The organism is Lacinutrix himadriensis, from assembly GCF_001418105.1.
GTDB lineage: Bacteria > Bacteroidota > Bacteroidia > Flavobacteriales > Flavobacteriaceae > Oceanihabitans > Oceanihabitans himadriense.
This window is the reverse complement of the sequence record NZ_LIQI01000019.1, coordinates 57,672-115,342: the sequence shown is the minus strand read 5'-3', so window position 1 is coordinate 115,342 and position 57,671 is coordinate 57,672. Positions and strand designations below refer to the sequence as shown.

The following is a 57,671-nucleotide window of genomic DNA, read 5'->3' as shown; positions in this document are numbered from 1 at the left end:
GCCGCAGGTGTAGAAAATGTTTATGTCAACCAAATTATACAACGTTTTAATCAAAACATAAAAATGGATGTATTACAGGTTTCCGATAAACAAGTACAACCAATTGCCGTAGAAACCATTCCTTTATTCTGGTATAACAAAACCTTAAATTATAAAACTTTTATGGTTCCTGGTATACTGGTTTTACTGGTAACTATGATTACCCTTTTCCTTTCAGGAATGAATATTGTCCGAGAAAAAGAAATAGGAACTTTAGAGCAAATTAACGTAACACCTATTAAAAAAAGCCAGTTTATAATAGGTAAACTTTTTCCATTTTGGGTCATAGGAATGGGGTTGTTAACTATTGGATTAATTTTAGCAAAAGTCATTTTTGATGTGCCAATGCTGGGGAGTTTAACACTCCTATATTTTTATACCTCTATTTATATTTTAGTGATTTTAGGCATCGGATTGTTTATATCTAATTTTACAGATACCCAACAGCAAGCCATGTTTATTGCATGGTTTTTTACGGTTATTTTTATATTAATGAGTGGTTTATTCACGCCAATAGAAAGCATGCCAAAATGGGCGCAAACCCTTACCGAATTTAACCCCATACGATATTTTGTAGAAGTGATGCGTATGGTTATGCTTAAAGGTTCTGGTTTTAATGATATTCTTCCACAGTTATTAAAAACAGCACTTTATGCTTTTGTAATGAATGGGTTGGCAGTTTGGAGTTATAAAAAGACAACATAAAAAATCATGTTATGAAGACTAATAATAAAATAAAGCTATCTAGAGATGAATCTTTGTTTGTTCGCGGACCTTTATCTCGTTTTAATGAATTATCCTTTGCCTTTAAAGTGTTTTTTAACTTTATAAAAGCCTTTCGGAAAATGCATTTTATTGGACCATGTGTTACTGTTTTTGGATCTGCAAGATTTACAAAAGATTCGGAGCATTATAAAAATGCGGAAAAAATTGGTGCAGCTTTAGCAAAAATAGGTTTTACAGTAATGACAGGTGGTGGACCAGGAATTATGGAAGCTGCTAATAAGGGCGCTTTTGAAGCAGGAGGATACTCTGTAGGTTGTAATATTATTCTTCCATTCGAGCAAAAGCCTAATCCGTATTTACATAAATGGATTAATATACCATACTTCTTTTTACGCAAAGTTATTCTTGTAAAATACTCTTACGGTTTTGTTGTGATGCCTGGGGGGTTTGGCACTTTAGATGAATTATTTGAGGCTTTAATCCTGATTCAAACCAAAGTAATTCAAAATTTTCCTGTGGTTATTTTCGATTCGGAATACCATAAGGAATTATGTCATCACATTCAATTAATGGCAGAAAATGAAAGCATCAGTCCAGAAGATATGAAACTATTATTTGTTACTGATTCTGTTGAAGATGTGATTAAACATATTGAACTACATACCATTAAAAAATTTGGATTGGTGAAAAAGCAAGTAAAACCAAAATGGTGGCTTGGTGAATCGTCTAATAATTCTTTATCAAATGAAAAATAAAAAGATTATCAACACTGTAAGTGCTACTATTTTAGCACTGTTTGCATTGCTCACTTTATTTTTAAGTAGCTCTGTAATTTTCGATTGGTTTGGCATTAGAGCCAAAGAAGGAAACTATGTCTTGTTTATAGTTTGGACAAACTTTATGAGCAGTATTTTATATTTAATTGCTGTTTTCGGATTTTTAAAAAACAAAAAGGGGACGTTTTGGGCGTTAATTGTTGCTTTAGGCATCTTAATTATTGCTTTTATAGCTTTGCTAGTTTATGTTAATAATGGCGGAATTCACGAAGCTAAAACAATAAAGGCAATGGTTTTTAGAATGTTAGTGACGTTAAGTTTCTCGCTAATAGCATTTTTCAGTATAAAACAAAATAGTACAATAAATTAAAAATAACCATCATGGAAAAAACAAAATATTCTAAAATATATCGAATAATTCATTGGGCAATTGCAGTTTCATTTATACTGTTGTTAATCACTATTTTTTTGCGATTAACATGGATGAATAAATATAATATGGCAGCTATCATAGAGGATTACCTGATTAGTGCCGAACAGAGTTTATCTCAAGATCAACTCCTTGTTTTGGCGAAAAAGATAAGACAACCAATGTGGAATTGGCATATTTACATAGGTTATGTATTGGTTGGACTATTTAGTATTCGTTTTATACTTCCTGCATTCGGACAAATGAAGATTCAAAATCCTTTTAGTAAAAACCTATCTACAAAAAAGAAAATTCAGAAATGGACATACCTCATTTTTTATATCTGTGTTATTGTTTCGCTGGTAACTGGACTTATCATAGAATTAGGACCAAAAGAATTGAAAAAACCAATGGAAGAAATCCACGTACTTGGTATTTACTATCTAATTGCATTCATGGTTATCCATTTAGCAGGTGTGTTAATTGCAGAATTTACAGAACAAAAAGGAATTATTTCAAGAATTGTTAGTGGCTCAAAAGACAAAGATTAAAAAGAATGAAAACTATATAAATGAAAATAAGAGCGTACATATTCGTTTTCCTATTATGGTCTGTTCATTTTGCTTTTTCGCAAAATGATATAGATACACTTCCACAATTGGATTTATCAAAAATAGCCTTAATCAATCAAAGTGATAGTTATATCACATTCCCAACAGATATAGGAAATATAGCATCCTTAATGTTTGAAGCCAATGTAAATCCGTCATTTGTTATTAGAAAACAAAAAAATCCAAAATTAATGGCTGTGTTAACAGCACAAATTATTATTAGGATGTACAATGAAGAGTCCTATCCTGTTCGTACACCTAGTTATATTCCACAAATTGCAGTATACTATTTAGTACATAAAACAGATGTACAAAATCAGATGGTGTTATTCGGTAAAATAGCACACCATTCTAATGGGCAAGTTGGCGATTTTTATAATGAAGACAACACGATCAACTTGCAATCTGGAAATTTTGCAACTAATTTTGTTGAATTCGGTTTTCTTAAAACAGGATATAGTAATAAGTTAAAAGCCATTAAAACTTTAAAAAGTGCCATTGAAATTCATCCTAAAAGTTGGTTATTACCAGAGTTAAAAGGAAGATATAGTGGGTTGCGTTGGCATAATAGTTTTACATCTTTTAAGTTTCCTTTAACCGATTCTAATAGCGATAGAGCAAATTTTTCTTTAAAAGCGGAAGCAACAATAATGTTAGATAATTATAATGATTTAGACGTTTTTGATTTGGAAAGATTTAATGCCAGTGTTACCTTTTATTATCATCCAAAGTTTTTAGAAGATATTGGGTTGTTTGTTCAGTTTTATCATGGAATGGATTATTATAATATTTATTTTGAACAGCAATTGTCTGTTATCCGATTTGGAATTATGACCGAAATTTTAAGATTTTAAAACAATACGAAAGTATGGAAAAGCAAATTTATATTAAAAAGGGTAATGATCAAATGGAACTTTTTTCTTTCGAAAAATTAAAAAATTCCCTTCAATCTGCAGGAGCACCAAAAGGTGTGATTGAAACTATTATACATGGAATTCAACCCGTTATTTATGATGGTATGTCATCTAATGAAATCTATAAGAAGGCATTTGCTTTATTAAAAAAACAGAATAAGGTTTGTGCTTCACGATATAGTTTAAAACGTGCTATATTTGATTTAGGTCCAACTGGTTTTCCGTTTGAGCGATTGGTTGGAGCGCTATTAAAAGAAAAAGGATATAAAACGGAAGTAAGCATTATATTAGATGGTGCCTGTGTTACGCATGAAATTGATGTACTAGCAGAAAAAGATGGAAATGTTTATGCTATTGAATGTAAGTTTCATTCTGATGCTAAAGGAGCAAGCAATGTAAAAGTACCATTATATATTAATTCTATATTTTTAGATATTCAGGAACAATGGAATACCAATTCAAAAAATCAAACCCATTTAAAACAAGGTTGGTTGGTTACCAATACTAGGTTTACCGAAGATGCTATTAACTATGCAAAATGTGTTGGACTAACATTGTTGAGTTGGGATTACCCAAAAAACAACGGACTAAAAGCAACTATTGATTCTATGGCATTATTTCCTGTTACTACTTTAACAACATTAACTAAAAGAGAAAAACACCAACTTATAGAGAAAGATGTTGTTTTGGTTAAGGAGTTAATTAACGCATCCAATAAAATGAAAAATATTGGAATGTCAGAAAAAAGAATGCATCGTGTTTTAGAGGAAGTTAAAAAACTGTGTGCTATTTCACAACCTTAACAAAAAACAGACAATTTTTTGGTTTTAGGTATATGCTTCCATAGTTATAAAAAACAGCGCTTTATTTTATTTATAATGAATGAATTAGCGGTTTGTAGTTGTAAGAAGGTAATTTAAATTACTTGTGTAACAAAAGTGACTGTATGATGTTTTAGTTGAAGTTATCTTTATATAAAAATAACAATCATGTCTAAAATCGTCATTTTAGGAGCCGGTATTGCTGGCCACGTTGCAGCAACGCATTTGCGTAGAAAACTGCCCAAAAAACACGAAGTTGTTGTGGTGTCGCCTAACAGTAATTACCAATGGGTGCCGTCTAACATTTGGGTTGGAATTGGAAGAATGAAATCGGAGAAAATCTATTTTCCATTAGAACCTCTATATAAAAAGAAAGGTATTGGATATAAGCAAGCCAAAGCGATTTCGTTTTACCCGGAAGGAGATAAAACCGAAGAGAAACCGTATGTTTTATCTGAATATGTAGTAGGAGAGAACAAAGGACAACAAGAAAAAATAACGTACGATTATTTGATTAATGCTACTGGACCGAAATTAAATTTTGAAGCGACGGAAGGTTTAATTCCTGGCAAAAATAAAGCATATTCTGTTTGTACCTATACGCATGCAGATCACGCTTGGGAAGGTCTAAATGCCTTAATTCAAGAAATGAAAAAAGGTAAAAAAGCTAAAATATTAATAGGAACAGGACATGCAAAATCTACTTGTCAAGGAGCTGCTTTTGAGTATATTTTAAATGTTGAGCAAGAATTACGCAAACATAATGTACGTGATATGGCAGAAGTAACATGGATTTCTAACGAATACCAATTAGGGGATTTCGGAATGGATGGTATGTTGTTAAGCTACGGAAGTATGACTATGAAATCACATGAAATGGTAGAAATGGTTTTTGAAGATAGAGACATTAAATGGATACTTGGCGCAGGAGTTAATAAAGTGGAAGATGGCCTAGCGCATTATGAAAATTTAGAAGGAGAATATAAAACGGAAGCATATGATTTCGCGATGCTAATTCCTTCGTTTTCTGGTCATGGTTTTAAAGCCTATGATAAAATGAAAACGATATTACAGAGAAACTGTTTAAAGGATTTATGATTGTCGACGCAGATTATACAGCAAAACCTTATGCAGAATGGTCGGTTAAAGATTGGCCAGAAACCTATCAAAATCCGAGTTATAAAAACATTTTTGCTCCCGGAATTGCATTTGCACCACCACATGCTATTTCTAAACCAAGAACAAGTAAAAACGGCACAGTGATTTCACCAGCGCCACCAAGAACAGGAATGCCATCTGGTATTACCGCAAAAATAGTCGCAGATAATATTATAGATTCTATTAAAAGTGGAAAAGAATCTTTAAATCACAAAGGATCTATGGGTAATATGGGAGCCGCTTGTATTGCTTCTGCTGGTTACGGAATGACATCAGGAAGCGGTGTAAGTATTACAACGTATCCAATTGTTCCTGACTATGAAAAATATCCAAAAACACAAGGTAGACAATTAGGGAAGACCTTTGGCGAAATTGGTTTAGCAGGACATTGGCTAAAATTAGCGTTGCATTATGCCTTTATCTATAAAGCTAAAATGCGACCATTTTGGTGGTTGATTCCAGAGTAGGAATCCTACCAAAACAGGTTTTCTTAAAAATACGGTTAGGATAACTTGATGATTTAGAGTTTTCACATCTGAGTAATGTCCCCTCGAGGGGACTTTAGGGGTGTTTTTTTAATCGGATAATAAACGCTTTAAATAGGACAACTTTCATTTAATCATATAAAAAATAAAATATCATGACACAGAGAATATCAAAATACCAAAGATTTAAAATGATGAATCCTGTTATTCAGTTTTTCAAGTTTATTTATTTAAGTATAAAAATAATGCTTGTGGTTGCTGGCGGACATGGTGGTACGAGAAAGGTTAACTGATGCAGTAGTTTCGTTGTTTTATAAAGATGCAGATGTTATAATATGTACTCCCATAGCAATCATCTTGGTCTTAATATTTTCAAATGCTTCTATATCTAATGCTTTCGAAGCATCTTCAATAAAAAAGCATTCAAACCCTTCTTTGATGGCATCACAAATAGAAAAGTAAACACAAATATCGGAAGCTAGACCACAAAAATAGAGTTGCGATGCTCCTTTTTCTTTTAAATAGCCATTTAAACCAGTTGGTTTTAAGTGGTTATTGTCATAAAAGGCACTATAACTGTCGATGTTTTTATCGGTTCCTTTTCTAAAAATAGCTTCGTATTTTGTAGTGTTTAATTCCGGATGTAATGCTGCTCCTTCGCTGCCTTGTACGCAATGTTCTGGCCATAAAACTTGTGTTTTTCCACGCCATTCTATAGTCTCAAAATTCGATTTCCCATCCTGGTTTATAGCAAAGCTAGAATGGTCTTTTGGATGCCAATCTTGTGTGGCTACTACCAAATCAAATCTATCTTGTATGCTGTTTATTACAGGTACAATTTTATTACCGTTAGGTACCGCAAGGGATCCACTAGGCATAAAATCATTTTGTGCATCGATGACTAGAAGTGTTTTCATATTTAGCTTTTATGTTGGTTAATTAGATCATTTCGTTCGCTTTTAAGCTGACTGCTAAGTCCAATTTTATAGGTATGCGGATTCTGAAAACGTTTATATTCATTAGGAAGTTGTGCTAAACGGGATTGTGAATATTTCGAAATCTCAGTAACCGTTCTAATAGGTGCCACACGTTTACCATGTTCCATTACTAATTCTAATAGAGGTTCTTTTTTTAGCGGACTAATATCTATTTGTTTTGTAATATCAAAAGGGTGTTCCATTTTGTCTATCTCACCTTCAGAATAAATAGCCACCGCATCTGCACCATAAAACATACCATCGGCATCTATCATTCGATACACTTGCTTTTTAAAAGGTAGTGATACTTTTATAATATTTTCCGAGAGTTTAATTCTTGGAGCCCCATTGTATTCCGATAATTTATAAACACCATCCAGAGCTGCATCCGGTCTTCCGGTAACTAAATTGGTTCCCACACCAAAAACATCAATAGGTGCGTTTTGTTCTTTTAAACTTTTGATAACAAATTCATCTAACTGATTAGAAACTACAATTTTTACATATCCCAAATCGGCAGCATCTAAAATGGCTCTCGCTTTTTTGGATAAATACGCTAAATCACCACTGTCCAAACGTATTCCAAACAATTTATCTCCTCTTTCTTCCATTTCTTTTGCGACTATAATCGCATTTGGAAGCCCTAGTTTTAAAGTATTGTACGTGTCTATTAACAGCACACAGTTTTTAGGTCGTACTTGTGCAAAATCGCGAAAAGCCTCTAATTCATTATCATAACTCTGTATAAAAGAATGTGCCATTGTTCCTGTAGATGGAATATTGTAATCTTCTGCTGCTTTCACATTACTGGTACTATCAAAACCGCCAATTGCAGCAGCTCTAGACGCATAATAACCTCCAGTTGCATGTGCACGACGTAATCCCATATCTAATAATATAGCATCTTTGGCACTGTATCGTATTCTGCTGGCTTTGGTTGCGATTAAGGTTTGAAAATTAAGAATATTAAGTAAAAGTGTTTCTATAATTTGTGCCTCTATAATATTAGCCTCAACTTGTAAAATAGGACGGTTTGGAAAAACAATATCTCCTTCTTTACTAGAGCGAATACTTCCTTTAAAGCTGAAATTTTTCAAGTACTCTAAAAACTCATTTTCAAATCCTTTTTGCTTTAAATAGGAAATGTCAGAATCGGAGAATTTAAGCGACTCCAGAATATCTAAAACATCCTCTAAACCTGCAAATATGGCATAGCCATTATCAAAAGGATTACGACGATAATAATAATCAAAGACAGCGTTACCATTTGGTTTGGTAACAAAGTAGACTTGCGCCATGGTAATTTGATATAGATCGGTATAAGCAGCAGTAATGTCCATAAATGTATAAGTTTAGTTTACAAGATATTCAAAATTTGAAAGACTTCTCATTCCAAATTTGAAAGCGGTTATTAGTTAATAGTTTCGTTGCAATTAATTTCCTTTTAATCGTTGCCATAATTCGGATAGCAGTTTTTTGCCTTCCCGATTATTTTTAGGTTCTTCTGTAAATACAACCTTTCCTGTAGCATCTACATCTAGTCTGTATTTAAAAACAAAGTTGTCGGATTTTGGCGCTAAACTTAACAAACCAAATCGTAAATCATTAAAATAAAGTGTATCGTCTTTTTTATTGATGGTATACCAACCTTCGGTAATAGTAATCATACGTTTTACGCTTTCATCTTCAACTAGATTTCCTAATAATTCATGATGTTTAGGGTAGCTTTCAAAAGTAATTGGTTGGGAATCAAAAAACGAATAATTTCCAAGTAAATATGCATCTTCGGTTTGCACATTGGCACTCCAAAGTATGGTGTTTAAAGGGGAAGGTCTCGTGTCTATATCTAAATAGGTTATGTTTTGGGTAGCTAAAGCAGATTCAAATTCCGTATAGGAAATCCATTTTAAAACTAAGGTTAAAGCCAAATAAGAGGTGCTAATTATTAATCCCATGTTGTTATAAAAACGTCGTTTTGTGGTAGTGCGTTTTTGTCGCATTGCCAAAATTAAAAACACCAAAAAGGGTAAGGTGTACAGGGGGTCGATTACAAATATGTTTTTAAATGCTAATCGCAAATCAAAAGGCCAAAACAATTGTGTTCCCCAAGTAGTATGTGCATCTAAAATGGGATGCGTCACAAAGGACCAAAAGAATAACCAAGACCAATTTTTAAAGTTTTTATATGTCTCATATCGAGAAACAATCCATCCAAAAATGGGAGCAAAAAGTGCCGAAAACACAATAGAGTGTGTAAATCCGCGATGTATAGCAAGAGCAGAAACGGTGTCTGTAAAATAAGAAGCAAACACATCGAAATCTGGAATAGTTCCTGCAATAGCACCATAAAGCATCGCTTTGTTTCCAACTTTTTTACCTAAAACAGCTTCTCCTACAGCTGCTCCTAATACTATTTGTGTTAATGAATCCATATTAAAAACAAAAGTAAGGGATACCAATATATTTATACCAATACTTTGTTTTTAAGTTGCTTTTTAGCTTGTTTAATAAAAGGTGTTTATCATCCTGTTTTTCTTTGGTTTTTTCGAAACTATATAATAGTCAGTATTTTATATGATAATTATCAGTGTGTATACTTTTTGTTTATTTTAATTTAGAACAACTAAAAATGTCTTAATTCAAATTGCTTTTCTTAAGTAACCTATGTTACTGACAAAAGTATATTCCTGAACTATTTTTGTACTGTAAATTAATAATTAATGAAAAACTATATTTATATATCAATATTGCTTTTAGGATTAACACTTTCAGTGCAAGCACAAGAAGTCGTACCTATTGCAAAAACGGAAGTTTTGACTAAAGTATCGGAGAATAACACGAGTATTAAAATTTCGGAAGAAGATTTTAATATTGCCAAAGCCGATTACCGACAAACAAACGCCGTGTTTTTACCAAACATTTCAGCTAGTCATACAGGGATTGCAACTACAAATCCGTTAATGGCTTTTGGTTCTAAATTGAATCAAGAAATACTAACTCAAAATGATTTTAGTCCAGCATTATTAAACAATCCTTCTCAGATTGAAAACTACGCAACAAAATTCGAAATTCAGCAGCCATTAATTAATGTCGATGGCATCTATCAGCGTAAAGCGGCCAAATCCAAAATGGAAGCGATGTCCTTAAAGACAGAGCGTACGCAGGATTATTTAGTGTTTGAGGTAGACAAGGCATACATGCAATTACAATTAGCATATAAGTCCGTTGCCGTTTTAGAAAAAGCGTTAGTTGCTGCAAATGCCAATAAAAAATTAGCAGACGATAGCTTTAAACAAGGCTATTTGCAACGTGCAGATGTATTGAATGTAGAAGTACGCGTTACCGAAGTTCAAAACCAATTACAAACCGCTAAGAGTAATGTGCAAAATGCTTCCAATTATTTGTCTTTTTTAATGAGTGATGAAAACTATGTGGTGTATATACCAACGGATGAATTGGTGATTACAACCTTTGCTTTGGAAGATAAAAAGATTTCCCAAAACCGTTCGGATATTAAAGCGATGCAATTAGCTTCTAATGCTTATGAGGCGATGAATAAAGCAGATAAAATGGCGTTTTTACCAAGATTGAATGCTTTTGGAAGTTACGAGTTGTATGATGATCAAATTTTTCAAGGCGATGCAAATGGGTATTTATTTGGAGCACAATTAAGTTGGGATATTTTTCAAGGGTCGAAGCGTTTTGGTAAAATGCAAAAAAGTAAATCCGAATTCGAAAAATCGAAATTAGAATACAAACAATATGTATCTCAAAGTAATTTAGAATTAAACAAAGCGAAACGTGCTTTTACTGATGCCGAGAATAAGCTACAATTAACAACTTTAGCATTAGAACAATCGGAAGAATCTTTACGAATTCGAACAAATAGATTCAAGGAAGGTTTAGAAAAAACATCCGATTTGTTACTTGCCGAAACGCAATATGCACAAAAGCAATTGGAATATTACCAAACCATTTTTGAATACAATTACGCACAAGCATACGTACAATTTTTAACTAAAGGATAATTAAAAAATAAGATAATAGAGCCAAGAATCAAGATTGATTTTCTAGAATCCAAATGTATAAATACTGTCACACTGAGCGCAGTCGAAGTGTCTTAAATAAAAAATAATAAACATGAAAAATATATATACCATCCTAACACTTTCTATAGCGCTATTCGTAGCAAGTTGTGGTAGCGAAGACAAAAAGCCAGTTGTAGATAATTCGCCAGCAATTAGCGTGAAAACGAGCCAAGTAACAACTAATGGAAGCAGTCCTTTTTTGTCTGTAAGCGGAAAAATACAAGCCACGAATAGTGCCGATTTAAGCACTAGAATGATGGGTTATGTAAATAAAGTACACGTTAACGTTGGAGATAAAGTGCGAAAAGGACAATTATTAATATCGATTAATAATAGCGATTTACAAGCCAAAAGAGCACAGGTAAATGCAGGAATAACAGAAGCTAATGCTGCTTTAAAAAATGCGCAAAAAGATTACAATCGTTTTAAAAATCTGTTCGCAGATAATAGCGCATCGCAAAAAGAGATGGATGATATGACTGCCAATTATGAAATGGCAAAAGCTAGAGTAGAAGCAGCCAATCAAATGAAAAACGAAATCAATGCGCAATTTGCATATAGTAATATAACTGCTCCTTTTAGTGGAACGGTGACTAGTAAAAATGTGGAAGCTGGTAATATGGCTAATCCTGGAGTATCATTAATAAGTATAGAAACGCCTGGAAATTTTGAAGTGATGGCAATGGTTCCTGAAACGGAAATTTCTGCAATTAACAAAGGAACTGTAGTAGATGTATTGGTGAAATCGATTAATAAAACCATAAAAGGAAAAGTAGCAGAAGTAAGTACATCTGCTAAAAATACGGGCGGACAATATTTAGTAAAAATAGATGTAGATAAAACGGATGCCAATATTTTATCAGGCATGTTTACCACGGTGCAATTCCCTGTGGAAAGAAAAGCAACGTCATCTATGGTTTTAATTCCGACGGATGCTATTGTAACCAACGGACAATTATCTGGAGTGTATACGGTAAGTCAGAGTAATACAGCATTATTACGTTGGTTGCGCTTAGGTCGAACTTTTGGTGATCAAGTAGAAGTGTTATCTGGTTTAAATGCAGACGAGGCTTACATTGTTTCGGCTGAAGGTAAACTGTTTAATGGAGCGAAAATTACCATTCAATAACTAATAAGTTGCGTTAAGGATAGCAGTGGAAATCCTTTTTTTGCTACCATATATGGCAAAAAAAGATTGTAACGGATAGCCTGTTAAAACGCCCAAGATATAAAGATTTCCACTTTTGTGGGAATGAAAAAAAAGTAATAATTATGAAAGAAGGAATCGCAGGTAAAATTGCCAAAGTCTTTATGCAGTCGAAGCTTACAGTGCTTTTGATGATTGTATTTATGGTGGTTGGGGTGTACAGTTCGTTTTTAATTCCGCGTGAAGAAGAACCGCAAATTGATGTACCAATGGCAGACATTTTTGTGGGATATCCAGGCGCAAGTCCTACGGAAGTAGAGTCGCGTGTGATTAAGCCTTTAGAGCAATTAATATCGAATATTAAGGGTGTGGAATATGTGTATTCTACGTCGATGAAAGAGCAAGGAATGGTCATCGTGCAGTTTTATGTTGGCGAAGATATTGAGCGTTCTTTTGTGAAATTATACAACGAAATTAATAAGCACATGGATCAAATGCCAGCGGGCGTAACGTTTCCATTAGTGAAAACACGTGCGATTGACGATGTGCCAATGTTGGGTTTAACGTTGTGGAGTGAAAATTACGACGATTACCAGTTAAACCAAATGGGGCAAGAGTTGGAAGCTGAAATTAAGAAGATAAACGATGTAGCTGTTACGCATAAAATTGGTGGTAGAGATCGTCAATTACGTGTGGTTTTAGATAAGGATAAATTGGCTGCAAGCGGATTGGATTTCTTATCGGTTTCAGAAATGATTAAAGCGAATAATAGCCAATTAAGTGCTGGTAGTTTTGATAAAAATGATACCGAATTTTTAGTGAATACAGGAGCTTTTTTAGCTTCGGTTACCGATGTCGAAAATTTGGTGGTTGGTGTGCAACAAAATCAGCCCATATATTTAAAACAAGTCGCTAAAATTATTGATGGACCAGAAGTACCACAAAATTATGTGAGTTTAGGTTACGGAAAAGGAAGTGTGAAATCGGCAGATTATAAATCGGAATATCCTGCAGTAACTATTTCAGTAGCAAAAAGAAAAGGAGCAGATGCGATGAAAATTGCAGAAGTTATTATTGATAAAGTGGACCATTTACGTACTACTTTAATTCCGGATGATGTGCATGTGGAAGTGACTAGAAATTATGGGGAAACAGCATCTCATAAAGTATCCGAATTACTTTGGCACCTTATCGGTTCTATCTTTGCAGTAACCCTTGTGGTGATGCTAGCAATGGGATGGCGAGGTGGATTGGTCGTGTTTTTATCTGTTCCAATTACGTTTGCTTTGACCTTGTTGAGTTACTATATGATGGATTATACACTAAACCGAATTACCTTATTTGCTTTAGTATTTGTAACCGGAATTGTGGTGGATGACTCGATTATTATTGCCGAAAATATGCACAGGCATTTCAAGATGAAACGCTTGCCATTTAAACAAGCCGCTTTGTATGCGATAAATGAGGTTGGGAATCCAACCATTTTAGCAACATTTACGGTAATAGCTTCTGTTTTACCTATGGCTTTTGTTTCCGGATTAATGGGTCCATATATGGCGCCAATGCCAATTGGTGCATCGATAGCTATGATATTATCTTTATTTGTAGCATTAACGATTACACCATATTTAGGCTATATTTTCTTAAGAGAAAAAGATAAAAAAGGAGCAGAAGAAAAACCTGAAAAAGCAGTTGAAGACACGCTGATTTATAGAATCTATAATAAGTTTGAGCGTCCGTTATTAGAAAGTAAAAGAAAACGCTGGTTGTTTTTAGGATTGACTTTTATGGTGTTAATGGCAACGATGGTGTTGTTTTTTACCAAATCGGTTGCAGTAAAAATGCTGCCTTTTGATAATAAGAATGAGTTTCAAGTGGTAATTGATATGCCTGAAGGCACAACACTGGAACGAACAGGAGTTGTAGCGCAAGAAGTGTCTCAATATTTATCGACTAGACCAGAAGTAGTGAATTATCAAAACTACGTTGGTACTTCTGCACCAATTACTTTTAACGGTTTGGTGCGTCATTACGATTTACGTGGAGGCTCTAATATGGCAGATATCCAAGTGAATTTAATTGATAAAGAAGACCGGACGGCACAAAGTCATGATATTGCTAAGTTAATGCGTCCAGACATTCAGAAAATTGCAGCGAAGTATAACGCAAATATTAAATTAGTAGAAGTGCCACCAGGACCTCCAGTGTTATCTACTATTGTTGCAGAAGTGTATGGACCAGATTATAACGAGCAGATTAGAATAGCCAATAGCGTTCAAGATATATTAAAGAACACAGAGGATGTAGTCGATATTGATTGGATGGTGGAAGCAGATCAAACCGAATATCAATTCGATATTAATAAAGAAAAAGCCATGTTGTATGGTGTAGCACCACAGCAAATTGCATATACCATGAATATGGCATTGTCTAATAGAGCGATTACAACGTTATATGATGAAAATGCGGTGAACCAAGTTGGTTTGGTATTGGCTTTAGATGAAAAGGAAAAATCGACCATAAGTGATATTTCACAATTAAAAGTGAAATCGAAACAAGGTAATATGGTGCCTATAGCAGATTTGGTAACCATTACGGAAACGACTGCAGCAAAAAGCATTTACCGTAAAAACCAAAAGCGCGTGGTGTATGTGATGGCAGATATGGCTGGAGAATTAGAAAGTCCGGCGTATGCCATTCTTGGAATGGAAGAAAAGTTAAAAGAAATTCCATTACCAAAAGGTTATGAATTAAACGAAATGTATTTAGGACAACCAGGTTTTGAAGATAATTATACCGTGAAATGGGATGGAGAATGGCAAATTACTTTAGAGGTTTTTAGAGACTTAGGAATTGCCTTTTTAGGAGCTATTATCTTAATATATATTTTAATTGTAGGATGGTTTCAAAACTTTAAAGCACCAATTGTAATGATGGTTGCTATTCCTTTATCCTTAATCGGAATTATTCTAGGACATTGGATTATGGGCGCGTTTTTTACAGCAACTTCTTTTATAGGTATGATTGCTTTAGCTGGAATTATGGTTAGAAATTCCGTATTACTTATTGATTTTATTAACCTAAGAACTACGGAAGGTGTACCACTAAAACAAGCTTGTATTGAAGCAGGAGCTGTGCGTACAACACCAATTCTATTAACAGCAGGAACAGTTGTCATTGGGGCATTCGTGATACTGTTTGATCCCATTTTTCAAGGATTAGCAATCTCGTTAATGGGAGGAACTATTGTGTCTACTGTGCTGACTTTATTGGTGGTTCCATTAGTTTACTATATGATAGAGAAAAAGAATTTTAAATAAGAACTTGTCTAGTCGAGCGCGGTCGAGACCTATATTTAGCGAAGTAGTTGAAAAGAGTTTTCGAATGCGATCGAACGGACAATAAATTGTAAACAAATGAAATTAGTAATTGTTACAGCGGTAGAAGAATTTGAAAAAGAGGTTTTAAAGCTTTTCAAAAAAGCAAATATTGAAAACTTTAGTAGTTCTGATATTGAAGGATACAAAAATGGATCCTCGTTATTAATGGCTTCAAATTGGTTTTCAGCAGAAAAAGGAGGGAATGAATCGAGTCTGTTCTTTTCTTTTACTGAGGACGAAAATATTGATGCTTTATTCCTTTTAATAAAAGAATTTAATTCAAATCTAGAAACTAAAACTCCTTTAAAAGCTGTTGTGGTTCCTATTGAGAAATTTATATAAATTTAAAAATTAATTAAAATGTTAAATACATATTTTAGAGTTATAGTAGGTGTAATGGTTTTGTTAAGCGTTGTGCTTTCTGTATATGTGAGTCCAAAATGGATGTGGTTTACCGTGTTTATTGGCGTGAATTTAATACAATCTGCTTTTACAAAATGGTGTTTGTTAGAAACAATATTAGTAAAGCTAGGTATTAAAAAAGAAGGAGCAAGTTGTAGTGTAAAATAAAACTCCATATTTTTATTAGATATAAGTTCTATAAATAGATTTTTAGCATGTACTTTTGCCGAAAATTTATTTATGGAATTTTTCTTGCAACCTTGGCCTTGGTATCTTTCAGGTTTTTTAATAGCGTGCACCATGCTAATCCTATTGTTAATGGGGAAAAAATTTGGAATGTCTTCTAACTTAAAAACTTTTTGTGCTGCTTGTGGTGCAGGAAAAGTAAGTCCTTTTTTTCAGTCCGATTGGAAATCTGATAAGTGGAATTTATTAGTGGTAGTAGGAGCTATTCTAGGCGGTTTTGTCGCTTCTCATTATTTATCTAATGGGGAAATGCCTGCAATTAGTGAAGCTACAAAAGCATCTTTAGCAAGCATAAATATTTCTGCTGAAAATCAATATATGCCTAGAGAGTTATTCTCTATTTCCGCTTTAAGCGATATAAAAACGATACTTATTTTAATAGTTGGAGGGGTACTCATTGGTTTTGGCGCTCGTTATGCTGGAGGTTGTACTTCTGGTCACGCTATTTCTGGATTAAGTAATTTACAATTGCCTTCCTTAATTGCTGTAATTGGCTTTTTTATTGGCGGATTGGTTATGGTTCATTTATTATTCCCTCTAATATTTTAAAGATGAAAAGCATTTTATATATCCTTGTTGGTTTTTTCTTCGGAATAATTATGTACAAATCGGAAGCTGCTTCGTGGTTTCGTATTTACGAAATGTTTCAGTTTCAATCTTTCCACATGTATGGAATCATAGGAACGGCTTTAGCTTTCGGAATCGTATTTGTGCAAGTAATAAAACATTATAAAATAAAATCTATAGATGGTAATCCCATTGTGATCCTTCCTAAAGAAAAATCATTTTCTAGGTATATGATTGGTGGAATCATTTTTGGACTTGGTTGGGCTTTAGCTGGCGCATGTCCGGGACCCATTTTTGTGCTTGTCGGTGCTGGTTTTGTTCCAATACTCATTGTATTAGCCTCGGCAGTACTTGGTACTTTTCTTTATGGTGTATTAAAAGAGAAACTGCCGCATTAATTTTTTTATGGATTGTTGTAACATTTTATGATTCGGTGCGTCCTATAAGTATCAATCAATAAATCAATCATCATGAAAAGAGAAGACAAACAACTTTTAGTTATTACACATTTAAGCCAATTAATTACATTAGTTACTGGTTTTGGTAGTTTAATTCTTCCGCTTATTCTTTGGGTTACTCAAAAAGAAAAAGTCCATCAAATGGATGCGCATGGTAAAAACATCATTAATTTTCAATTGAGCTTAATTGTATATTGTATAATTTGCGTGCCATTAATTCTTTTATTCGGATTAGGGCTTTTAGGTTTTATGGTTTTAGGAATTATATCTATAATCTTTCCTATTATAAATGCTATTAAAGCAAGCAATGGAGAAACACCAACCTATCCTTTCTCTTTTAATTTTATTAATTAAGAATATGAAAAAGGAAAGCAAGTTCACAAAATATATTGGACTAGGAATTGGGTTAGGTTCTTCTTTTGGAGTAACTATAGGTTCGGTGATAGGAAGTATAAAGAACGATGTTTCCACTTGGGTTAGTTACGGAATAATTATAGGAATGATTTTAGGTCTTGTAATAGCCATTATTTACGGAAGCCTAATACTTGAAAAAACAAATATAGAAGAAAATAAAACATCAAAATAAATACCTTTATCTTTTAATTTTATTAGTTAGTTAATTACTTAGATAAAGAAAACGCAACCTGAAGAGGTTGCGTTTTTTGTTTTAAAAATGTCTTAAAGAAATTATTGCTTTATAAAATCGAATGCTGAAAAATCTACCAATAATAGATTACCATTCGAGGTAAACTCAAAAGTGGTGACTATGTCTTTGTCATTTTGAGTTATGGTTAATTTATCCTTATTGACTTTCCAGTCTATAGAGATAATATTAGAAATAACACCTTGTCCCGTAGTTTGTTGATCTACTATGTATCCAGTATTGTTTTCCTCAAAAGTTAATTTGTATTCAGAATTGGCCTTAAAATCATGGCGTAACCATTCTCCAATTAAGGCATTGCTGCTATCTTTACAAGAGAACTGTAAAGCGCAAAGTATCACCAGTAAGAATAGATGTATTCTACTTTTCATTATTGTTGGATTAATTAATTTAATAAAATACCAATCACTAGATTTAAGGGAATCATTATGAGGTTATTGGTACGCGTAAAAGTAATAAAAAGAGCACAATATTAAAATAGTAACTGGATAATAATGTAATAAACAAAAAAAGCGCATCCTAAGAATGCGCTTTAGTTTAATAATATATTTTGTGTTCTTTATAAATAGATTCTTGCCTTCGCAGGAATTTACTAGCTATTTAACATCACCGGCATTACTAACATAGTAACTTGTTCTCCTTCATCTAATCCATCCACAGGAGTTAAAATTCCAGCTCTGTTTGGTAAACTCATTTCTAATTGTACTTCACCAGAAGTTAGGTTGTTCAACATTTCTGTTAAAAAACGAGAGTTAAAACCAATTTGCATATCGTCCCCTTGGTAATCACAAGTTAAACGCTCTTCTGCTTTGTTAGAGTAATCGATATCTTCAGCAGAAATATTAAGTTCTGCTCCAGCGATTTTTAAACGTATTTGATGTGTTGTTTTGTTAGAGAAAATACTAACACGACGCACAGAGTTTAAAAATTGTGTTCTGTCAATACTTAATTTATTCGGATTCTCTTTTGGAATTACCGCTTCGTAGTTAGGATATTTTCCATCAATTAATCTACAAACTAATTCGGTGTTTTCAAAAGTAAACTTCGCATTAGAATCGTTGTATTCAATAGTTACAGCATCATCACTAGCAGCTAAAATTCCTTTTAAAAGATTTAAAGGTTTTTTAGGCATAATGAATTCGGCAACTTGGCTAGCTTTTACATCTTCACGAGTGTATTTTACTAGTTTGTGTGCGTCTGTTGCAACAAAGGTTAAACCTTCTGTAGAGAACTGAAAAAATACACCACTCATTACCGGACGTAAATCATCGTTTCCAGCAGCAAAAATAGTTTTGCTAATTGCTGTTGCTAAAATATCTCCAGAAATAGTTGTCGAACTAGGATTTTCTAATGCTACAGCTTTTGGAAACTCAGCACCATCTGCATATGCTAATGCATACTTACCATGGTTAGAGCTAATTTCTATCGTGTTATTTTCTTCTACAACAAAAGTTAACGGTTGCTCTGGAAAAGTCTTTAAAGTGTCTAAAAGTAATCGAGCAGGAACTGCAACGCTACCTTCATTATCACTTTCTACATCTAGTTTAGAAGACATGGTAGTTTCTAAATCACTTGCAGAAACTGTAAGTTCGTTATGATTTAATTCGAATAGAAAATTATCTAAAATCGGTAAAGTGTTCGAGCTGTTAATTACACCTCCAAGAACTTGTAATTGTTTTAGTAAATAGGTACTTGATACTATAAATTTCATGTATATAATACGTTAATTCGTTTCAATATTGAATAGATACAAATATATTCTAAAGCTAGTGAAAATGGAAACAAACTTATTAACATTTATTCCTGCAAAGGCAGGGAACTTTTTATTGTTTTCTAGATACTATTTCGCATACTTTTTTCTTCGGAAGAAATTAAAAATAAATCCGAAAACACCTAATAAAACTAATGGTAACAGAATATTTACTATTTGCCATTTTGCTTTTTCAGTTGCTACTTTTTTAGGATCTAAAAAGGCTACCGCAATTTCTTTAGTTCGAATGTTTATAAGTCCATTGTCATCCAAAAGGTAGTTTACGGCGTTTAGTAGGAATTCTTTGTTTCCGTAGGTTTGTCCAGTCCATTTATCAAAACCAAGTTCTTCTGGTCCGTTTCTACCCATATCATTTTTAATAATATCCCCATCTGCAATGACAATCATTTTGGTAGGTACGCTCGTATTTAATTCGTTTTCTAAAGCAAATGGTTTTATTCTATTGTTGTATACCGAAGTAAATTCTCCTTCTAACAATACCGCAAGATTCTGACTGCCTTTATTATATTGTTTTGGGTCTGGCTCTTTCTGCGTCATTTCTAAACTAACCTCTCGTGGTGTACCGTCTAGCTTAGTTAGTCCTGAACTTTTTAACAGAATAGTTTTATCAATATTGTTTTTTAAGGTGTCTATTGGATTGGAAAAATCAAACTTTACCAAATTTAAATTATTGGTAATTGCATGCTTATTTTCTGCATTTACTAATGGCGAATAGTACCAAGGAAGTTGCTGAAATTGCGATTGACTACCTTCTCCAGAAGCTAAAGTGATTGGAGCAGAGTAGAGGTCGTTTACCAAAGATGGATTAATACGAACACCGTACTTAAAAAAGAAATCGGTAAGATTTAAATTTCTAGCAGTTGCAACACCTTTTCCTGTTGGGTTATACAAGCTGTCTTTTTCTATCGCTACAGCATCTACTAACCAAAGACTTTTTCCGCCTTTCATAGTAAATTGATCTAAGACTAGTTTTTCTTTTTCAGTGAATGCTTCTGTTGGTTTTGCCGAAATAATTAAATCGAATGCATTTAACGCTTTGGATGTTTTTTGCGGATTGGTTGCAACGCTATCTAAAGTAAAAGGAGCAATAAAATAGTAGTCGCCAATCGTTTTTACAAAATCGAAAATGTATTTGTCTTCTAATTGATTGTTTCCTCTAAGTATGGCTACTTTGCGTTTTTTCGGATTTACTAATTTGCTAAATCCATCGGCAAAAGCATATTCTAAATGCTGTACGGAGTTGGTTACTAATTCTTGTTGTGTCGCTCCAATCTTCGTTTTTACTAACGGGATTTTAACCGTTTCTCCATTATGACTCGCTAAAGCCCAAGGGAATATTACTGCTTGGCTAGACTTACCGCTTTCTTGAACGGTTAATTGCATTGGGATTAAACCGCGATCGTTTAACTGTTGCATGCTGCGTTCCCGAGTTGCTTCGTCTGCAATCGGATTAATGAAATGAAATTTGATGTTCGCATTTTGTGCTTCAAATTCTTCTAGTAGTTGTTTCGTTTCGTTTTTAAGTCGTCTAAATTCCGTAGGAAAATCTTCGCCTTCTAAAAAGACATCTACTAAAATTGGCGACTCTACCTTATCTATAATCTGTAAAGCAGCATCACTAATGGTATAGCGTTTGTCTTGCGTTAAATCATAGCGTTGGTATAATCCGCTTTTCGCTGAAAATATATTGAAAACCAAAAGACCTAAAGGCAATAATAGAAAGATTGCATAGTCTTTTTTGACAAATGGTTTTGTTTGAATTTTTCTAGAGGTGAAGAAAATAAATAAAACAGTGACACTTAAAAAGTAAACAATATCTCGAGTATCTAAAACACCACGACTCATGCTTTTATAGTGTGCACTCATTCCTAATAGCTCTACAAAAGTGCTAGACATATAGTCGGCAATACCTTGAAAACCAATATAAAAAAGGAAGCATAAAAATACCGAAGTAATAAATGCAACAATTTGATTATCGGTAATACTAGAAGCAAATAAACCAATTGCAGTATACGCTGCGACTAGAAATAGTAAGCCAAAATAGGAGCCAAGTGTGCTACCAACATCTAGGTTTCCTTGCGGATTACCAAGTTGGTTTACCGTATATACATAAAGTAATGTTGGTAAAAGCGCAATTAAAATTAATACCAATGCACCAAAATATTTACCAAGTACAATGTGTAATTTACTAATAGGTTTGGTAAGTAAAAGTTCTAGTGTTCCTTGTTTTTTCTCGTCACTAAAACTGCGCATGGTTACTGCGGGAATTAGGAAAATAAGAATCCAAGGTGCTAATAAAAAGAAGGAAGATAAATCGGCAAAGCCATTATCTAGAATATTGAATTCTCCTTTAAATAACCAAAGGAATAACCCGTTTAGCAATAAAAATATAGCAATCACCAAATAACCTATTGGGGAAGCGAAGAAGGAGTTGATTTCTTTTTTAAGTATAGCAAACATATAATATATATTCTTTCATTACGAGTCGAATAGCGACTTGGTAATTAATTTCTTTTTTATTTCAATTTAAAAAAATGTCCCGCTTGGATAGCAAGGAATGTTTTATAATTTGGTTTTTTTCTTGTAAATCTCCATCACCTTTACAGGTAATTTTTCATCCGATTTTTCAAGTTTTAATCCGTATTTTTTTAATGCCTCATGAAATGTTTCTGTATTAGATAAATCCCAATCTAAATCAATATCATATTCTCCAGTTAATCCCGTTTGGTCAATAACAGGGAGCTTATTGAAATTTTCTATATAATCTATAAGTTTAGAAATTTTAATCTTTTTAGTTTTAAGAATTGGTCCCATAAACATGAATTCTGTTTCTTTTGCTGAAGATTCTTGAATACTATTATCTATGTTTTTTAAGACGTAACAGGCAAGAGTATCTATTCCCATTTGTGCATTTATGCCTAATTGCTGGTTCAGAAAATCAATTCCAGTTTGTTTCCATTTATCTTGATATTTTGAGGAAGCTTCAATAAGCATATTGTATTTATGTGCTTCATCATACGGGAAATCGGCTTCGCTTAAACTGTCTTTAAAAACCATTCTACTTGGCGATGATATATCGAAAAGTGTTTGGTATAATCTAGGAATGGTACTATTCCATATTTCGACACCATTAATATTCCCATCTATATCTTTTAAAATTTGGGAACCTCCTCTTTTGTCTTGGTCAAAAGTTTTTAATTCTATTCTGTAATTTGAATTAGAAATTGATTTTATTGTTTTTACTTCTAAATTTGGATCAATGTAATAGTCGTCTTTAACTTTCAAACTAATTTTATCATTAACAATAAGGTCTGTTAAAACTTCTTTATTTATATTTTCTGGACTTGTAATTGCTCTAACAATACCTTTTTTATCAATGATTATAGAATGCGGAATTATTTTGTACTTAAAATTATTTTGATGAATGGTATCTGAAACAATTCGTAGTTTCGTATTTGTACTTTTAATGAATTTTTCTAATCGTTCGCTATTTTCGTTGGAAATAGTAATTACTTCCATTTGGTCTTTAAATTCGGTTTTAAGGCTATCTAGTTTTTTCATTGCAGGAATGCAAGGTCCGCACCAAGTTGCCCAAAACTCTAGGATTACTACTTTCCCTTTTAAATCTTGAATGGTAACCTCATTATCCACACTGTTTAAAACGTTTTTAAATGTGTAATCAGGAACTTGCTCTCCAATTTTGGCAATTGGTGTTTCTTTTTTACAAGCAACTAAGCAGATGGTTAGGGTTAAAATAAATATTCTTTTTAACATGCTTTGTTTATTTGTTTTTGTTGATGCGTTTATTTGTTTTGGTAACAATATTGATTTTTCACTTACGGAACACTGCTTACTCCAGAGAAGCGACTTTATCCACACTCCAAGCTTCTGGTTTTCCATTAAATAATGGTTTTGTTTTCGCCCAGATACCTTTAAATAAATCGGAGTGTCTGTAGTTTTCTAAATCGGCTTCCGCTTCCCAATAACTATAGGTGAAAAATATATTCGGATTTGTTTTATCTCGGTATAACTCTAAGAAACGACAACCATCAAAGTTTCGTATAGATTCTTTCTTTTCATTAAAGTTTTCTAAAAATTCTTCAATTTTAGAAGGATCAAAACTCATTTTTACAATTCGAACAAACATTTTTTAAAAGTTAAAAGTTAAAAGTTAAAAGTTAAAAGTTTCAAAGTGAATTTCTCTAGTTCAAAACTAATTTTCTATTATTTATTTGCTTTACGCTTCAAACGATGACTATATACTGCGACTGCAAACTAAATTTTATACTTTATTAATATTAATAGTTACTGTATCTCTAAGTTGTAAACCCATTAATGTAGAAGCACTACCAACGGTGCTTGTGTTACTTTTATAGAGTGCAATTTCTAAATAGTTAGAAGAGTTAAAGACCACAACACCGCGTCCTTCATCATGTCTTTTTTCTTCCGGAATATCGAAATCTATAATATCACTATACTTTTTGTGGATGGTTTTAAACTTGTAATTTCTAGCAGATATTTCAAAATCACGACCTTTCTGAATTTCTTCAAAAAAAGATTTTCTAATATTAGTAACCACATTACCATAATTATCAATATAAATAATGCTTCCTATAATTTGCGTTTTTTCATCGTTTACAAAAGGATGTATATTGTTTGTCGGTTTTATATCGGTTATTGCTTTTCCTATAACTTCTAGAGTTCCACCTCGAGCCATGTGTGATGCTACTTTTACAAACACATCTAAAACGGGAAAGCTGGTAACTATTTTATCGTGAATATTAATTTCTACAATTTTCTCTGGCGCAATTTCGGCACAAATCATACTCATAATACCATTATTGGCACAAATAAAATAATGACCATCTAACTTTACAGCGATGTGTTTGTTTTCCGGATTTATTTCTGCATCAATACCAATTAAATGTATGGTTCCTTTAGGGAAACTACTATACGCATTTTGAATAATATATGCCGCTTCTGGTATATTAAATGGCGACACAGAATGCGAGATATCAACAATTTTAACATCAGGAATTTCACTATAAATAGCTCCTTTTATCGCACCAGCAAAGTGATCTTTCTCACCAAAGTCAGTCGTTAATGTTATTATTGCCATGAATTATTGTTGATATTTTTTTAACATAACACACCTTAAAATTGTTTAAGTTTGTTTAGCTTTCTAATTGGATAACAAATCTAATAAAATGGAACAGATTAATATAATTAAATCGATACGCTTTTGAACGAATTAATAATTGAACTTGAAGAAATTACACCAAAAGAATTTTTTGGATCTGGAAACGAAAATATTAAGTTATTAAAAACATACTTTCCAAAATTAAAAATTGTTGCTAGAGGCAATGAAATTAAGGCTTACGGAGAAGAAGAGCTTTTAGATGAATTCCATAGGCGAATCAACATGTTGATTAAACATTTCGCTAAGTATAACAAGCTAGATGAGAACGTTATAGAGCGTGTTTTAACTAGTAATACTAGTGATGATTATGCTACAACCGCGAAAAGTGGAGAAGCTATAGTACACGGTGTTAACGGTAAAATTATTAAAGCGCAAACGGCAAACCAACGTAAAATGGTGGAGCTTATGCGTAAAAACGATATGGTTTTTGCCATCGGTCCAGCAGGAACAGGGAAAACATATACAGGTGTTGCGTTAGCAGTAAAAGCATTGAAGAATAAAGAGGTACGACGCATTATTTTAACACGTCCTGCAGTAGAAGCTGGTGAAAATTTAGGATTTCTTCCGGGAGATTTAAAAGAAAAATTAGATCCGTACATGCAACCTTTATATGATGCGTTACGCGATATGATTGCTCCAGAAAAATTGGCGCATTATATAGAAAACGGAACCATTCAAATTGCACCTTTGGCGTTTATGCGCGGACGAACTTTAGATAACGCATTTGTTATTTTAGACGAAGGCCAAAACACCACACACGCACAAATGAAAATGTTTTTAACCCGTATGGGAAAAAACGCAAAGTTCCTTTTAACTGGTGATCCCGGACAAATAGATCTACCGCGTCGTACGGTTTCCGGACTAAAAGAAGCGCTATTGGTTTTAAAAGATATTGAAGGTATTGGCATGGTTTTCTTAGACGATAAAGACGTTGTTCGTCATAAATTAGTGAAGAAAGTCATCGCCGCATATCGAAATATTGAAAATCTAGACGGTTAATTTTTTTAGAAGCCAGGAACCTGCTTTCCGCTATATCTTTTTACTTGTTCTCGATACAAATTTGCAAAAAAGCAAATCCACTCGAACTGACGTAAAAAGGATGCCGCTGCAATCAGGGCTAGAAATCGAAACTAAAAAGTTAATTTTGTCATTCTGTACTAAAATTCAGAACCCATAATTTATAAAAAGGAATAAGTAACACAACTAATAGTTATATGTCATGCGGAGCTAGCCTGTACAGAGCGCAGTCGAAGTGAAGCATCTCAAATAAAGCAAAAAAAATGAGTAATACAATTACAGATACCAACTTCAATTTTCCAAACCAAAAAAGTCTTTACAAAGGAAAAGTAAGAGCTGTTTATAACATCAATGACCAAGAATTAGTCATGATTGCAACAGACAGACTCTCTGCTTTCGATGTGGTGATGCCAAAAGGAATTCCGTACAAAGGACAAATACTAAACCAGATAGCAACCAGCATGATGAAAGCTACCGAAGATGTAGTACCAAATTGGTTAACTGCAACGCCAGATCCTAATGTGGCTGTCGGACATTTATGTGAACCTTTTAAAGTAGAAATGGTAATTCGTGGGTATATGTCTGGTCACGCAGCAAGAGAATATAAAGATGGAAAACGCATGCTTTGTGGTGTTGCAATGCCAGAAGGAATGAAAGAAAACGATAAGTTTCCTACGCCAATTATTACACCTGCAACAAAAGCAGAAATGGGAGATCATGACGAAGATATTTCTCGTGAAGACATTCTTGCAAAAGGAATTGTTACCGAAGCAGATTATATCATCTTAGAAGATTATACCAGAAAACTTTTTCAACGAGGAACAGAAATAGCAGCATCTCGCGGATTAATTTTAGTAGATACGAAATACGAATTTGGTAAAACGAAAGACGGGAAAATCGTTTTAATTGATGAGATTCATACACCAGATTCTTCGCGTTATTTTTATGCAGATGGTTATCAAGAACGTCAAGATACTGGCGAAGCACAAAAACAATTGTCTAAAGAGTTTGTGCGTCAGTGGTTAATTGCAAACGACTTTCAAGGCTTAGAAGGACAAACTGTTCCTGTTATGTCTGACGAATACATAGAAACCGTTTCCGAAAGATATATCGAGCTTTATGAAAAAATCATGGGAGAGACGTTTGTAAAAGCAGATGTTTCTAATATTGATGAACGTATTGAGAAAAACGTTTTAGCGTATTTGGCGAAATAGCATTAATAATACTTATAAAAAAAAAGACCTAGTGATTACTAGGTCTTTTTTTATGCTTACTCTTTAGGATAACGATCTACATCTTTATATTGCCAGATCAAATTCACAATTTGCCAGTTTCCATCTAGTTTCATTAGATGTAAATATTCTACCCAATTATCAGATACTAGTTTCACATTTGCAATACGATTGTAAATATCCAGAATGATCACTTTGTTATTTGGTGGAACAGGGAATTTAGTATTCGATTTATTCCAAGAATTTGCAAAGGCAATCATTTGCTCTTTTGTGGTTCTTTTGGAGTATTCCTTTTTTGTGCTTCTATCCCAACCAATGGTTACTTTGTTTAAGCTGTCGTTCAATACCTCATTCATTAGTTCTGGTTTTAATTGTTGTAAACCAATTAAATAACCCAATGCTTTTTCTTTGATTTCTGTAGAGTCTTTTACAGTAGCAGCTTTACTTAAAACTATTGTAGCGTTAGAATAAACATACCTATCTCTAATAAAATTTCCAGCGGTATCATAATAATTAAGCTGAATATTATTACCTATACTATCGTATGTTTTTTCACCAATAGAAAATTGCCATTGGTTCATTGTTAAATTGTTTTTACTATCATGATAGCTATATTTAACATGATTTTGCATAGCATCAAATGTATCTTGATAAGAGGCAACACCAACAGTGTTTTCTGTGATTTCTAGTTTGTCATTTAAATTATAATGTCCTTTTGGAGTGCCGTTTTTATCCACTTTTATTAATGTCGTTCCAAATTCAAAATATGGAGAAACATTAACTTCTTCATCTTTTAGGTTAAAGCGTTTTTCAATAATGCCATCTTTTGTTTTTGTCCATTTATATGTAGCTATTTCCCAATTCGATACTATAGGATTATTGTCTAAATCATAAAATGCAAGCTTTATTTTATTTCCTTTAGTGTCATAGGTGTATATTTCTTTAAACACTTCTCGGTCGTTAGTAACAGGTTTATTGTTTGGATCAAAAAAAGTCCTTGTTTCTTTATTGTCTTCATAAGTAATACGCATTTTATAAACTCCAATAGAAGCTAAAGGATGCTTTTTTTCGGTGTGATAATGGTTATTAATAATTTCGGTTAATCTATCCTCATTATCATAAGTAAAGATATAATGAGATGTAGATTTCGCTGTTTCTTTTGAAATAGGATGAATTCCTGCAAGTGCAATATATGGCGATACATGATTGTATCTTAAATGTCTGAAATGTTTTTCTTCCGAATGATCTTGAGCATGTAAAGAAACTGTAATACATAAAAAGAATAGTAATTTTAATGATTTCATGAGATTGATTTTTGATGGATGAGTAATAGCTGAACTAAATTAGCGTATTAAATTTATAAGTCAATAGCTTTTATTACATTTATAAAAAATACTACCATTGCAAAAACTAGATCAATTTATTGCCGATTTTGCCTCATTCGTTTGGGGGCTTCCATTACTCATTTTATTAATAGGAGGTGGTTTTTACCTTCTGGTTTTATCCCGATTTTTACCATTTCGTTATTTAGGGCATGCCATTCAAGTACTTCGTGGTAAATATGATAATCCAGACGATGCAGGAGAAATTACCCATTTCCAAGCCTTAACAACCGCATTGTCTTCTACCATTGGTATGGGGAATATTGCAGGGGTTGCAGTAGCTATTTCTATTGGTGGGCCAGGAGCTGTTTTTTGGATGTGGGTTAGCGCTATTATTGGTATGGCTACAAAATTCTTCACTTCAAGTTTGGCAATTATGTACCGAGGAAAAGATAGCGAGGGCAATACACAAGGCGGACCAATGTATTTTATTATGGAAGGTCTAGGTAAACACTGGAAACCTTTGGCGGTGTTTTTTAGTCTTTGCGGATTAATAGGCGCATTGCCCGTTTTTAATGTGAATCAGTTAACACAAGCGATTAACGATATCGTTTTAATACCAAACGGAATAACCGTAAATTTTACTTCGAATTTAATAATAGGTCTTATTTTAGTAACGATTACTTCGGTAGTAATTTTAGGTGGCTTAAACCGAATTAGTAAAGTAGCATCCAAGTTGGTGCCAAGTATGGTTTTACTTTATTTCGTGTTGATAATGATTATTTTATTTGCTAATGCGGAAGTGGTTCCAACCTACTTCAGACTTATTTTCACGGATGCTTTTGCTGCAGAAAATTATAAAGGAGATGCCTTTTTAGGAGGTCTTTTAGGCGGACTGATAATATTAGGTGTACGACGCGGCGCATTTTCTAACGAAGCAGGAATTGGTACAGCACCTTTAGCACACGGAGCAGCAAAAACAAACGAACCAATTCGTGAAGGTTTAGTAGCCATGTTAGGACCAGCAATAGATACGCTAATTGTTTGTACGCTTACCGCTTTGGCGATTTTGGTAACCGGAGTTTGGCAAACTACCGAAGCGAATGGCGTAAGTCTTACCGCAAACGCTTTTGGTGCAGCGATGCCAACCTATGGTAGATATTTATTACTGCTTTGTATTGTGGTGTTTAGTGTGTCTTCCTTATTTTCTTATGCCTATTATGGCGGAAAATGTTTATCGTTTTTAATAGGAGACAAAAACAAACATTACTACAACTATTTCTATATTTTAAGTATCATTCTTGGCGCAACCACGTCCTTAGCCTTAATGATTAATTTGATTGATGGCATATTTGCATTAATGGCAATACCAACCATGACAGCAACATTAATTTTAGCACCAAGAGTAGTGAAAGAAGCTAAAGCCTATTTTAAACGAATGAAATCTAACGATACTTAAACGAAGGTTTTAATCGTATTATAATTAGAAATATTTTGATGCAACTTGAAATTCCGACAACGTCGGAAAATATCAAAATTCAGAAATAAGGAGAGAAAGAATGGAGATGCAAGGCGTAGCCTTAAGCACGTAATTCTGAAAATGAATGGTGCTTTAGCAATTTCCTATATTTTGATTGTGATTTCCTGCCTGCCGGCAGGCAGGTTTGGTTCGTTTTGTATCAAGACAAATGCATAGCATTCATGAATACCTATTTAATAAAATAGAAAATAATGAACTAAAATGAACAATAATAAAATAAATTAAGGTCTAATATTTAAACAATTAAGCTAGTTAATGATTGATTTCAATTGAAAATGTATTTCTTTTTTAATATCATTAGAAGCTAAAGCCTATTTTAAACGAATGAAATCAAGCGATACTTAAAAGAAGGTTTTAATAGTACATTAGTTACGAATAATTTCCTGCGAATTGAAATTCCTATAACGTCGGAAAACATCAAAATTCAGAAATAAGGAGAGTAAGAATGGAGATGTAAAGGATAGAAATTAAGACTTATTAATCGAAGCTTTAAATTGCTGCGGCGTCATTAATTCCATTTTCTTAAACTGTCTGTTAAAATAACTCGTGTTATTAAATCCGGATTTAAAAGCAATCTCAGACATTCTAATATCTTGAGATTCTTTAATCAGTTTTTTTGAAAATTTAATTTTTTCAGAATTGATATAATCAATAGGAGAGATTCCTAATGTGTTTTTAAACTGTTTGTGAAAGTGAGAAGCACTCATGTATGCTTTCTTAGCCAACACATCTACAGACATGTCTTTATTGGTTAAGTTTTCTTTAATAAACTTAATAACCGTTCCTATTCTAGTATCATTAAAAACTTGATGTGGATCGTTTATTATTAGTGATTTAGCCTTTGTTTGTAATAATCGAACGATTAGTTCCTGAATCATTAAATCCAGTAATACATCTTTCGATTTGTTGTTATTGGTAAAAGTATAGGTCAGTCGTTCAATTAAATGATTGACATCGGTATTATTTATTAAATGCGAAGAGGTTTCGTCTAAATCCCAAGTGTTGTTTTCATTTTCAATAGCTACTTGCTGATTGAATTTTTCAACAACCTCATCAATTTTAAAAGCATCAATGCCTAAGGCTAAACATTGCGTTGGGTTTTCTTTGGTTGCCACAGGGAAATCAATAACCATTTCCTTGTTAGTTGGCATCACTACAGATTCGCCAGGGAAAAATTCAAAAGGTTCAAAACCGTCAAGATGCATGATTTTCTTTCCAGTAAGCATACTTGCAATAATAGGAAAGTTAAAAGTTAGGGATATTTTTTCCGCGAAAGCGTGTGTTTCAAAGATGTTAAGTTCTGCATAATCTGCACTATAGGTGGTTCTGTTCTCCACTAAAGTGGTCAGTTTTCTATGATTTCTATGTTGACTTAATAACGATTCCATACTCAATGTTACAAATTTTAGTTAACAAATCTGTTAATAATAGATATGTTCAAAACTATGATAAATACGTGCAAGGTAATTAGGATATGATAAAATAACTTTAACAAAAATAAAGATAATATATTTTTTAGATTAAAAAATTATCTAATTACTAATTTAACAAGAATTTATATGAGTTATTCTAAACCGAAATTTAAAGAGAAATATGGCAATTTTATAAACGGAAAATTTGTAGAACCCATAGGTGGTCAATATTTTGAGAATACATCACCAATCGATAATTCCTTTATTGCAAAATATCCACGTTCTCAAAAAGAAGATGTAGAAATGGCTTTAGATGCAGCGAATGCCGCTAAAGAGGCTTGGGGAAATACTTCGGCAACGGAAAGATCTACCTTATTAAATAAAGTAGCAGATATTATTGAGGCAAATCTAGAAGAGTTTGCACTTATTGAGACTTGTGATAACGGAAAACCTATTCGAGAAACACTAAATGCAGATGTTCCTTTAGCAGTAGATCATTGGCGTTATTTTGCAGCTTGTATCCGCTCGGAAGAAGGGAGCGCGACAGAGTTAGATCAAAATACCTTGTCCATGAATATTAAAGAACCTCTAGGTGTTATTGGTCAGATTATTCCTTGGAATTTCCCACTACTAATGCTATCCTGGAAATTACCACCAGCTTTAGTTACTGGAAACTGTGTGGTTTTAAAGCCGGCAGAGCAAACGCCATCATCAGCTACTTTCTTAATGGAGAAAATTGCAGAAGTATTTCCTCCTGGAGTTGTAAATATTGTTCACGGTTTTGGTCCAGAAGCAGGAAAGCCTTTAGCCTCTAGTGCTAAAGTAGATAAAGTGGCTTTTACAGGAGAAACTACTACCGGACAATTAATCATGCAATATGCGTCTAAAAACCTAAACCCTGTGACTATGGAATTAGGGGGGAAGTCGCCTAATGTGTTTTTTAATTCGGTGATGGATCATGATGATGCGTTTTTAGATAAAGCCATTGAAGGAGCTGTTTTATTTGCCTTTAATCAAGGAGAAGTATGTACTGCGCCTTCTAGAATTTTAGTGCAAGAAGATATTTATGATGCATTTATGAAGCGTGTTATTGAAAGAACAAATGCTATCATTCAAGACAACCCGTATGATGTGAACACAATGGTTGGTGCGCAAGCATCCAAAGACCAACACGAGAAAATAAAATCCTACATTGAAATAGGAAAAGAAGAAGGTGCAAAAGTATTATCTGGTGGCGCTGCGAATGAACTTGGTGGTAATCTAGCAAATGGTTTTTATATTAAACCGACCTTATTAGAGGGGCATAATAAGATGCGGGTTTTTCAGGAAGAAATTTTCGGACCAGTAGCTTGTGTGACTAAATTTAAAGATGAAGCGGAAGCTATCGAAATTGCTAACGATACACTTTACGGACTAGGAGCAGGAGTTTGGACGCGGGATGCTCATCAATTATATCAGATTCCAAGAGCAATAAAAGCCGGTCGTGTTTGGGTAAATTGTTACCATGCATATCCTGCACATGCGCCATTTGGAGGGTATAAAAAGTCTGGATTTGGTAGGGAAAACCATGTGATGATGCTTAATTATTATCGTCAGACCAAAAACATGTTAATCTCTTACGATAAAAACAAATTAGGTTTCTTTTAAAATATTTTGATTAATAGCACTAAAGGCTGAATTGAGTTATAATTCAGCCTTTTTTAATACCTTTAAATTATGGAAAGAATAGCAATTACAGAGGCAGCAACAAAAGTGTTAGAGCAGTTAAAAGAAAAGCATGGCGACTTGATTTTTCATCAAAGTGGTGGCTGTTGTGACGGATCTGCTCCAATGGTTTTTGAAAAAGGAGATATGTACTTGGACGAAAGTGATATCTTATTAGGAATCTTAAATGGGGTGAATTTCTATATGAACCAAGACCAATTCGAATATTGGAAGCACACGCATTTAACTGTAGACGTAACGGAAGGTCGTGGTGCTAGTTTTTCTTTAGAAATTCCACTAGGACTTCGTTTTTTAATCCATTCCCGTTTATTAACAGAAGAGGAGGAAGCTTTTTTTAATAGCTAATTTCTAATCAATATTTCATTTTAATAATTTTAGCTCTAAAAATCCATGGTATTCTTGATTTTAGGGCTTTTTTTATGTTTAATAATTAAATTTTTAACAATTTACTTTTTATTTTATTGCTAAATTGATATATTTATGCTAAATTAATATATATGACAGTAGATTTATGTCCTAATTGTGGATCAGACCATTACATTAAAAGCGGAATTGTTAACGATAGACAGCGTTATAAGTGTAAAAAGTGCAATTATTTTTTCTCTGTGAATAAGATAGGAAAGAAGATAGACGACTACTACGTTAATAAATCATTACAGTTATACTTGGAAGGCTTAACCTATCGTGAAATCGAACGTATTTTAGGGATTTCTCATGTTAGTATCATGAACTGGGTAAAAAAGTACAATATTAAACGTCCGTATAATGCTAATTACCATCCAACCTATAAAATTTTAAACGCTTCAGAATTAGGTGTTTATTTTAGTAATGCTGAAAATATAAAAGGAGCAGGCGTTGTAGTTACGGAGTTAGGAGATAAATTCATGCTTATTAAATGGGAGCGATTTAAAGATTAGTATAATAAATTAACAAATAAATATATTAGTTTTTTGTTAACAGATTGTTTTTTAGAGATTAGTGGTGCACACAAAACCAATTATTACTAACTAATCCTTTAAACAATGAGAAAACAAACCCTTTTATTGGCAGGACTCTTTTTAATGTCCTTTCAATTAATGATTGCTCAAGGCTCTCCAGATTATGATGGTGGTCTTAAGTTTAAACTGAACGAAGAAGGTTCTAAATATCTTCGGCTTATTTCTTGGGCACAAGTCCAAGCAAATTATAATACAGACGAGACTTTTGATGCTAACGGAAACGAAAACAGTAAATTAAACTTCAATTTACGTCGTGCTCGTGTTTTAATGTTTGCACAAATCAACAAAGACTTTTTAATTGTAACCCATTTCGGATTAAACAGCTTAACAAGTACTACTTTAAGTCCGACAGGAAAAGGAGATGGTTCACAACTCTTTTTTCATGATGTTTGGGCACAATATAATGTGGGAGAAAATCATACAGTTGGTGGTGGTCTACATTATTTTAATGGTATTTCTAGATTGAATAATCAAAGTACCTTAAATATGATGACTATGGATAACCATCGCCAATCTTGGGCAACTATTGGTTTGTCCGATCAATTTGCTCGTCATTTAGGAATCTTTGCAAAAGGTAAATTTAACAAACTGCAATATCGCGTTGCCATTAATGATGCTGCTAATGCTACTTTAGATTCTCGTACTGCTGTTGCAGGAGGAGAAGCAGTATATAATGGTCGTTCTTCTTTAGGTTCTAAAGATGCTGGAAAAACCTATGCAGGTTATTTTGATTACCACTTCTTCGATCAAGAATCTAATTTTTTACCATATAAAGTAGGAACATACTTAGGTACTAAAAAAGTATTCAACGTAGGAGCAGGTTTCTTTTTACATCCAAAAGGATCTGTTGTAGATAACGGAACCTTATTAAATCCAGATTTAAAAGGGGAAGATGTTTCCATATTTGCTGTAGATGCTTTTTATGATGCACCAATAGGAGATAAAGGTAGCGCCATTACTGCGTACGCTGTATTTCAAAGTAATGACTACGGAAAAGATTATTTGTATAGTGCTTATGGTACAGGAAGCATGTTATATGGGCATGTTGGTTATGTTTTTAATGGAGATAAAGCAAAAACAAGATTTCAACCTTATGTAAGTTATGGTACGCATAGTTATGATGCTGTAAACGATGATAGAACAACATTAGGAATAGGTGTTAATGCTTTTATGAGTGGTCATAACTCAAAACTAACCTTAGAATATAACAATCAACAATTTGGTGCTGTAGATACAAACACTATTTCACTTCAAGCAATGATATATCTATAAAATAAATAACTATGAGCGATAAACAAGACAACGCATCGGCGTACTGGAAAGAAAACATCAAGTATTTAGCAATATTACTTGTTATATGGTTTGTTGTGTCCTTTGGATGCGGCATATTATTTAGAGAAGAATTAGATACCATTAGACTTGGCGGATTTAAACTAGGATTCTGGTTTGCCCAACAAGGTTCAATATATGTATTCGTGATTCTAATATTCGTTTACGTAAGACTAATGAATAAACTAGATAAAAAATACGGTTACGACGAGTAATCCTTAACTAATCTTAATAAAAAAACAAAAATTATGAGTGTACAATTTTGGACATGGTTATTAGTAGGGATTACTTTTGCCTTATATTTTGGAATAGCAATTTGGGCGAGAGCAGGCTCAACAAAAGAATTTTATGTTGCTGGTGGAGGTGTTTCTCCTTTAGCAAATGGTATGGCAACTGCAGCCGATTGGATGAGTGCCGCTTCCTTTATAAGTATGGCAGGAATTATCTCCTTTTCAGGATATGATGGCTCTGTGTATTTGATGGGTTGGACTGGTGGATACGTATTACTTGCATTATTATTAGCTCCTTATTTACGTAAATTTGGTAAGTTCACCGTACCCGATTTTATTGGAGATCGATATTATTCAAACACCGCTAGAACCGTAGCAGTAATTTGCGCATTAATTGTATCATTTACGTATGTTGCAGGTCAGATGCGTGGTGTAGGTATTGTGTTTTCTCAATTCTTACAAGTAGATATTAATTTAGGAGTACTTATTGGAATGACCGTAGTACTAACATTCGCTCTTTTAGGAGGAATGAAAGGAATTACATACACGCAAGTAGCACAATATTGTGTCTTAATCTTTGCTTTTATGGTTCCTGCATTTTTCATCTCGATGCAAATGACAGGAAATATCATTCCGCAAATAGGAATGGGAGGAAAAGTAGAAGGTGGCGCTTTTCTGCTAGATAAATTAGATTTATTACATACAGAACTCGGCTTTAACGAATACACAAGCGGAACAAAATCTACATGGGATGTATTTGCAATTACTTTAGCATTAATGACAGGAACAGCCGGATTGCCTCACGTAATTGTGCGTTTCTTTACAGTGCCTAAAGTGAAAGATGCACGTAAATCTGCAGGTTATGCGTTATTCTTAATCGCAATTTTATATACAACAGCTCCTGCAATTGCAGTGTTTTCTAGAACAAATTTAATAGAAACGGTAAGTAATAAAGAATACAAAGAAATTCCGGTATGGTTTAAAAACTGGGAAGACACTGGATTAATTGCTTGGGCAGATAAAAATGGCGATGGGAAAATTCAATATGTAGCAGGAAGTGCTTTATCGAGTAAGAAACCGGTGTATACCGATGCAAGAGGAGCTCATGGAGAACGTATGGTAGCAAACGCTAGTGATGCTGAAAATGAATTGTATGTAGATAGAGATATCATGGTATTAGCAAATCCAGAAATTGCTAATTTACCAAATTGGGTAATTGCATTAGTAGCAGCCGGTGGACTTGCAGCAGCATTATCTACAGCAGCAGGATTGCTTTTAGTAATCTCCACATCGATTTCTCACGATTTAATTAAAAAACAATTAAAGCCAGATATTTCAGATAAAAATGAATTAACAGCAGCAAGAATTTCCATTTTTGTAGCAATATTAATTGCAGGTTACTTTGGTATTAATCCACCAGGATTTGTAGCAGCAGTCGTCGCGCTCGCCTTTGGTCTCGCAGCAGCCTCCTTTTTCCCAGCTATTATTCTAGGAATTTTTGATAAACGAATGAATAGTCAAGGTGCTATTTCAGGTATGATTGTGGGTATCGTTTTAATGTTATTCTACATGATGAAATTTAAACTGAACATGTTTGGTGGAGGAACAAGTGAAGATTGGTGGTTTGGTACATCTCCTGAAGGATTTGGTACTATTGCAATGTGCGTAAATATTGTAATTTCATTAGTCGTTTCACGTATGACGCCAGCGCCACCACAAGATGTACAAGATATGGTGGAGAGTATAAGAATACCTTCTGGAGCAGGTGAAGCTTCAGACCATTAAAATATTGAGTTTTGTCTTATATTCTTTTAGCTTTTGCTAAAAAATAGGGAACTTAATTTAATTTAGTTAGTTAGCAAATCAGCATTACATTTATGTAGTGCTGATTTCTTATATTAGTAAAGTTATTATTTTTTTCGCTTTCGCGGAAATGAAAAACAACCAATCCATGAAAAAACGCCACGAACAAAAGCTTGTCGTATTATCGATAGCATTGTTTCTTATTTTTAATATACCATTCATCTTAATCTTTAATTTTGAAGGAGCCATTTTGGGGATCCCAACCTTATATTTTTCCATATTTTCTATCTGGTTATTATCCATCGTAATTTCATATATCGTATTAAAACGCCATTATGAATAATTACGCATTAATAATAATTATCATCATCTATTTAGCAGTGTTATTTTACATTGCTTTTCTTGCTGAAAAAAAACGCCAAAGTAAATGGGTGAATAATCCATACGTGTACACCTTGTCTTTAGCAGTGTATTGTTCTGCGTGGACCTATTACGGAAGCGTTGGAATTGCAGCAAATTCCGGAATTAATTTTTTACCTATCTATTTAGGTCCTGTTATTGCTGCTCCTTTGTGGATTGTGGTGCTTCGAAAAATTATCCGAATTTCTAAACAGCATAAAATCTCCTCTATAGCAGATTTTATTTCCTTGCGTTACGGAAACAATAGGTTTCTTGGTGCGTTAGTGACTATTATATGTTTGTTCGGTACATTGCCATATATCTCACTACAGCTTAAAGCAGTCTCCGAAACTTTTGAGATCATGTCGGATGATACCAGTTATATCTCCACAACAGTTATAGACGATTCTACATTTTATGTCGCTTTAATATTAGCTATTTTTGCAACCTTTTTTGGAACACAAAATACAGATGCTTCCGAAAAACACAAAGGTATTATTGCTACAGTGGCTTTCGAGTCGGTTTTAAAACTCGTATTCTTTTTAGCTATCGGAATATATGTTACCTATTATTTATTTGATGGTACTACAGATATTTATAATAAAATTTCAGTGACACCAAACTTTAAAGAACTTACCACACTTGGCGGAATAGAAGATGGTTTTAATTGGTTTTTCTTAATCGGTTTATCTTTTATGGCTATTTTTTTACTACCCAGACAGTTTCAAGTTTCGGTTTTAGAAAACAATAGAGAAAAACATTTAAAAAAAGCAATTTGGTTGTTTCCATTGTACTTATTACTATTTAACCTCTTTGTTATATTTATTGCTTGGGCAGGAAAAATAACTTTCGGTTCTACCGAAAATGCCGAATATTATTCCTTGTTGTTACCTTTAGAAAACGGAAACTCCTTTTTTGCAACCCTTGTTTTTCTAGGAGGATTTTCAGCAGTGATTTCCATGGTTATTGTATCCACCTTGGCCTTATCTACTATGGTAAGTAACAACCTGATTATTCCTTATGGATTTCTAGATAAATTCATTAAAAATCAACCCGAGCGAAATTCTAAATACATTAAAAATATTCGTCGTATTTCTATTTTCACCATTATAATTTCAGCGTATTTCTTTTATGTATTATTTTCAAAAGAACTCTCGTTATATTCTATTGGCTTAATTTCATTTGTTATTATTTCTCAATTAGCTCCTTCGTTTTTTATTGGTTTGTTTTGGAATAGAGGTTCTTCAAAAGCAGCAATAATAGGTATTATTGTTGGGTTTTTTATCGCCGTTTATACCTTAGTATTGCCTTTTACCATTCGTGTGTATACAGGAACAGACGATTTTACACAATATGGTTTAATGGGTATTTCTGCTTTAAAACCTTATGCTTTGTTTGGTATCGATTTTTTAAGTCCGCCAGCGCATGCATTTTTCTGGAGTATGACTTTTAATATGATGTCTTATTTGGTGTTTTCTTTAATTTCTAAAGGAAATTATCGCGAACGTAATTATGCTGAAATGTTTGTCGATAGTAAAAACTTCTCCTCCCTTCAAGACAGTGCTTTGGTTTGGAAAGGGGAAGCGTATGTATCGGATATTAAAAGCGTACTTGTTCGATTTTTAGGCGAAAAAAGAGCCACTCGTGCATTAACCATATTCTTTACCAAATACAAATTACCACAAGACACGCAGTTAGCAGATGCACGATTAATTAATTTTTCTGAAAAACTGCTTACCGGAAGCATTGGTTCTGCTTCGGCTAAAATACTGATTGCAAGCGTGGTAAAAGAAGAACAGATTAGTTTGGTGGAAGTATTGAAGATTTTAGAAGAATCTAAAGAAAATATTGTTAGTAATAAAGTGCTGATAGAAAAATCAAATGAACTATCTCAGTTGTCTTCAAAACTTAAGGATGCGAATAAAGAATTAATAAGTAAAGACAAGCAAAAAGACGAATTTTTAGACACCGTTGCTCACGAGCTTAAAACACCAATTACTGGTATTCGCGCTGCAACCGAGTTGTTGATGGATGAAGATGACGATATGCCTAAAGATATCAAGGCACAATTTTTAAAGAATATACTCCAAGATTCTGATCGTTTAGGACGATTAATTCACAATATTCTAGATTTTGAAAAGTTGGAAACGGGACGTCTTAATTTGGATATGCAATACCAGGATATTCAAAAAACCATCACCAAAGCCATTAGTAGTATCTCACAAATAGCAGCCAAAAAAGAAGTGCAAATCATAAATAAAAATACCCATGCATTTAGCACGAATTATGACGAGGATCGCATTTTACAAGTATTAACCAATTTACTCTCGAATGCAATTAAGTTTTGTAGCCCTAAAACAGGAATAATTGAAATAGATTTTAAACTTGGTAATGCTTTTGTGGAAATCTCTGTAACCGATAATGGTAAGGGGATTCCGGAAGAAGATCACGATTTTATTTTCGATAAATTTTATCAGTCTAAAGATCAAAATACACGTAAACCTCAAGGTAGTGGTTTAGGTTTGGCTATTACAAAACAAATAGTAGATAAACATCACGGAAAAATTTGGGCTAAAAAAGGTAAAAAAGATGGTGCAATACTTGTTTTTACGCTACCATTTAAGTAAATTGTTGTCGTAAAGTATGAAGAAGAAAATTTTAATTGTGGACGACGAACCAAATATTGTAATGTCGTTAGAATATACCTTCAAAAAACAAGATTTTGAAGTGTTTATTGCAAGAGATGGAAGTGAGGCTTTAGAGATATTAAAACATCATATTCCTAATGTAGTTTTGTTGGATATTATGATGCCAAATGTAGATGGTTATCAAACCTTAACACATATTAAAAATACAGACAGTTTAAAAGATACCAAAGTAGTATTTTTAACTGCAAAAAATAAAGCTTCAGATATTGAAAAGGGTTTGAGACTTGGAGCAGATAAATATTTAACAAAACCTTTTTCAGTAAAAAAAATAGTTTCAGAAATTATGGAACTAGTAACTTAGAAATCGTTTTTTAAGTTTATTTAAAATTGGTTTTGTGTGCAAACAAACTAAGTTTAATTAAAGTTTAAAGACATGAAATTTCACATCAACCCATTAGCGTCAGATATTATAATTAGTATCTACATTATTACTACGCTTTTTTTAAGGTTTAAATTTGAAAATCAAACCACCGTAAGTCCTATGCTATCTATAGTTATGGGTCTTTGTTTTGTGGTTATAATTTGGGCGCTTATCAAATTGAAAATACTCAATCCCAATTGGTTTGGTTTATTTAATTCTAAAAAAGCGTAGCCATGTTCTATCAAGATTTTTACAAAAAAAGTATTCAGTATCCGCAACAATTCTGGAAGGAACAAGCGAATCAACTAGATTGGTTTAAACATCCAGAAATTATTTTGTCAAAGGATAAACACAACTATGATCAATGGTTTGAAGATGGACAACTTAACTTAAGTTATTTGTGCATAGACAAACATATTAAAGATGGCTTTGGAGATCAAAATGCTATAATTTATGACTCTCCAGTAACCAATACAAAACAACATATAACTTTTAATCAATTACATAAGGAAGTATCTAAACTTGCTGGTGGATTGCAACGTTTAGGATTGCAAAAAGGAGATACGTGTATTATTTATATGCCAATGATTCCGCAAGCTGCATTTGCTATGTTAGCATGTGCAAGAATCGGAGTAATCCATTCGGTGGTATTTGGCGGATTTGCACCACATGAGTTAGCTATTCGAATAGACGACTGTAAACCAAAAGCAATTATTACTGCATCCAACGGTATTGAAATTGAGAAAATTATTCCGTATAAACCCTTTGTAGATCAAGCAATTGCTAAAGCGGAAAACAAACCAGAACATGTGATTGTTTTTGATAGAGAATTAGGTGTAGAGATTCCGAAGAAAAGCTACGATATAGATTATACCACTTTAGTGAAAGATTCTCCTTCTATTGAAGCCATTTCTATAGCATCTACACATCCTTCCTATATATTATATACTTCAGGAACTACAGGAACACCAAAAGGAATTATTAGAGATACAGGCGGTTATGCAACTGCTTTAAAATTCTCTATGAAATACATTTATGGTGTGAATGAAGGGGATACCTTTTGGGCTGCAAGTGATGTGGGCTGGGTTGTTGGTCATAGTTACATTGTATACGGACCATTATTAAATAGAAATACAACCGTTCTATTTGAAGGAAAACCAATACGTACTCCAGATGCATCTACCTTTTGGCGCGTGATAAGTGAACATAACGTAAAAGTGATGTTTACTGCACCAACAGCAATTAGAGCGATAAAAAAAGAAGACCCTAACGGAAACCTAATAAAACAATATGATTTATCTTGTTTGAAATATCAATTTTTAGCAGGAGAACGTTGTGATGTAGCTACTTTAACATGGACAGAAGAGCATTTAAAAGTTCCGGTAATTGATCATTGGTGGCAAACGGAAAGTGGATGGCCAATGATAGCGAATATGGTTGGTGTTAAATTACAAGAAGTAAAACCAGGTTCTGCGAGTTTCCCTGTTTGTGGTTATGATATTCAGATTTTAAATGAAGAAGGCGAAGAAGTAGAATCTTCTGTGGAAGGTTACGTTGCAGTAAAATTACCATTACCACCAGGAACATTAAGTAACCTTTGGGGAAATCCTGAGCGTTTTAAATCTGGTTATTTAGACCGTTTTCCAGGTTATTATTTTTCAGGAGATGGTGGATATAAAGATGAAGACGGTTATGTGTTTATAACCGGTCGAGTAGACGACATTATCAATGTTGCAGGACACCGATTATCTACTGCCGAAATGGAAGAAATTGTAGCTTCACACAAAGCAGTTGCAGAATGCGCTGTATTTGGTGTGCATTGTGAGATTAAAGGTCAAAAACCACTTGGTTTAGTGGTCTTGAAATCGGGAGAATACGATGATGAAGAAACCATCAAAAAAGAAATCATACAAGATGTACGTCGCGAAATTGGAGCAGTTGCATCCTTTAGAGATGTATTAATTGTAGACCGATTACCAAAAACACGAAGTGGGAAAATTCTTCGTAAATTGTTGCGTAATATCGCAGACGAGCAACAGTATAATGTACCATCTACTATTGATGATGTTGCTATTATAATCGAAATCAAAACCGTCTATCAAACCTATAGTATTGGGATTCATAAATAATATTAAACAAACAAAATATGAGTAATTATCACATAAAACATTTAGAAGAATACTATCAAGTCTATAGAAAATCCGTCCGAAACCCTGAGAATTTCTGGGAAGAAATAGCCGAAGAACATTTTTTATGGCGAAAAAAATGGGATAAAGTTTTAGAATGGGATTTCAAAAAACCAGAGATAAAATGGTTTCAAGGCGCACAATTAAATATTACTGAAAATTGTATAGACAGGCATTTAGCAACTCGAGGAGATAAAACGGCTATTTTATTTGAGCCAAATGATCCAAAGGAAGGAGCAGAACATATTACATATAATCAACTATACCATCGTGTAAATCAGTTTGCAAATGTGTTAAAAGAGCAAGGTGTAAAAAAAGGAGATCGTGTTTGTATTTATGTACCAATGATTCCTGAATTAGCAATTTCTGTTTTGGCATGTGCCAGAATTGGAGCAATACATTCTGTTGTCTTTGCAGGATTTTCATCCACAGCTTTAGCAACTAGAATTAATGATAGTGATTGTAAAATCGTTATTACTGCAGATGGTTCGTATCGAGGATCCAAAACGATAGATTTAAAAGGCATTGTAGATGAAGCTTTAGAAAGTTGTCCAGGAGTAAATACGGTTTTAGTCGCAAAGCGAATTAACTCCGATATAACCATGAAAGAAGGCCGCGACAAATGGTTACAACCATTATTAGATGCTGCTTCAGATGAATGTAAAGCAGAAGTGATGCAAGCGGAAGATCCGTTATTTATTTTATATACCTCAGGATCTACAGGTAAGCCAAAAGGAATGGTACATACTACAGCTGGTTATATGGTATATACGGCATACACATTTAAAAATGCGTTCCAATATAGAGAAAATGATGTGTATTGGTGTACTGCAGATATTGGATGGATTACAGGACATAGTTATATTGTTTATGGACCTTTATGTAATGGCGCAACTACGGTACTATTTGAAGGCGTACCTAGTTATCCAGATTTTGGTCGTTTTTGGGATATTGTCGATAAGCATAAAGTAAATCAGTTTTATACCGCACCAACAGCAATTCGTGCCTTAGCAAAACAAGGTGTTGAATTGGTTGAAAAATACGATTTATCTTCGCTTAAAGTTTTAGGAAGTGTTGGAGAGCCAATAAACGAAGAAGCATGGCATTGGTATAATGATAATATAGGAAAAAAGAAAAGTCCAATTATAGATTCTTGGTGGCAAACTGAAACAGGAGGTATTATGATAACTCCAATTCCGTATGTAACACCAACAAAACCAACCTATGCCACTTTACCTTTTATAGGAATTCAACCCGCATTATTAGATGAAAACGGCGAAGAACTTAAAGGCAATCAAGTAGAAGGGCGTTTATGTATAAAATACCCTTGGCCTAGTATTGCACGAACCATTTGGGGAAATCACCAACGGTATAAAGACACCTATTTTTCCACCTTTGAAAACATGTATTTTACAGGAGATGGTGCATTAAGAGACGAAGTAGGTTATTATAGAATTACAGGACGTGTAGATGATGTAATCATTGTATCCGGACATAATTTAGGTACAGCGCCAATTGAAGATGCTATTAATGAGCATCCAGCAGTTGCAGAAAGTGCTATTGTAGGTTTTCCTCATGATATTAAAGGAAGTGCGTTATATGGTTATATTACTTTAAAAGATGCAGGAGAAAGCAGAAATCATGATAATCTTGAAAAAGAAATTAATCAAATGATTGCAGATAGAATAGGACCAATTGCTAAACTTGATAAAATTCAATTTACAGAAGGATTACCAAAAACACGAAGTGGAAAAATTATGCGTCGTATTTTACGTAAAATAGCCGAGAAAGATACCGATAACCTTGGAGATATCAGTACGTTGTTAAATCCAGAATGTGTTAAGGATATTATGGATAATGCGTTGTAGTTGTAACAATTCTTATTGTATTGACGTCTAACAAATAGATTATCAATATGAAACACTAAAAACAAACGCCATTATGAAAAAACTATTATTTGGATTTAGCCTTATTTTTATTGGGTTTTCAGTACAAGCACAAGATGCTCTAATTTCTACGGAAGTCAAAGACCATATTAAAGCAAGAGTTGATAACCATATTAATGTAGGAATCGTTGTTGGCGTTGTAGATGGTGATAAAGTTGAATATTTCAGTTATGGAAAAACAGCTTTAGAAAACGGATCGGATGTGGATGAAAATTCCGTTTTTGAAATCGGTTCTATTTCTAAAACATTTACAACTATTATGGTTGCAGATGAAGTGCTAAAAGGAAATATGAAATTATCCGATCCTATTCAGAAATTTTTCCCTGAAGGAGTAACAGTACCAACACGAAACAATAGGGTAATTACAGTAAAAGATATCGCTACGCATTCTTCGGGATTACCAAGAATGCCAGATAATTTTGAACCAAGTAACCCAAATAATCCGTATGCAGATTATACGATTCCCATGGCTTATGAATTTATGTCTCATGTCGAATTAACTCGAGATATTGGTTCACTATATGAGTATTCTAATTTTGGAATGGGAATGTTAGGCCATATTTTAGAATTAATAAATGATAAGAGTTTTGAAGATTTATTAGTCGAACGTATTGCAAATGTGTATGACATGAAGGATACACGTGTGGTATTTACAGATAATATGAAAGCCCATTTAGCTAAAGGACATGCAAAAGGTGTGGAAGTGGAGAATTGGGATCTTCCTGCATTAGCCGGAGCAGGTGCCATTCGATCTACCGCGAGTGATATGGTTAAGTATTTAAACGCCAATATGGGCATGACGCCTTCACCAATGTATGACGCTATGAAAATGACGCATGAAGTTGCGTATAAAAATGAAGCGCAAGATTTCTCTATGGGAATGGCTTGGCATTACGGATTAGACGATACTGTAGTTTGGCATAATGGAGGTACTGGTGGTTATATTTCGTTTGCAGGATTTTTAAAAGGAACGAATAAAGGGGTGGTCGTATTAACCAATACACAAGAAAACATAAATGCCATCGGATTTAAATTATTGGGTGATACTGCAGTATTAGAAATGCCTAAAAAATCAATAGCTGTAAAGATTGAAAATGAAATTGAAGCTAATGGTATTGAAAGTGGAATTGCTTTATATAGAAAGTCTAAAGCAGCAGCAGATGACAGTTTTAATTTTGATGAAGGAGAGTTAAATAGTTTAGGGTATAGTTATCTTAATAAAGATAAAAATGATATCGCTTTAGCCATTTTTAAATTGAATGTAGAGATGTTTCCAAACGCATCGAATCCTTATGATTCACTAGGTGAAGCGTATTTAAAAGTGGGAGATTCTACTTTGGCTAAGAAGAACTATGGTAAGTCTGTAGAACTCAATCCAGCAAATGTTATTGCTATTGAAGTATTAGAAAGCTTAGGGGTTACCGCTGCAGTAAAAAATGTAGATGTCGCTCCCGAGGTTTTAGATACCTATGCAGGTAAATACGAATTAGCGCCAAACTTTATAGTTACTATTACAAGAAAGGAGAATGAGTTATTTGCGCAAGCAACTGGGCAACCACAGTTTCCAATTTTTGCTTCAGAAGTAAATAAATTTTATTTTAAAGTTGTAGAAGCTAGCGTGGTTTTTAATGCAGATGAAGCTGGTGAAATAACGAGTATGACTTTATACCAAGGCGGACAAGTAGTTCCTGGTAAAAAAATAGAATAGTAATATTTATACTATTATCGATTTAAAACGCAACCATTTAGGTTGCGTTTTTTTTTAATTTATATTTAAGTTTATTTGCTGTTTTCTGTATTCCTTAAAAGATTTTATGAGGTAATATAAAATCATTTATAATTTAAACTTTATTTTTCGTATTTTTATAAGGTCTTAATTTTAAGTCTTTTACAATCCCTATTTAATTAATAGCATTTTAATCTTATTGTCTATTCAGATCGTTATTTATCTGTGTAAAGACGATGCGTTTTTTAACCTTATAAATTAAATAGAATGATAAAAAAAGCGAAATTATACGGAAACGAAATAAAATTAGACAATACAGATACCATCTTACCTGCATACCTGAATTCTAAATTTCAATTAAAAACCATTATTGAAGTTTCTTCTACAAGATCAGAGAATAAGGCAATAATCATAGATATTGAAGACGAAGATATACTGTCTATTCAGTTTTCTGATAATACCGAGTGGATTGGTTATGCCGAAGATATACAAGAGATATATGATCCGGGAACATTAGAAAAAAGATCGGTTAATGATACCGATTATTTATTCGAAACACAAATTTCAAGTCAGGATCAATCTAGAGGGTTAATCAGTAGAGCCTTAGTAAAATTATTTAGTGTTTTTAGTCCCAATAAAGATTTGGCTAAAGTATCTATGAGTGCATTGGCCAAGACTTATGATAAAAAAATACAACCATTTCCAGGATTATATAATGTAGATAGTGCGTTTAGACTGTCTCCGTTAAAAGGTATGGCAGAAAGTAAATACTTGCTTTTAATACATGGTACGTTATCTACAACTATAGATGCTTTTAGTAGCATAAAAACTAGTGAAGCTTGGCAAGAGATGCAAGATTATTATAACGATAACATCATTGCATTAGAACATTATACCTTATCTATTAGTCCGTTACAAAATGCATTAGATTTTCTGAATAATTGTCCAGACGAATGTAGTATCGATATTATTAGTCATTCTAGAGGTGGTTTGGTTGCAGATATACTTGCCAAATGCGATTATAGAAATTATACATCGCAAATAGGATTTAGTGAGAATGAGCTAAGTATTCTTAAAAAAGAAGATAAAGCATCTTATAATTTAATGTTGAAGATTAATGAAGTGGTAACCTCTAAACGACTTAAAATTGATAAGGTAATTAGAGTCGCTTCTCCCGCAAGTGGAACCACTATTTTATCCAGAAGAATTGATCACTTTTTTAATTTATTACTTAACGCGGTGTCTTTAGCTTTTGGTGTTAGTAATCCGATGTATAATGTGGTGAAATCTTTTTTACTAGAATTAATCAGTCAGAAAGAAAATCCAGAAGTATTACCAGGATTAAACAGTATGATGCCAGAATCGTCCTTTCAAAAAATGATGAATGCTGCAGATACTTTTGTAATGAATGATTTATATGTTATTTCGGGAGATTCGGATGTCTCCGGAATTAATTTTGACTCGCTAAAAGTCATTCTTGCTAATTTATTTTATCAAGCGCCAAATGATTTGGTAGTAGATACCGCCCGAATGATTCATGGTGTCATACGAAAAAATGGTGTTTTCGAATATATATCCAAAGGAGGAGATACGAATCATTTTAAGTATTTTTCAAATTTGAATTCGCAAAGTGCCATTATCGAAGCCATAACATGTACAAGTGAAACCCCTGTAATTAACTATAAGAAAATTATTCAAACAGAAGGTAGTCGTGGTATTGTGTTGGATTTATTCTCTATGGAAGGGTTTTCATTAAAACCAAAATCGGTTACTAGAGATGTCGTTATTATAGTTCCAGGAATAATGGGTTCTAGCCTAAGTAGTAATGACGAAGAGCAATGGGTGAATATGCGAAACCTTAATAAAGGAGCAATACCAAACGACTTAAATATAAACGCTACTAAAGTTGCTGCTTCAGGAGTTATTAAGAAGTTTTACTTAAAAATAGCGGAATATTTTTCTTCCGATTATGATGTTTTTACTTTAGAATTTGATTGGCGAAAATCGGTTGCTCCAGCTGCACAAGAATTAGCAGATATAATTAATGATTTGGTAGGAGACAATGTGAATATAAATATTGTTGCCCATTCTATGGGAGGATTGGTAGTGCGTCAATGCATGATCTCTCATCCAGACATTTGGAAAAAGTTTTCAAAAAATAAAACGAATAAGTTTTTAATGTTGGGGACACCTTGGTTGGGTTCGTATCTTATTATGGAAGTGCTAACAGGGCATAGTAAACGTGTAAAACAATTGGCTGCCATTGATTTTAAAAATAACAGAAAAGATTTATTGAAAATTTTCTGGAAATTCCCTGGTGTGTTTGAATTACTTCCGATAGAAAAACAAGGAAAAAGAGCATTCTGGGAAACCGATTTTTGGGAAGCCTTAGACAAAGAAGCAAACTTAAAACATATTCCTTCGGTGAACACCAATAAGAAATCCTTAAATACTTTTCAGATATTTAGAGAGGAAATTATCACCTTTTTAGATGGTGTAGAGAGTGATAATCGATTTTTTGAAAATGTATATTATATCTGCGGAAAAGCGGAGAAAACTGTATTTGACTATAAGTTTAAAGATAAACTTTTTTCAAAATTTGATCAGCTCGTATATAAAACAACTTCTAATGGAGATGGTAGTGTAACGTGGCAAACCGGAATTCCGAAACAATTAAAAGGATCTAAAAATCTATATTATTCGAATACGTCTCATGGCGATTTAGCAAATGAAACCTATATTTTTGAAGGTATTAAAGACATCATAGAAACAGGGAGTACCAATAGATTAAAAACACAAGAACCCATTTCTAGAAGTGGTGAAATTATTGGTGAATCGTACGAGTATGCAGAACCACTTTACAATGAAGATGATGTGGTAAACGCTGTTTTTGGATGCGAAACCGTATCCGAAATAGAAACCGAACGTATTAATGTTACTGTAGTTAATGGTGACTTAAAAGTATCTTCTTATCCGGTAATGGTTGGTCACTTTTTTATGGATTTAATTTTAAGTGCAGAAAAAGCTTTAGATGGATATTTAAACAATCGTTTGTCACAACGTATGGATATTGGTTATTATCCAGGAAGAATAGGAGAGAGCGAAGTATTCTTTAATTTGAAAACGCAGCCTAAAGGAGCGGTTGTTTGCGGACTAGGAGATAACAGTGAGTTAACTACTTTCTTGCTAGCAAAAACAGTAAAGCTAGCGGCTTTAAAATACGCCATGTTTATGCGGGATAATTATACATTACCCGAAGCGAAGCGTTTTGCTAACGGCATTTCGGTAATACTAATCGGTATTGGTTATGGTAAACTACCTATCGAAGATTCTGTCAAGGGAATTCTATTAGGACTTTCTGCTGCAAACACATACATTAATGAACGTGGTGAAGGCTTAAAACCGATTAAAAATTTAGAAATCGTAAATTATTATGAGTCTACAGCTAGTCAGGCATATTTTAGTTTGAGTAGACTAAAGGATAAGGATAATGATAATAGAATTTCCTTTAATTTAACCAAAGGAATTGTCTCTAGATCTGGTGCTAAGAAAAAACAAATGTTTACTGAAAACCAATACAATTGGTGGTACAATTTGCATATTAGTAGTGTTATTAAACCTATAAAAGATGCAAATAAAAAACAAGTTATAGACGGATTTAAATACTTTTCATCTAACGGATTAGCTCGAATTGAAAAAGAGATGATTGGCATTGGTATGGATAAAATTAAGTATTTATTAAAAGAAAATTCGTATCAATCCTTCTGGGATAAATCGTTGTCTAAGACACTCTTTGAAATGCTAATTCCTAATGACTTTAAAGATATCTTCAGAAATCAAACCAATATGATTATCAAATTGGATAAGGCTGCTGCCGAAATACCTTGGGAGCTATTACATGATTCGGAAACAGATGATACTCCAGCTTCCGTAACATCTAGTTTTATTAGACAATTAGTTATTGATAATTCCGACGATTATGTGGAAGTAGCATTAAACAATAATAATGTCTTTGTTGTTGGTGATCCTAATTACCATAGCGATAGTCTGCCGCAATTATCCGCTGCCAAAGAAGAGGCAGAGTGGCTAAACAGTCAGTTAATTCATAATGGGTTTAAAGCATATTCCTTTATAAATAGTAATGCAAAAACTATTATGATGGAAATGTTTAATAGAAAATATAAGATACTTCATTTTTCTGGTCATGGTTTGTATGATGTAGAAAACGATAATATAGGTATTGCAATAGGAGATGGTATTACTATAGACCCAGCGATGATAAAACAAATAGGATACGTTCCAGATTTCGTTTTTATAAATTGTTGCTATTCTGGAGTGATAGATGTAGAGGACGAAAGATTTACAAAAAATAGATATTTATTGGCAGCCAATATTGGTACGCAATTAATAGAAATGGGAGTGAAGGCTATTGTTATTTCTGGTTGGGCTGTAGATGATGCTGCCGCAAGAACGTTTTCAGAAGTATTTTATAAAAGAATGTTTGAAGGTTATGACTTTGGAACCTCTGTACAGAAAGCAAGATTAGCTTGTTATCAAAATCACCAAAGATCTAGTACTTGGGGCGCTTATCAATGTTATGGAAATCAGTTTTACAGATTTAATAACAGAAAGAAATCCATGAAGGATGAACTAGAGTATATTATTCCTTCACAAATTTATACCGATTTAGACAATTTACTAATTGCTATTCGAGACAGAAAATACAATACCAATAAGGCGCTTAAAAAATTAGAAGGATCTTGCTAAAAGTAGAAGAAGCGAATCTGTTAGATGCAAAAGTGTTAGAAAAAGAAGCTTTGGTATATAATGAATTAGGAAAAAGTGAAATTGCACTTCAAAAATTTAAAGACTTGTTTTTGTACACAAGTGGTAATTTCTCTATTGAAGCTTTGGAGCAATATTGCATTATTAAAACAAATAATCTAACCGCAGAGAATATGCAGGAAGATTTAAACGAAATAGAATTCTTAATACTCGTTGGTAAAAATCCAACAAGACTAAATATTGTAGCCAATGCATATAAGTTAGCTTCCACACATTTTAATAAGAAAACAGAGCAAATTAACTATTTAGAAAAAGCATTTCATCTTTATGAACATTCCTATAAAGCAGCAGTAGATCGGTATCATGGTAGTTCGCTAGATGCCATGTCTAATTTGATTTTTATTGGTCATATTCTGGAGCAATTAGGACAAGAGAAACTATTAGACAGAATGAATAAGAGTAAGGCTTTCGAAAACATTGTAGACGTAGAAAGCTATCTTCTAGATTTTTATAATGAATTAGAAGATTATGATAAAACAGATTTAGATATCTCTGTGCTTATTGGTATGGCAGAAGCTAGTTATGGTTTAATACTCCTAAAAAGTAATTTTAAACCAGATATAGAACTTCAGGTAATAGATAGATTTAAACACGTATTCACATTGCTGTATAGTCCTAAATTTATTCATTATGAAATCATTCAAATAGATTTCTTACTAAGTCATATTAAAGATGCTGTAATAAGAGAGCAGTTAGAGCAAATTAAAACAGAAATAGGAAAGCTTGTTATTTAGTCTAATCCATTAAAAAAATGGCAGAAATAGTATCCGAAAACAATAAATATAGTGAGCTTGTACAAGTGCTACTAGAAAAAGAGTATAAACTACGGTTACATTCTGGACTTGCTGCTGTGAAAAGGAAAAGTGAAAAACCGACTTTTACTTTAGTAGATGAACGGAAACATTTTTATATAGATATATATCCAGATATAATGGATTTGGATACGGAAGGAAATGAAATTTTAGAAAATGTAACAAGTAAAATTAATTTTCTATTCGATTATTATAAGGCTTTTGAAATACGCTATATTCTAGTTTTTAGAAATGAAATTACTCGGGAATTTAGAAGCCTATTTACATCCAAACTTGCCTTCGGAAGAATGGAGCGGCCTGCTTTTGCAACCTTATTAGATAAGGTAGATATTCTTAATTTAGCAGCAAGTCATACCATTGATGCATCTGAATATGTAGCGTTTTCAGATGAAGAATTACTTGGTGAAACAGAAAGTGCTTCCGAAAACATAAAACGCAAAGCAAAGCCTAGAGGAAAATTTGAAAGAAATACCAGTGATTTTGAAGCAGCTACCAAAAGAGGCTCTAGAGAACAAACTTCTTCATTTGCATCAGAATCTTCTAAGGCTTTTTCAGAAGAACCTGCAGAAGAACCACCAGAAGAAAAAGACACAACTGGTACCGATAAAATTCCTTTTCATTTAGATTTAGTAGATGATGTAGATCGATTAAACAGAGAGCCCATTGCAAAATCCTTAACCCGTCTTTTAAACAATCAAATCTTTAAAACCAAAATAAATAATGAGGGAGAAGAGAAATCCAATTTTGCTTTTATGGTGCATTTACAAGGCGCTTGGGGTGACGGAAAATCTACCTTTTTAAATTTAATAGAAAAAAACTTAGATTCTAAGGAGAACAAATGGATAGTAATTCATTTTAACGCTTGGCAAAATCAACACATTACACCGCCTTGGTGGCCATTTCTAGATCAAATATACAGACAAGCAGCTAGAAAAATCCCATGGTATAAAAAGCCATATTTATGGATAAAAGAGCGATTAAGAAGGCTTATTAAATATCGAGGTTTTTCTAGGTTTATTATCATTCTGTTGGTTATTATATTTTCGGTTTCTATCTTAATATTTCAAGAACAAGTTTTTAATTTTTTAATGCAACTTGGACTATTTACAAATACAGAAAACGAAGCTAGTTTAAAAACCGTATTCGATACTATTGTAGCAATAAGTTCTGTAATAGGACTCTTCTATACACTCGCTAGTTTTTTAAGCAAGCCCTTTTTTGTTTCCTCTCCAGAAGCTGCAAAAACCTTTTTAGAAAAGGCGGCAGATCCCATGCAAAAAATAAAAAACCACTTTCAATCCTTGATTAAAGATATAGATGCCTGCGGATTTAAAACAGCAATTTTTATAGACGATTTAGATCGCTGTAATGATAAGTTTACGGTAGAATTATTAGAAGGAATTCAAACCCTTTTTAGAGACAAGCAAGTTTTGTATGTGGTTGCTGGAGATAAACATTGGATTAGCACCTGCTTTGAAAATCATTACCAAAACTATAACGCAGTGGTAAAAGAACCTACACAAAAACTAGGCTATTTGTTTTTAGAAAAAGCGTTTCAGCTAACCTTAAGATTGCCTAATGTTTCGGGAGATATTAAAAAAGAATATTGGAAATATATTCTACAAATAAACGCGAATAACGAAAACAAAGTAGAGAGCATTAATCCAGAAAGAAAAGCTTCCATAATACAAGAAATTCAAAAAGAATATAAAACAGCAGATTATTCTTCGCCTTCCGTTGTAAAAGAGTTTAAAGAAAAATACGATCTAAACGAAGAAGACGCAACAGATATCACTCTAGAAATTTTAGACAAAGATAATCAAGATGTACATCATGTGTTACAAGAGCATTTCGATTTGTTAGATACCAATCCAAGAGGGATTAAACGTCTTGCAAATCAATATAATATTTATAGAAATATACTCATTGCCGAAGGAAAATCTTTTAATAGAGATAAACTTTTTAGATGGATAATTCTTCAAAATAAATATCCCGTTTTTACCGATTGGATAGAGCATAATTTGCATGTGATTTCTGGAGATATTATGGATGATGAAAAATGGAACGAAGGAATAACTAACGATTCTCTTTGGAAAAAATTGGTGCACGATCAAAATAATTCAAAAGGAGGAAAGCTTGTTGTTGATGATATAAAAGTGTTTTCTGGTTTACAAAACGGATAATGAATAAACACGAGTAAGCAAACCCTAGTAATACCATCTCTTTCTTTTATTGAAAAAAAGCGCAAGAGTTTCTTACTCCTAGGTTTTCTTTTATATTTGTTAAGCAATCAAAACAGCATAATGAATATTCAACCACTTTTAAATTATATAAGTAAAATAGTAGCTTTAACAGATGAAGAAATAACTTTTTTAACCAGTCAGGTTGCGTCTAGAAAATATTTAAAAGGACAGTATATTTTACAACAAGGAGATATAAATAAATCGGTTTGTTTTGTGGTATCTGGTTGCACCAAAATGTTTTATGTCGATACCGATGGTCAAGAACATATTCTTATGTTTGCGGTGGAAGACTGGTGGTCTTCCGATCTTGGAAGTTTCATTTCTCAAACGCCTTCCGATTTTAATGTACAATGTATAGAAGATACCGAATGTATTGTGTTTTCCTATAATAACATGGAAGAAACCTACGCTAAGATTCCTAAGCTAGAACGTCTCTTTCGTAAAACAATAGAAAAAGCATTTGTTGCTTCCCAAAAAAGAATAGTCCGAAATTTTAGTATGTCTGCAAAAGAGCGATATCTCATTTTTAAAGATAGTTATCCCGAGATTGAACAACGTATTCCGCAATATATGGTGGCTTCCTACTTGGGGATAACCAAAGAATTTTTAAGTAAAATTAAAAGCCAAATTGCTTTCCAATAAAAATGTTAATCTACATTAACATCATTTAATAAACTAGGTCAACTTTTCTTTCCTATTGTTGTTCGATCTTTGCTGTATTCATATAAAAACATAAAAAGATGAAAACAATTTTAACAGCAATTATAACATTTGCAACATTTTCAACCGCTATAATAGCGCAAAACAAAGAGATTAATACTGCAGATAGTAAAGTGGTTTGGAAAGGTTACAAAGTAACAGGTTCTCATGAAGGAACGATAAACTTACAATCTGGAAATTTAACTTTTAAAGACGAAGTATTAACAGGTGGAACTTTTGTTATAGACATGACAACCATTAGCAGTACCGATCAGGAAGGAGAATACAAAGGGAAATTAGACGGACATTTAAAATCGGATGATTTTTTTGGAGTAAGTAACTTTGCAACCGCAAACTTAGTATTTACTAAAGTAGCAGCAACAGGAAAGAACTCGTACGCCGTTACTGGAGATTTAACGATTAAAGGAAAAACAAATCCAGTAACTGTAAATGTATCTGTTTACGGAAGCAAAGCAACAGCAACATTAAAAGTAGACAGAACAAAATTTGATGTAAAATATGGTTCTGCTAGCTTTTTTGATGGTCTAAAAGATAAAGCAATTTATGATGAATTTGATCTTGTAGCAGATTTACAATTCTAAATCTAACTATTTTTCTTTAGCATTATAGTAAATGCGTTAATCCTTAAATGGATTGCAATAAGATGTACTTTCTTCTTGCTTTAAATTTGTAGTATTATTAATTTAAAACACACAATACAATGAATGCAGATCAATTTAAAGGAAAATGGAAACAGATAAAAGGTGATTTTAAAAGCAAATACGGAAAGCTTACCGATGACGAGTATACAGAAGCGGAAGGCGATTTGGATAAACTAGCAGGAAAGATCCAAGAAAAATACGGTAAAACAAAAGCGGAGATTAAAAGCGAAATAGAAAACTGGTAGACTTAAATTATTACCTTAAAAAAGCATCCTTATTACTACAATAAGGATGCTTTTTTTATATAAAATAACGTTATTTGTAAGTAACAAAGAAATATGAAAAATATTAGAGCCTACATAGAAGAAACCATTACTGTAAACGATGCAGATTGGCAGTTGTTTTCTTCTAAACTAATAAAACGTGAATTCAAAAAAAAAGACAAACTTGTTGAGGTTGGTCAAGTAGAGAATTATATCTCTTTTATAGAATCTGGAATCGCACGTTTTTTAATTCCTAAAGAAGATAAAGAAAAAGAAATCACCTTCGGTTTTTGTTTCGAAAATGAATTCATTAGTGCCTACGATTCTTTTTTAACCCACGAACCTTCTTTATACCAAATTGAAGCATTAACCAATCTTTCTATTTGGAGTATTTCGTATCAAGACCTACAAGAAGTATATCAAAAAAGTTTTGTCGGTAATGTGATTGGTCGTATGTCTTCCGAACGTTTATTTCTTATCAAATCCAAACGCGAACAATCTCTTTTAAATGAAACTGCCGAAGAACGTTACCTCAAGCTTTTCACAGAACGACCAAACTTAATTAAAGAAGTTCCGTTAAAATATATTGCTTCCTACATTGGTGTAACCGCACAAGCACTAAGCAGAATTAGAAAACGAATTTCTTAACCTAGGTTCATTGTAATTTTTATAGAATATTCAGACCTTTACATACAAAGTAAACATTATGACTATTCTTATATTTATTGCCATTTTATGGTATACAGGTTTGTTTTTTCAAACCTTCTTCTTACATCGTTATGCAGCACACCAAACCTTTACCATGTCTAAGTTTGCAGAGCGTGTATGCTTTTTCTTAACTTGGCTATTTCAAGGTTCCAACTATTTAAGTGCTTATGGTTACGGGGTTATGCATAGAATGCATCATGCCTATGCAGACACCGAAAAAGATCCGCATTCTCCAAAATATGACGCCAATGTATTTACTATGATGTGGCGTACTAAAAACATCTATCAAGATATCAATCAAAAAAGAATTGCCGTAGCAGATAAGTTTACCAAAAACGTTCCGCAATGGGAATCCTTCGATAAATTTGCAAGCTCTAGAGTATCCAGATTGGTTTGGGTAGTTTTATACACTGCATTTTTTGCTGTATTTGCAACCGCTTGGTGGCAATGGCTATTTTTACCAGTTGCCTATTTAATGGCGCCAATTCACGGTGTGATTATTAACTGGTTTGCACATATTTACGGATATAGAAACTTCGAAGTTTCAGACACTTCAAAAAATCTTTTACCTGTCGATTTTTTAATGATGGGCGAAGGTTACCACAATAACCATCATTCGCATAGCGGACGTGCAAATTTCGGGATAAAATGGCACGAAATTGATCCTAC

General features: G+C 33.2%; 51 protein-coding genes (2 of these 51 cut by a window edge). 40 read left to right on the top strand and 11 right to left on the bottom strand.

Annotated features, from left to right (window positions below; all coding sequences use genetic code 11):
• The 9 genes from AMD28_RS06185 to AMD28_RS18700 form a co-directional block, all read left to right on the top strand.
• Nucleotides 1–744: the 3' portion of an ABC transporter permease gene (locus tag AMD28_RS06185; RefSeq protein WP_055443288.1), read on the top strand. The gene continues 378 nt to the left of window position 1, outside the view; 744 of the gene's 1,122 nt are visible here — the last part of the coding sequence; the start codon falls outside the window, past its left edge; its stop codon occupies nt 742–744.
• Nucleotides 745–755: 11 nt separating this feature from the next.
• Nucleotides 756–1,520 (top strand): LOG family protein, encoded by a 765-nt coding sequence (locus tag AMD28_RS06180; RefSeq protein ID WP_055443287.1) that lies wholly within the window; start codon nt 756–758, stop codon nt 1,518–1,520.
• The gene (locus tag AMD28_RS06175; protein WP_055443286.1) at nt 1,510–1,911 is read left to right on the top strand and encodes a hypothetical protein; all 402 of its coding nucleotides are present in this window, start codon (nt 1,510–1,512) and stop codon (nt 1,909–1,911) included. Before AMD28_RS06180 ends, AMD28_RS06175 begins: the two co-directional genes overlap by 11 nt.
• Before the next feature lie 11 nt (nt 1,912–1,922).
• Nucleotides 1,923–2,501: a cytochrome b/b6 domain-containing protein gene (locus AMD28_RS06170; RefSeq protein WP_055443285.1), complete on the top strand. Its 579-nt coding sequence runs from the start codon at nt 1,923–1,925 to the stop codon at nt 2,499–2,501.
• A 20-nt stretch (nt 2,502–2,521) separates the two neighbouring features.
• Nucleotides 2,522–3,415 carry a phospholipase A gene (locus AMD28_RS06165; protein ID WP_055443284.1) on the top strand — a complete coding sequence of 298 codons (894 nt, stop codon included), beginning with the start codon at nt 2,522–2,524 and terminating at the stop codon, nt 3,413–3,415.
• A gap of 14 nt (nt 3,416–3,429) precedes the next feature.
• Nucleotides 3,430–4,278: a restriction endonuclease gene (locus tag AMD28_RS06160; protein WP_055443283.1), complete on the top strand. Its 849-nt coding sequence runs from the start codon at nt 3,430–3,432 to the stop codon at nt 4,276–4,278.
• A gap of 186 nt (nt 4,279–4,464) precedes the next feature.
• Nucleotides 4,465–5,394 (top strand): NAD(P)/FAD-dependent oxidoreductase, encoded by a 930-nt coding sequence (locus tag AMD28_RS19015; RefSeq protein ID WP_275077399.1) that lies wholly within the window; start codon nt 4,465–4,467, stop codon nt 5,392–5,394.
• The gene (locus AMD28_RS19010) at nt 5,391–5,921 is read left to right on the top strand and encodes an NAD(P)/FAD-dependent oxidoreductase (RefSeq protein WP_275077398.1); all 531 of its coding nucleotides are present in this window, start codon (nt 5,391–5,393) and stop codon (nt 5,919–5,921) included. Before AMD28_RS19015 ends, AMD28_RS19010 begins: the two co-directional genes overlap by 4 nt.
• A gap of 173 nt (nt 5,922–6,094) precedes the next feature.
• Nucleotides 6,095–6,232: a hypothetical protein gene (locus tag AMD28_RS18700; RefSeq protein WP_162838499.1), complete on the top strand. Its 138-nt coding sequence runs from the start codon at nt 6,095–6,097 to the stop codon at nt 6,230–6,232.
• Between the two features lie 18 nt (nt 6,233–6,250).
• On the opposite strand, the gene pncA is transcribed toward AMD28_RS18700, so the two are convergent.
• The 3 genes from pncA to AMD28_RS06140 form a co-directional block, all read right to left on the bottom strand.
• Entirely contained in the window at nt 6,251–6,856 is a 606-nt protein-coding gene (gene pncA / locus AMD28_RS06150; RefSeq protein WP_055443282.1) for a bifunctional nicotinamidase/pyrazinamidase, read from the bottom strand.
• A gap of 2 nt (nt 6,857–6,858) precedes the next feature.
• A complete protein-coding gene (locus AMD28_RS06145; protein WP_055443281.1) occupies nt 6,859–8,256 on the bottom strand; it encodes a nicotinate phosphoribosyltransferase in 1,398 nt (465 codons plus the stop codon).
• A 93-nt stretch (nt 8,257–8,349) separates the two neighbouring features.
• Nucleotides 8,350–9,348, bottom strand: a complete 999-nt coding sequence (locus AMD28_RS06140) for a metal-dependent hydrolase (protein WP_055443280.1) — start codon at nt 9,346–9,348, stop codon at nt 8,350–8,352.
• Nucleotides 9,349–9,636: 288 nt separating this feature from the next.
• Between AMD28_RS06140 and AMD28_RS06135 the strand changes: the two genes are divergently transcribed.
• From AMD28_RS06135 to AMD28_RS18670, 9 genes are all read left to right on the top strand, one after another.
• On the top strand, nt 9,637–10,944 hold the full coding sequence (locus tag AMD28_RS06135) for a TolC family protein (RefSeq protein ID WP_055443279.1): 1,308 nt from the start codon (nt 9,637–9,639) through the stop codon (nt 10,942–10,944).
• Between the two features lie 112 nt (nt 10,945–11,056).
• Nucleotides 11,057–12,133: an efflux RND transporter periplasmic adaptor subunit gene (locus AMD28_RS06130; protein WP_055443278.1), complete on the top strand. Its 1,077-nt coding sequence runs from the start codon at nt 11,057–11,059 to the stop codon at nt 12,131–12,133.
• Between the two features lie 143 nt (nt 12,134–12,276).
• Nucleotides 12,277–15,471 carry an efflux RND transporter permease subunit gene (locus AMD28_RS06125; protein ID WP_055443277.1) on the top strand — a complete coding sequence of 1,065 codons (3,195 nt, stop codon included), beginning with the start codon at nt 12,277–12,279 and terminating at the stop codon, nt 15,469–15,471.
• A gap of 96 nt (nt 15,472–15,567) precedes the next feature.
• Nucleotides 15,568–15,873: a hypothetical protein gene (locus AMD28_RS06120; protein WP_055443276.1), complete on the top strand. Its 306-nt coding sequence runs from the start codon at nt 15,568–15,570 to the stop codon at nt 15,871–15,873.
• 18 nt (nt 15,874–15,891) lie between these two features.
• Nucleotides 15,892–16,101, top strand: a complete 210-nt coding sequence (locus AMD28_RS06115) for a YgaP family membrane protein (protein WP_055443275.1) — start codon at nt 15,892–15,894, stop codon at nt 16,099–16,101.
• Between the two features lie 72 nt (nt 16,102–16,173).
• On the top strand, nt 16,174–16,728 hold the full coding sequence (locus AMD28_RS06110) for a YeeE/YedE family protein (RefSeq protein ID WP_055443274.1): 555 nt from the start codon (nt 16,174–16,176) through the stop codon (nt 16,726–16,728).
• 2 nt (nt 16,729–16,730) lie between these two features.
• Nucleotides 16,731–17,144: a DUF6691 family protein gene (locus AMD28_RS06105; protein WP_055443273.1), complete on the top strand. Its 414-nt coding sequence runs from the start codon at nt 16,731–16,733 to the stop codon at nt 17,142–17,144.
• Nucleotides 17,145–17,216: 72 nt separating this feature from the next.
• Nucleotides 17,217–17,558, top strand: coding sequence for a DUF4870 domain-containing protein (locus AMD28_RS06100; RefSeq protein ID WP_055443272.1), 342 nt, complete (start codon nt 17,217–17,219; stop codon nt 17,556–17,558).
• A 4-nt stretch (nt 17,559–17,562) separates the two neighbouring features.
• Nucleotides 17,563–17,790, top strand: coding sequence for a hypothetical protein (locus tag AMD28_RS18670; protein WP_055443271.1), 228 nt, complete (start codon nt 17,563–17,565; stop codon nt 17,788–17,790).
• 101 nt (nt 17,791–17,891) lie between these two features.
• Here the strand turns inward: AMD28_RS18670 and AMD28_RS06090 are convergent, their stop codons facing one another.
• The 6 genes from AMD28_RS06090 to AMD28_RS06065 form a co-directional block, all read right to left on the bottom strand.
• Entirely contained in the window at nt 17,892–18,236 is a 345-nt protein-coding gene (locus AMD28_RS06090) for a hypothetical protein (RefSeq protein WP_055443270.1), read from the bottom strand.
• A 221-nt stretch (nt 18,237–18,457) separates the two neighbouring features.
• Nucleotides 18,458–19,576 (bottom strand): DNA polymerase III subunit beta, encoded by a 1,119-nt coding sequence (gene dnaN / locus AMD28_RS06085; RefSeq protein ID WP_055443269.1) that lies wholly within the window; start codon nt 19,574–19,576, stop codon nt 18,458–18,460.
• A gap of 129 nt (nt 19,577–19,705) precedes the next feature.
• Complete coding sequence (gldG, locus tag AMD28_RS06080) at nt 19,706–22,096, bottom strand: gliding motility-associated ABC transporter substrate-binding protein GldG (RefSeq protein WP_055443268.1); 2,391 nt, start codon at nt 22,094–22,096, stop codon at nt 19,706–19,708.
• A 102-nt stretch (nt 22,097–22,198) separates the two neighbouring features.
• Entirely contained in the window at nt 22,199–23,410 is a 1,212-nt protein-coding gene (locus AMD28_RS06075; RefSeq protein WP_161804622.1) for a redoxin domain-containing protein, read from the bottom strand.
• A gap of 76 nt (nt 23,411–23,486) precedes the next feature.
• On the bottom strand, nt 23,487–23,783 hold the full coding sequence (locus AMD28_RS06070) for a putative quinol monooxygenase (protein WP_055443266.1): 297 nt from the start codon (nt 23,781–23,783) through the stop codon (nt 23,487–23,489).
• Between the two features lie 135 nt (nt 23,784–23,918).
• A complete protein-coding gene (locus AMD28_RS06065) occupies nt 23,919–24,755 on the bottom strand; it encodes an SAM hydrolase/SAM-dependent halogenase family protein (RefSeq protein WP_055443265.1) in 837 nt (278 codons plus the stop codon).
• Nucleotides 24,756–24,878: 123 nt separating this feature from the next.
• On the opposite strand from AMD28_RS06065, the gene AMD28_RS06060 reads away from it, so the two are divergent.
• Together AMD28_RS06060 and AMD28_RS06055 are read left to right on the top strand one after the other, a co-directional pair.
• Nucleotides 24,879–25,835, top strand: coding sequence for a PhoH family protein (locus tag AMD28_RS06060; protein WP_055443264.1), 957 nt, complete (start codon nt 24,879–24,881; stop codon nt 25,833–25,835).
• A 281-nt stretch (nt 25,836–26,116) separates the two neighbouring features.
• On the top strand, nt 26,117–27,067 hold the full coding sequence (locus tag AMD28_RS06055; protein ID WP_055443263.1) for a phosphoribosylaminoimidazolesuccinocarboxamide synthase: 951 nt from the start codon (nt 26,117–26,119) through the stop codon (nt 27,065–27,067).
• Between the two features lie 56 nt (nt 27,068–27,123).
• Here the strand turns inward: AMD28_RS06055 and AMD28_RS06050 are convergent, their stop codons facing one another.
• Complete coding sequence (locus tag AMD28_RS06050) at nt 27,124–28,389, bottom strand: nuclear transport factor 2 family protein (protein ID WP_055443262.1); 1,266 nt, start codon at nt 28,387–28,389, stop codon at nt 27,124–27,126.
• Nucleotides 28,390–28,486: 97 nt separating this feature from the next.
• Between AMD28_RS06050 and AMD28_RS06045 the strand changes: the two genes are divergently transcribed.
• The gene (locus AMD28_RS06045; RefSeq protein WP_055443261.1) at nt 28,487–29,866 is read left to right on the top strand and encodes an alanine/glycine:cation symporter family protein; all 1,380 of its coding nucleotides are present in this window, start codon (nt 28,487–28,489) and stop codon (nt 29,864–29,866) included.
• A 548-nt stretch (nt 29,867–30,414) separates the two neighbouring features.
• On the opposite strand, the gene AMD28_RS06040 is transcribed toward AMD28_RS06045, so the two are convergent.
• Nucleotides 30,415–31,335, bottom strand: a complete 921-nt coding sequence (locus AMD28_RS06040; protein ID WP_055443260.1) for an AraC family transcriptional regulator — start codon at nt 31,333–31,335, stop codon at nt 30,415–30,417.
• Between the two features lie 171 nt (nt 31,336–31,506).
• Here AMD28_RS06040 and AMD28_RS06035 point away from each other — a divergent pair, with 171 nt between their 5' ends.
• The 19 genes from AMD28_RS06035 to AMD28_RS05935 all read left to right on the top strand — a co-directional run.
• Complete coding sequence (locus AMD28_RS06035) at nt 31,507–33,006, top strand: aldehyde dehydrogenase family protein (protein WP_055443259.1); 1,500 nt, start codon at nt 31,507–31,509, stop codon at nt 33,004–33,006.
• Between the two features lie 69 nt (nt 33,007–33,075).
• Complete coding sequence (locus AMD28_RS06030) at nt 33,076–33,429, top strand: DUF779 domain-containing protein (RefSeq protein WP_055443258.1); 354 nt, start codon at nt 33,076–33,078, stop codon at nt 33,427–33,429.
• Nucleotides 33,430–33,581: 152 nt separating this feature from the next.
• Nucleotides 33,582–34,001 carry a transposase-like zinc-binding domain-containing protein gene (locus tag AMD28_RS06025; protein ID WP_055443257.1) on the top strand — a complete coding sequence of 140 codons (420 nt, stop codon included), beginning with the start codon at nt 33,582–33,584 and terminating at the stop codon, nt 33,999–34,001.
• A 105-nt stretch (nt 34,002–34,106) separates the two neighbouring features.
• Complete coding sequence (locus AMD28_RS06020) at nt 34,107–35,354, top strand: hypothetical protein (RefSeq protein ID WP_055443256.1); 1,248 nt, start codon at nt 34,107–34,109, stop codon at nt 35,352–35,354.
• An 11-nt stretch (nt 35,355–35,365) separates the two neighbouring features.
• On the top strand, nt 35,366–35,626 hold the full coding sequence (locus tag AMD28_RS06015; RefSeq protein WP_055443255.1) for a DUF4212 domain-containing protein: 261 nt from the start codon (nt 35,366–35,368) through the stop codon (nt 35,624–35,626).
• A 33-nt stretch (nt 35,627–35,659) separates the two neighbouring features.
• Complete coding sequence (locus AMD28_RS06010) at nt 35,660–37,426, top strand: sodium:solute symporter family protein (protein WP_055443254.1); 1,767 nt, start codon at nt 35,660–35,662, stop codon at nt 37,424–37,426.
• Nucleotides 37,427–37,779: 353 nt separating this feature from the next.
• Nucleotides 37,780–40,470: a sensor histidine kinase gene (locus AMD28_RS06000; protein ID WP_055443252.1), complete on the top strand. Its 2,691-nt coding sequence runs from the start codon at nt 37,780–37,782 to the stop codon at nt 40,468–40,470.
• 16 nt (nt 40,471–40,486) lie between these two features.
• Nucleotides 40,487–40,852, top strand: coding sequence for a response regulator transcription factor (locus tag AMD28_RS05995; RefSeq protein WP_055443251.1), 366 nt, complete (start codon nt 40,487–40,489; stop codon nt 40,850–40,852).
• 293 nt (nt 40,853–41,145) lie between these two features.
• Entirely contained in the window at nt 41,146–43,041 is a 1,896-nt protein-coding gene (locus tag AMD28_RS05985; protein WP_055443249.1) for an acetate--CoA ligase, read from the top strand.
• Between the two features lie 17 nt (nt 43,042–43,058).
• On the top strand, nt 43,059–44,966 hold the full coding sequence (acs, locus tag AMD28_RS05980) for an acetate--CoA ligase (protein ID WP_055443248.1): 1,908 nt from the start codon (nt 43,059–43,061) through the stop codon (nt 44,964–44,966).
• A gap of 73 nt (nt 44,967–45,039) precedes the next feature.
• The gene (locus AMD28_RS05975; protein WP_055443247.1) at nt 45,040–46,752 is read left to right on the top strand and encodes a serine hydrolase; all 1,713 of its coding nucleotides are present in this window, start codon (nt 45,040–45,042) and stop codon (nt 46,750–46,752) included.
• Nucleotides 46,753–47,037: 285 nt separating this feature from the next.
• Nucleotides 47,038–51,537, top strand: coding sequence for a CHAT domain-containing protein (locus AMD28_RS05970; RefSeq protein ID WP_055443246.1), 4,500 nt, complete (start codon nt 47,038–47,040; stop codon nt 51,535–51,537).
• A complete protein-coding gene (locus AMD28_RS05965) occupies nt 51,531–52,349 on the top strand; it encodes a hypothetical protein (protein WP_055443245.1) in 819 nt (272 codons plus the stop codon). Before AMD28_RS05970 ends, AMD28_RS05965 begins: the two co-directional genes overlap by 7 nt.
• A gap of 17 nt (nt 52,350–52,366) precedes the next feature.
• Complete coding sequence (locus AMD28_RS05960; protein WP_055443244.1) at nt 52,367–54,610, top strand: KAP family P-loop NTPase fold protein; 2,244 nt, start codon at nt 52,367–52,369, stop codon at nt 54,608–54,610.
• 120 nt (nt 54,611–54,730) lie between these two features.
• Complete coding sequence (locus tag AMD28_RS05955) at nt 54,731–55,312, top strand: Crp/Fnr family transcriptional regulator (RefSeq protein ID WP_055443243.1); 582 nt, start codon at nt 54,731–54,733, stop codon at nt 55,310–55,312.
• Nucleotides 55,313–55,410: 98 nt separating this feature from the next.
• A complete protein-coding gene (locus AMD28_RS05950; protein WP_055443242.1) occupies nt 55,411–55,971 on the top strand; it encodes a YceI family protein in 561 nt (186 codons plus the stop codon).
• A 119-nt stretch (nt 55,972–56,090) separates the two neighbouring features.
• Nucleotides 56,091–56,276, top strand: coding sequence for a CsbD family protein (locus tag AMD28_RS05945; RefSeq protein ID WP_055443241.1), 186 nt, complete (start codon nt 56,091–56,093; stop codon nt 56,274–56,276).
• Nucleotides 56,277–56,369: 93 nt separating this feature from the next.
• Entirely contained in the window at nt 56,370–56,942 is a 573-nt protein-coding gene (locus AMD28_RS05940; protein WP_055443240.1) for a Crp/Fnr family transcriptional regulator, read from the top strand.
• 58 nt (nt 56,943–57,000) lie between these two features.
• Nucleotides 57,001–57,671, top strand: the 5' portion of a protein-coding gene (locus AMD28_RS05935) for an acyl-CoA desaturase (protein ID WP_055443239.1). 64 nt of this gene lie beyond the right edge of the window; 671 of the gene's 735 nt are visible here — the first part of the coding sequence; its start codon is at nt 57,001–57,003; its stop codon lies beyond the right edge, outside the window.

Excerpts from the sequence above, each read along its gene's own strand:
- AMD28_RS06180 (WP_055443287.1), top strand. The coding sequence starts at position 756 with ATGAAGACTAATAATAAAATAAAGCTATCTAGAGATGAATCTTTGTTT.
- AMD28_RS06175 (WP_055443286.1), top strand. The coding sequence starts at position 1,510 with ATGAAAAATAAAAAGATTATCAACACTGTAAGTGCTACTATTTTAGCA.
- AMD28_RS06170 (WP_055443285.1), top strand. The coding sequence starts at position 1,923 with ATGGAAAAAACAAAATATTCTAAAATATATCGAATAATTCATTGGGCA.
- AMD28_RS06165 (WP_055443284.1), top strand. The coding sequence starts at position 2,522 with ATGAAAATAAGAGCGTACATATTCGTTTTCCTATTATGGTCTGTTCAT.
- AMD28_RS06160 (WP_055443283.1), top strand. The coding sequence starts at position 3,430 with ATGGAAAAGCAAATTTATATTAAAAAGGGTAATGATCAAATGGAACTT.
- AMD28_RS19015 (WP_275077399.1), top strand. The coding sequence starts at position 4,465 with ATGTCTAAAATCGTCATTTTAGGAGCCGGTATTGCTGGCCACGTTGCA.
- AMD28_RS19010 (WP_275077398.1), top strand. The coding sequence starts at position 5,391 with ATGATTGTCGACGCAGATTATACAGCAAAACCTTATGCAGAATGGTCG.
- AMD28_RS18700 (WP_162838499.1), top strand. The coding sequence starts at position 6,095 with ATGACACAGAGAATATCAAAATACCAAAGATTTAAAATGATGAATCCT.
- pncA (WP_055443282.1), bottom strand. The coding sequence starts at position 6,856 with ATGAAAACACTTCTAGTCATCGATGCACAAAATGATTTTATGCCTAGT.
- AMD28_RS06145 (WP_055443281.1), bottom strand. The coding sequence starts at position 8,256 with ATGGACATTACTGCTGCTTATACCGATCTATATCAAATTACCATGGCG.
- AMD28_RS06140 (WP_055443280.1), bottom strand. The coding sequence starts at position 9,348 with ATGGATTCATTAACACAAATAGTATTAGGAGCAGCTGTAGGAGAAGCT.
- AMD28_RS06135 (WP_055443279.1), top strand. The coding sequence starts at position 9,637 with ATGAAAAACTATATTTATATATCAATATTGCTTTTAGGATTAACACTT.
- AMD28_RS06130 (WP_055443278.1), top strand. The coding sequence starts at position 11,057 with ATGAAAAATATATATACCATCCTAACACTTTCTATAGCGCTATTCGTA.
- AMD28_RS06125 (WP_055443277.1), top strand. The coding sequence starts at position 12,277 with ATGAAAGAAGGAATCGCAGGTAAAATTGCCAAAGTCTTTATGCAGTCG.
- AMD28_RS06120 (WP_055443276.1), top strand. The coding sequence starts at position 15,568 with ATGAAATTAGTAATTGTTACAGCGGTAGAAGAATTTGAAAAAGAGGTT.
- AMD28_RS06115 (WP_055443275.1), top strand. The coding sequence starts at position 15,892 with ATGTTAAATACATATTTTAGAGTTATAGTAGGTGTAATGGTTTTGTTA.
- AMD28_RS06110 (WP_055443274.1), top strand. The coding sequence starts at position 16,174 with ATGGAATTTTTCTTGCAACCTTGGCCTTGGTATCTTTCAGGTTTTTTA.
- AMD28_RS06105 (WP_055443273.1), top strand. The coding sequence starts at position 16,731 with ATGAAAAGCATTTTATATATCCTTGTTGGTTTTTTCTTCGGAATAATT.
- AMD28_RS06100 (WP_055443272.1), top strand. The coding sequence starts at position 17,217 with ATGAAAAGAGAAGACAAACAACTTTTAGTTATTACACATTTAAGCCAA.
- AMD28_RS18670 (WP_055443271.1), top strand. The coding sequence starts at position 17,563 with ATGAAAAAGGAAAGCAAGTTCACAAAATATATTGGACTAGGAATTGGG.
- AMD28_RS06090 (WP_055443270.1), bottom strand. The coding sequence starts at position 18,236 with ATGAAAAGTAGAATACATCTATTCTTACTGGTGATACTTTGCGCTTTA.
- dnaN (WP_055443269.1), bottom strand. The coding sequence starts at position 19,576 with ATGAAATTTATAGTATCAAGTACCTATTTACTAAAACAATTACAAGTT.
- gldG (WP_055443268.1), bottom strand. The coding sequence starts at position 22,096 with ATGTTTGCTATACTTAAAAAAGAAATCAACTCCTTCTTCGCTTCCCCA.
- AMD28_RS06075 (WP_161804622.1), bottom strand. The coding sequence starts at position 23,410 with ATGTTAAAAAGAATATTTATTTTAACCCTAACCATCTGCTTAGTTGCT.
- AMD28_RS06070 (WP_055443266.1), bottom strand. The coding sequence starts at position 23,783 with ATGTTTGTTCGAATTGTAAAAATGAGTTTTGATCCTTCTAAAATTGAA.
- AMD28_RS06065 (WP_055443265.1), bottom strand. The coding sequence starts at position 24,755 with ATGGCAATAATAACATTAACGACTGACTTTGGTGAGAAAGATCACTTT.
- AMD28_RS06055 (WP_055443263.1), top strand. The coding sequence starts at position 26,117 with ATGAGTAATACAATTACAGATACCAACTTCAATTTTCCAAACCAAAAA.
- AMD28_RS06050 (WP_055443262.1), bottom strand. The coding sequence starts at position 28,389 with ATGAAATCATTAAAATTACTATTCTTTTTATGTATTACAGTTTCTTTA.
- AMD28_RS06040 (WP_055443260.1), bottom strand. The coding sequence starts at position 31,335 with ATGGAATCGTTATTAAGTCAACATAGAAATCATAGAAAACTGACCACT.
- AMD28_RS06035 (WP_055443259.1), top strand. The coding sequence starts at position 31,507 with ATGAGTTATTCTAAACCGAAATTTAAAGAGAAATATGGCAATTTTATA.
- AMD28_RS06030 (WP_055443258.1), top strand. The coding sequence starts at position 33,076 with ATGGAAAGAATAGCAATTACAGAGGCAGCAACAAAAGTGTTAGAGCAG.
- AMD28_RS06025 (WP_055443257.1), top strand. The coding sequence starts at position 33,582 with ATGACAGTAGATTTATGTCCTAATTGTGGATCAGACCATTACATTAAA.
- AMD28_RS06020 (WP_055443256.1), top strand. The coding sequence starts at position 34,107 with ATGAGAAAACAAACCCTTTTATTGGCAGGACTCTTTTTAATGTCCTTT.
- AMD28_RS06015 (WP_055443255.1), top strand. The coding sequence starts at position 35,366 with ATGAGCGATAAACAAGACAACGCATCGGCGTACTGGAAAGAAAACATC.
- AMD28_RS06010 (WP_055443254.1), top strand. The coding sequence starts at position 35,660 with ATGAGTGTACAATTTTGGACATGGTTATTAGTAGGGATTACTTTTGCC.
- AMD28_RS06000 (WP_055443252.1), top strand. The coding sequence starts at position 37,780 with ATGAATAATTACGCATTAATAATAATTATCATCATCTATTTAGCAGTG.
- AMD28_RS05995 (WP_055443251.1), top strand. The coding sequence starts at position 40,487 with ATGAAGAAGAAAATTTTAATTGTGGACGACGAACCAAATATTGTAATG.
- AMD28_RS05985 (WP_055443249.1), top strand. The coding sequence starts at position 41,146 with ATGTTCTATCAAGATTTTTACAAAAAAAGTATTCAGTATCCGCAACAA.
- acs (WP_055443248.1), top strand. The coding sequence starts at position 43,059 with ATGAGTAATTATCACATAAAACATTTAGAAGAATACTATCAAGTCTAT.
- AMD28_RS05975 (WP_055443247.1), top strand. The coding sequence starts at position 45,040 with ATGAAAAAACTATTATTTGGATTTAGCCTTATTTTTATTGGGTTTTCA.
- AMD28_RS05970 (WP_055443246.1), top strand. The coding sequence starts at position 47,038 with ATGATAAAAAAAGCGAAATTATACGGAAACGAAATAAAATTAGACAAT.
- AMD28_RS05960 (WP_055443244.1), top strand. The coding sequence starts at position 52,367 with ATGGCAGAAATAGTATCCGAAAACAATAAATATAGTGAGCTTGTACAA.
- AMD28_RS05955 (WP_055443243.1), top strand. The coding sequence starts at position 54,731 with ATGAATATTCAACCACTTTTAAATTATATAAGTAAAATAGTAGCTTTA.
- AMD28_RS05950 (WP_055443242.1), top strand. The coding sequence starts at position 55,411 with ATGAAAACAATTTTAACAGCAATTATAACATTTGCAACATTTTCAACC.
- AMD28_RS05945 (WP_055443241.1), top strand. The coding sequence starts at position 56,091 with ATGAATGCAGATCAATTTAAAGGAAAATGGAAACAGATAAAAGGTGAT.
- AMD28_RS05940 (WP_055443240.1), top strand. The coding sequence starts at position 56,370 with ATGAAAAATATTAGAGCCTACATAGAAGAAACCATTACTGTAAACGAT.